Genomic DNA, 55,606 nt, shown 5'->3' with positions numbered 1-55,606 from the left:
GTACAGCAGGAAAGTCGTCGACTCGTCGGATTCGGCGCGCAGCGCGGCGACGGCCGCCGCCGCGTCGGAATCGACGTTCAGCAATTCGGCCTCCGGCGCTTCGCCGGGCGCGTAGGGCTCGCGCAGCGATGCGGCGCGGAGTTCGCGATACACGCCGCCCTGGTCGGCAGCGATACGACGAACGGTCAAGGTCGAACTCATGCAGGCACAGCCCCCTTCGGACAGCAAGCTATTAGCTTCAACCGAAAGCGGGGCATGAGTCAAATCGTTATTTTCAAATGGCGGCGCCGATCGAAAGGCAACCGATGTCGCGCATGCGCCGGTGTGCAGGTGCAGCATCGATGCGTCGACCGTGGACTGCGCATGCAACGCGGCCTGCACGATCCGACGCGCAGCCCCGCCCCGCCTTGCCGTTCATGCGCCCTCACGCGGCAAGCGTGCTGCATTTCGCCTTCGACACCGTAATGGTTCGTTACATATGGATGCGAAAGAACCGCGCAGCCGCACGGCGTCGCCCCCAACCTGCTGCATCGCAACATTCGTTGCGAGTTTCGCCGACGGATGCACGCATGTGTCATCCCGGCCATTCATCTGACAACAACGCCCGCCCGACAGGCGGATCGGCGCGAGCGTGCCCTGTTTCAATCACCGCGTGCCAGCCCTTCCCGACCGGCGTCATGGGCAGCCGACCGTTTGGAGTTGCGCGCCTAGCGCGCGGGTTTGGAAAGCGTGCGCGACGGTCGTATAACTGGCACAACCGGACGACCGATCCGGTGCCGCGGACCCGCGACGATTCGAACGACGACAAACGCGTCACCCGGCCGCCGCGCCCGCACGCGCGGGCGCTGGCCCCAACAAGGAGGAAGACAATGGCAATGACCGACGCATCGGCCTCGGGCTGGTCGGATGGCAAACGTTATCTGTGGCTGCTCGGCGCGGTGACGATCACGCTGCCGATCCTGTCGGCCCAGCTCGCACTGTCGACGGGCCTTCACGTGTTCTGGTGGTTCGGCCCGCTGTTCGCGTTCGGCGTGATCCCGATCCTCGATACGCTGATCGGCGACGATCGCGACAATCCGCCCGAAGCCGTCGTTCCGCAACTCGAACGCGAGCGCTACTACCGCTACATCGTCTATCTCGCGACGCTCGTCGAATACGTCGCGTTCTTCATGTGCGTGTGGATCGTCGGCACGCATGCGCTCGCGTGGTACGACTACGTCGGCTTCGCGCTGTCGCTCGGCGCCGCGACGGGCATCTCGATCAACACCGCGCACGAACTCGGCCACAAGACCAGCCGCTTCGAGCGCTGGCTCGCGAAAGTCACGCTCGCGCCGGTCGCGTACGGGCACTTCTTCGTCGAGCACAACCGCGGCCATCACGTGCGCGTCGCGACGGCCGAGGATCCGGCGAGTGCGCGCTACGGCGAATCGTTCTGGGCATTCCTGCCGCGCACGGTGACGGGCAGCATCCGCTCGGCGTGGCGTCTCGAGAAGGCTCGCCTCGAGCGCCTCGGACATTCGCCATGGACCTGGCGTAACGAAGTGCTGCACGCATGGGCGATGACCGTCGTCGTATGGGGCGTCGCGATCGCGATGGCCGGCAAGGTCGTGATTCCGTTCCTCGTGATCCAGGCCGCGTACGGCGCGTCGCTGCTCGAAGTCGTCAACTACGTCGAACACTACGGGCTCGGGCGCCGCAAGCTGCCAAGCGGCCGCTACGAACGCTGCACGCCGCAGCATTCGTGGAACAGCAATCACGTCGTCACCAACCTGTTCCTGTACCAGTTGCAACGGCACGCCGACCACCACGCGAACCCGACGCGCTCGTACCAGGCGCTGCGCCACTTCGACGACTCGCCGCAACTGCCGGCCGGCTACGCGACGATGATCCTGTTCGCGTATGTGCCCCCGCTCTGGTATCGCGTGATGAATCCGCGCGTCGTCGCGCATTACGGCGGCAACATGGCGCAATCGAACATCAAGCCGTCGATTCGCGCTCGCGTGCTCGCGCAATATCCCGCCGCGGCGTGATGCTGCACAGTGCGGTCGCGGTCGCGGTCGCGGTCGCGGTCGCGGTCGCGGTCGCGGTCGCGGTCGGCAATATCGTCACGCGGCCTGCGGCAGCCTGAACACGGCGACCGCGTTGCGCAACGCGCTCGCCTGCTCCGCCAGCGCCTGCGTCGCGGCCGACGCCTGCTCGACCAGCGCCGCGTTGCGCTGCGTCGCTTCGTCCATCTGGGAGACCGCGACATTCACCTGCTGGATGCCGCCGCTCTGCTCCTGCGATGCGGACGAAATCTCACCGACGATCGACGTGACCCGCTGCACCGCACCGACGATCTCGTGGATCGACTCGCCCGCGCGCGCGATCAGCACGGCACCTTCGTCGACCCGCCGCGTCGATTGCTCGATCAGCGCCTTGATCTCCTTCGCGGCGGCCGCGCTGCGCTGCGCGAGCGTGCGCACCTCCGACGCGACCACCGCGAAGCCGCGCCCCTGCTCGCCCGCACGCGCCGCCTCGACGGCCGCGTTCAGCGCGAGGATGTTGGTCTGGAACGCGATGCTGTCGATGACCGCGATGATCTCGCCGACCTTCGCCGAGCTGGAGGCAATCCCGTTCATCGTGTCGACGGCGTCGGTCATCACGCCGCCGCCCACGGACGCGATGTCCGATGCGTCCCGCGCCAGTTGCGCCGCGTGCTGCGCGTGTTCGGCCGACTGGCGCACGATACCCGTCAGTTCGGTCATGCTCGCCGCGGTTTCCTCGATCGACGCGGCCTGTGCCTCGGTGCGCGACGACAGGTCGTGATTGCCCGCCGCGATCTGCGCACTCGCGGTCGCGACGGCTTCGGCGTGCGTGCGCACCTCGAGTACGACGCCCGACAGGCTCGCCTGCATCGTCCGCAGCGCGCGCAGCAGGTCGGCGATCTCGTCGCGACCGGCCGCGTCGACGTCGCGCGTGAGGTCGCCGCCGGCTACCGCCTGCGCACAGGCCACCGCGCGATCGAGCGGCCGCAGGATCGCGCGGCTGAACAGGAACGCGCCGATCATCGCGATGCCGAGCACGATCAGCATCAGCACGACGCTCGCCGCGGTGGCGTGGCTCGCATCGCGGCTCGCTTGCGCCGACACGCCGGCGCTCTCGTCGGCGATGCGCTTCGCCGCGCGCTCGAGCAGCGCGGCGGGTGCGCGGTCGACGCCCGCGACGGCCGCATCCCCGGCCGTCGGCTCGAAGCCGGCGGCCTTGAACGCGTCGAACCCGCGCCGGTAGCCGTCACCCATCGCCGCATGCGCGCGCATGAACTGCTCGACGAGCGTACGGCTCTCGCCGGGCGGCAACTGGTTCACGAGTTGCGCGGCGAGCGTATCGACCGTGCGCTCGCGCGTCTGGAATGCCTGCCAGTACTTGTCGAGCTTGTCGGGCTGCTTGCCGCGCAGCAGCGTGTCCTTCCATTCCTGGACCTGCAGCTTGAACTGCACCAGCGTCGCCGACACGAGCCGTTCGTCGGCGACACGGGTCTGCACGTCGTTCGCGAACGTGTCGATCGAGCGGTTGAGGATGCGGATGCCGTACAGCGCGCCGCAGAACATCAGCAGCAGCGCGAGGGCGAATGCGAGGGGAATCTTGTAGCTCAGCTTCATGGGACCTTGAATCGACGGGAAACGACGACAGCGCAAAACGCGCTTGCCGCCGCTCACTGTTAACGGCGCGCGAAGCGAAGGCTGAAGCAGGACGACGGTAGCGGGAATCCGGCGGGGGGCCGCGACGCAGACGGCGATCCGACAACGACGAGAACCGGAGCGCCCGCAAGCGAATGCCGGCAGGTACGTTGCGACTCTGGCGTCGCGCAATCAGGTCGGGCTTGCCGCGTGCGGTCCGGCCGCCTCGGCCGGGCGCCGCGCGGCCGTCCAGCGACGCACCGCGGCGATCGACAGCGCGCCGCACACGATTCCGGCGATCACGTCGGCGAGGTAGTGACCGCCCTGGGTCGGCGTCGACGCGATCATCGCCGCATTCAGCACGATCGCGGCCGCGAACACGTAGCGGACATGCCGCAGCGCGTAGGCGAACAGCAGCGCCAGCATCACGTGAAACGACGGCAACGACACGAGCCCCTGCACATCGGCCAGATTCAGTTGACGGAACTGCCCGCTGCGCAACAGGCCGTAGTGCGTCACCGTCGACGCGGTGCCCGGATCGGTGATGCCGAAATGGACGAATGCGCTGACGGCGGGCAACGGCGTGGAGACGAGCACGACCACGATCACCGCGAACATGAATTGCACGACGAACTCGGCAAGATCGTCGACGCGACGGACCGCCGCGAGGATGAACGGCACCGCGAGCAGTTGCGGCATGCCGCTGCGATACGCGAGATCGAGCACACGGTGCAGGCCGGGGCGCGCCGTCACCCATCGATACACATCCGGCCAATGGAAACCGAGCATCGCATCGAGGCGGACGAGATGGCTTTCGATCGAAGGCGGCCCGATCGCCACGCAAAGATAGTCGAGCACGGCGACGGCCGCGCAGAGCGTTGCGAGCAGCGCCACGCTCAGCAGCGCGAACGCGAATTCGCGGCAGCGCAGCGCGCGCGTGATGTCGCGATAGCGGCCCACGCGGGACAGCATGGCGAGGACCGAGCTTGCGCCGAACCCGAACGCAACGCGCTGCGCGAATTCGACGACGCTTTCCCGATTCACGACCCAGTCCGTTTGCATCACGCACATGCCGGCGGCAAGCGCTGTCAGCAATACAACCGCGGTCAGCATCGCCCAGATTCGCGTGGTCGCTTTCATCGTGGTTTTTTTGCGGTTCGTGTGGCCGGCTCCTGCGCCTGCACGCTATCGTACATCGTCGTAGAAGCAGCAGCGTTCACTTGCGCGCGACCCAAACGAAAAACCCCGTGATCCTTGCGAATCACGGGGCTTCGTATTTTGGCGGAGAGGGTGGGATTCGAACCCACGGTACGGGGAAACCGTACGCCTGATTTCGAGTCAGGTACATTCGACCACTCTGCCACCTCTCCTTCCTTCCTGCTTCATTTCCCGGTTGGTCGTGTCCGGGAAAGAAAAGATTATAGAACGATCTCTTTGAAACTCACAAGCCCTTTTTGCAAATTTTTTTGCGGAGCCTTCGGAGACCGATCGCGGAGCGACCTCACGACGCCTGTGCAGGCGCTTCGATTCGCTCCATGCCGCCCATGTACGGGCGCAGTGCCTCCGGCACGGTGACCGACCCGTCGGCATTCTGGTAGTTCTCCAGCACGGCGACGAGCGTGCGGCCGACCGCGAGGCCGGAACCGTTCAGCGTATGCACGAGCTCAGGCTTGCCCTGCGCGTTGCGGAAGCGTGCCTGCATGCGGCGCGCCTGGAACGCCTCGGTGTTCGAGCAGCTCGAGATCTCGCGATAAGTGTTCTGCGCGGGCAGCCATACTTCAAGGTCGAACGTCTTCGCGGCCGAAAAGCCCATGTCGCCCGTGCAAAGCGTGATCACGCGGTACGGCAGGCCGAGCTTCTGCAGGATCGCTTCCGCGTGGCCGACCATTTCGTCGAGTGCCGCATACGAAGCGTCCGGCGCGACGACCTGCACCATCTCGACCTTGTCGAACTGGTGCTGGCGGATCATGCCGCGCGTGTCGCGGCCGTACGAACCGGCTTCCGAGCGGAAGCACGGCGAATGCGCGGTCAGCTTGATCGGCAGCGCGGTGCCTTCGACGATCGATTCGCGCACGGTGTTCGTCAGCGAAATTTCGGACGTCGAGATCAGATACTGCGTGATCGTGTTTTCGGCGCCGCCCTTCTCGACACGGAACATGTCGTCGGCGAACTTCGGCAGCTGGCCGGTGCCGTACAGGATTTCCGGGTTCACGATGTACGGCGTGTACGCCTCGGTGTAGCCGTGCTGCAGCGTGTGCGTGTCGATCATGAACTGCGCGAGCGCGCGGTGCAGCCGTGCGATCGGGCCGCGCAGCATCGTGAAGCGCGCGCCGGCGAGCTTCGCGCCGGTTTCGAAATCGAGGCCGAGCGGCGTGCCGACGTCGACGTGATCCTTCACCTCGAAGTCGAACTGGCGCGGCGTGCCCCAGCGGCGCACTTCCACGTTGTCGGCTTCGTCCTTGCCGACCGGCACGCTCTCGTGCGCGATGTTCGGCATGCCCAGCATCAGGTCGGACAGGCGCGCCTGGATCTCGCCGAGCTTGGCCTCCGACGCCTTCATCTCGTCGCCGATTCCGCCGACTTCGGCCATGACGGCCGACGTATCCTCGCCCTTGCCCTTCATCGCGCCGATCTGCTTCGACAGGCTGTTGCGGCGCGCCTGGAGCTCTTCGGTACGGGTCTGGATCGCGCGGCGTTCCGCTTCGAGGGCGGAGAACGCGGCGACGTCGAGGGTGTAGCCGCGATCGGCGAGGCGCTTGGCGACGCCGTCGAGGTCTTTGCGCAGCAACTGGATGTCGAGCATGGGAGGACTTGGAAAATCGTTGTGTAAGACGGGAATTCTAACGCACCGCGGGGCCGCCACGGCATTGGCCGAACGGACAGCGCCGCAAATGCGCGACGCGCGTGGCAGTATCGCATTGCCGGGCCGCATGTCGGCAGACGGCGAAACGCATTGCGCGGCGCGGCTGAACAGCGAGCGGAAGCCGACCAGGCCGTGCACGTCCCGGCGGGCGACGCACCCGCGCCGCATCACCATCACCCGAGGGAACCCGATGGCCATCGAACTGGACAAGGATGTCCGCGACCGCGCGATCGCGTCGCTGCAACGCTATTTCACGGAGAACATGGACGAGCCGATCGGCAACATCCAGGCCGGCGCGCTGCTGCACTTCTTCGTCGAGGAAATCGCGCCGGCCGTCTACAACCTCGCGATTGCCGACGCACAGGAGCGCCTGCACGCACGAGTCGCCGAACTCGACATCGACTGCCACGCGGAGCCGTTCGAGTACTGGAAGAAACAGCCGGGCCGCAGGCGCTGAGCACCCGCGGGCAGCCAACGGCCGGTCAGTCCTTCTTGCCGGCCTCGCGATCGAGCTCGCGCAGCCACGCGAGCTTGTCGGCGATCTTCGATTCGAGCCCGCGCGGCACCGGCTTGTACCAGCGCGGCTCGCGCATTCCTTCCGGCAGGTACGACTCGCCGGCCGCATAGGCATTCGGCTCGTCGTGCGCGTAGCGATACGCGTGACCGTAGCCGAGTTCCTTCATCAGCTTGGTCGGCGCATTGCGCAGATGCACGGGGACCTCGCGCGACTTGTCCTGCTTCACGAACGCCATCGCCTGGTTGAACGCGTTGTAGCCCGCGTTGCTCTTCGCCGCGCACGCGAGATAGATCACCGCCTGCCCGAGCGCGAGCTCGCCTTCGGGCGAGCCCAGCCGCTCGTAGGTCTCGGCCGCGTCGTTCGCCACCTGCAGCGCGCGCGGGTCGGCGAGGCCGATGTCTTCCCACGCCATCCGCACGATCCGGCGCGCGAGATATTTCGGATCCGCGCCGCCGTCGAGCATCCGGCAGAACCAGTACAGCGCGCCGTCCGGGCTCGAACCGCGCACCGACTTGTGCAGCGCCGAGATCTGATCGTAGAAATTGTCGCCGCCCTTGTCGAAGCGCCGCGCGTTCAGCGTCATCGCGCTGCTGACGAAATCGGCGTCGATGGTCGTGACCCCGGCGGACGATGCGGCCGTCTGCGCCTGCTCGAGCAGGTTCAGGAAGCGCCGCGCGTCGCCGTCGGCGTAACCGATGAGCGTATCGATCGCCTTGTCGTCGAACGCGAGGCCGTCGAGCGCGATGTCCTGCGCGCGCTTGAGCAGCTGACGCATCTCGTCGTCGTTCAGCGACTGCAGCACGTACACCTGCGCGCGCGACAGCAACGCCGAGTTGACTTCGAAGCTCGGGTTTTCGGTCGTCGCGCCGATGAAGGTCACGAGCCCCGACTCGACGAACGGCAGCAGCGCATCCTGCTGCCCCTTGTTGAAGCGGTGGATTTCATCGACGAACAGGATCGTATGGCGGCCGGTGCGGTTCAGCGTGTCCTTCGCCTGCTCCATCGCCTCGCGGATGTCCTTCACGCCGCCGAGCACCGCCGACAGCGCGATGAACTCGCAGTCGAACGCGAGCGCGGTGAGGCGCGCAAGCGTCGTCTTGCCGACGCCGGGCGGCCCCCAAAGGATCATCGAATGCGGCTTGCCGGACTCGAACGCGAGCCGCAGCGGCTTGCCTTCGCCGAGCAGATGCGTCTGGCCAATTACCTCGGCGAGCGTCTTCGGCCGCAGCGCCTCGGCGAGCGGCCGGCGCGGCTCGACTTGAAACAGGTCGGACATGAACCCTCGCTCCAGATCAAACGATGGCGGCCGAACCGGCCGCCGGACCCGACATTATGACAGCCGCACGACGGCACCGCCGGTGCGGGCCGCCGCAGGCGAGGCCGGTGATCGCGCCCGGGGCCTGCGCTTGGTGCCCGCGTCCGGTGCCCGCGCCTGGTGCCCGCGTCCGGTGCCCGCGCCTGGTACCCGCGTCCGGTACCCGCGTCCGGTGCCCGCGCCCCCAAACAACACGGGCCTGCCGTCGCCGGCAGGCCCGTGTCGCGAAAGCGTGCAGTGCAGATCAGCCTGTGATCACATCCGCGCCCTTCGGCACGACGAACTTGAACGCATCGCTCTTCAGCGGCGGATTCGTCTGGATGTTCGTGAAGGTGAGCAGCGTGACGTTGCCGAACACGTCGTGCAGTTCCATCGCGGCGAGCGTGCCGTTGCGGAAGCCGATGCCGATCCGCTGGAATTGCGTGTCCTGCGCCTTCGGCAGCATCTCCAGCCACTCGATGCCGCCCTTCTCGCCCGCATCGCGCAGCGTGTAGTTCTTGTCGAGATCGTTGCTGCCGAACAGGATCGCGGCCGGGCTCGCGCCCAGCGCGCCGTTCAGCTTGCGCTCGGTGACCTGATTGAGGTCGCGGTCGTACACGTAGAGCTTGTCGCCGTCGGCCTGCAGCACCTGCTGATACGGCTTCTGGTACGTCCAGATGAACTTGCCCGGACGCGAGAACACGAACGTGCCGCTCGAGTTGTCGTTCGGCTTCGGTGCGGCCTGTGCGGCGCTCGCGCCCTTGGCCGGCGCCTTGACGATCTGCTGCGTGAAATCGCCTTTCGCCGAACGCACCTGCGACACGAAGGCCTTCAGTTGCTCGGTGCCGCCCGCGAACGCATGCGTCGCCGCGAGCATCAGCGATGCGCCGGCGAGCGCCGCGCCGAGCCAGCGCCGCGTCGAACGAAGGGAAGGAACGAACGAAAGTTGCTGCATGTTGCGGTTTTCTCCCTGGGTGGCCGGCGCTGCGGGCGCCGCGGACTCATTCCGCGTCGCGCGCCGGCACAAGAATTTCGCGGTTGCCGCTCGACGACATCGCCGACACGAGCCCCGATTGTTCCATCTGTTCGAGCAGCCGCGCCGCGCGGTTGTAGCCGATCCGCAAATGGCGCTGCACGAGCGAAATCGACGCGCGGCGGTTCTTGATGACGATCTCGACCGCCTGATCGTACAGCGGATCAGACTCGCCGCCGCCTTCGCCGGTTCCCGCGCCGGCCGAACCCTCGTCGCCGTCGGCGGTGCCGCCCTCGAGCAGCCCTTCGACGTAGTTCGGCTCGCCCTGCTCCTTGAGCTTCTCGACGACGCGATGCACTTCGTCGTCGGCGACGAACGCGCCGTGCACGCGCACCGGCAATCCGGTGCCCGGCGGCAGGTACAGCATGTCGCCCATCCCGAGCAGCGATTCGGCGCCCATCTGGTCGAGAATCGTGCGCGAGTCGATCTTCGACGACACCTGGAACGCGATCCGCGTCGGCACGTTCGCCTTGATCAGGCCGGTGATCACGTCGACCGACGGACGCTGCGTCGCGAGGATCAGGTGGATGCCGGCCGCGCGCGCCTTCTGCGCGATCCGCGCGATCAGTTCCTCGACCTTCTTGCCGACGACCATCATCAGGTCGGCCAGCTCGTCGATCACGACGACGATGTTCGGCAGACGGCCGAGCGGTTCGGGATCGTCCGGCGTCAGGCTGAACGGATTCGGAATCTTTTCCTCGCGCTTCGCCGCTTCGTCGATCTTGTTGTTGTAGCCCGCGAGGTTGCGCACGCCGAGCTTGCTCATCAGCTTGTAGCGGCGCTCCATCTCCGCGACCGTCCAGTTCAGCGCGTGGCCCGCCTGGCGCATGTCGGTGACGACCGGGCACAGCAGGTGCGGAATGCCCTCGTAGACGCTCATTTCGAGCATCTTCGGATCAATCAGGATCAGGCGCACCTGCTCGGCGGTGGCCTTGTAGAGCAGCGACAGGATCATCGCGTTGATCCCGACCGACTTGCCCGAACCGGTCGTGCCGGCGACCAGCAGGTGCGGCATTTTCGCGAGATCCGCGCACACCGGCTTGCCGCCGATGTCCTTGCCGAGGCTCAAGGTCAGCGCCGACGACGCGGCCGCATAGACTTCCGAGCCGATGATTTCGGACAGATGGACCGTCTGGCGGCGCTGGTTCGGCAACTCGAGCGCCATGTAGTTCTTGCCCGGGATCGTCTCGACCACGCGGATCGACACGAGCGACAGCGAACGCGCGAGATCCTTCGCGAGGTTGACGATCTGGCTGCCCTTCACGCCGGTGGCCGGCTCGATTTCATAGCGCGTGACGACCGGCCCCGGGTACGCGGCGACGACGCTCGCCTCGACACCGAAGTCCTTCAGCTTCTTCTCGATCAGGCGCGACGTGAATTCGAGCGTGTCGGCGGAAATCGCTTCCTGCGTCTTCGGCGCGGGATCGAGCAGCGACACCGGCGGCAGCGTCGAATCGCCCGGCAGGTCGGTAAACAGCGGGACCTGGCGCTCGCGCTCGACGCGCTCGGACTTCGCCGGCGTGACGACCGGCGGCACGATCGTCACCGGCTCGTGATCCTCGATGCGCACGCGCTCCTCTTCAACCTTCCCTTCGCGGCGCACGGCCGCGGCTTCGCCGAGCTTGCGGTCGCGTTCGGCCTCGCGGCGCAGCTTCGCGACGTTGACGGCGGACAGGATCGCGCCGCCGACGCGCTCGGCGACCGACAGCCACGAGAAACGGAAATACAGCGACAGGCCGATCGCGAGCAGGATCAGCAACAGCAGCGTGCCGCCGGTGAAGCCAAACGCATGCGACATCGCGCCCGCCACCGCCTCGCCGATCACACCGCCCGGCGCGCGCGGCAGCTGCACCTTCAGCGACCACATGCGCAGCGCCTCGATGCCGTCGCACGCGAGGACGACGAGCACGAACGCGAAGATCTCGGTGAGCCAGCCGATCGGCCGCTCGGGTTCGTCGGCGACCGCCTCGTGACGCGTGATGCGCCGGTAGTTGACCGCGATGCGCCGCCCGAGCGGCACGATCAGCCAGTAGGCCGACAGGCCGAACAGCAGCAGGATGATGTCGGCCGTCCATGCGCCGACGCGGCCGGCCCAGTTCGAGATGTGGTCCACCTGCGCGGCGTGCGTCCAGCTCGGATCGCGCCGGCTGTAGCTCAGCAGGGCCATCACCAGAAAAGCGCAGAGCGCGACCTGGAGAATCCAGCGGATCTCCGTGAGGAGCTTCGACATCCGGTGCGGCAACGCCTGTGCCTGGGCGGAATAAGGAGCTTTTGCCATGAATCCGTATAAAGAGGACGGGCCGCACGCCCGCCTGTCGTTCGATCGCGCTTATTGTAAACGCTGCACCGGGCCGTCAAGTGTAAATGACGGTTACATAAGAGGGCCGGGGCGCCCGAAGCGATCGCGGCAACGCTATCGCCGCGATTGAAACTCTCGTTCGGCACCGCAGCAACGGGGCCTTTATAATGCCCGTCTGATACCCATCTATGACGGCATCCCGGTCAACCCGGATCGTACGGCGAGCCTTACCCCGCCCGCCGCGGCCGCCTTTTACGGATTCGCACATGTCCACGCCCAAACACGCCAAAGTCCTGATTCTCGGTTCCGGCCCAGCCGGCTACACGGCTGCCGTCTATGCGGCACGCGCCAACCTGTCCCCGGTGCTGATCACCGGCATCGCGCAGGGCGGCCAGCTGATGACGACGACCGACGTCGAAAACTGGCCGGCGGACGCGAAGGGCGTGCAAGGCCCGGAACTGATGGCGCGCTTCCAGGAGCACGCCGAGCGTTTCAACACCGAAATCGTATTCGACCACATCCACACCGCGAAACTGCACGAAAAGCCGATCCGGCTGATCGGCGACTCGGGCGAATACACGTGCGACTCGCTGATCATCGCGACCGGCGCTTCCGCGCAGTATCTCGGCCTGGCTTCGGAAGAAGCGTTCATGGGCAAGGGCGTGTCGGCCTGCGCGACCTGTGACGGTTTCTTCTATCGCAACCAGGAAGTCGCGGTGATCGGCGGCGGCAACACGGCCGTCGAGGAAGCACTCTACCTGACGGGCATCGCGAAGAAGGTCACGGTGATCCACCGCCGCGACAAGTTCCGCGCCGAGCCGATCCTGATCGACCGCCTGCTGGAGAAGGAAAAGGAAGGCGTCGTCGACATCAAGTGGGATCACGTGCTCGACGAAGTGACGGGCGAGGAGTCGGGCGTCACGGGCCTGCGCATCAAGAACGTGAAGACCGGCGAAACGCAGGACCTCAGCGTGCAGGGCGTGTTCGTCGCGATCGGCCACAAGCCGAACACCGACCTGTTCCAGGGCCAGCTCGAGATGAAGGACGGCTACATCCTGACGAAGAGCGGCCTGCAGGGCAACGCGACGTCGACGAGCGTGCCGGGCGTGTTCGCCGCCGGCGACGTGCAGGACAACGTGTATCGCCAGGCGATCACGAGCGCCGGCACGGGCTGCATGGCCGCGCTCGACGCGCAGCGCTACCTCGAAAGCCTGCACGACAAGAAGTAAGCACCAGGCATTCGTGCGCCGGGCGCTACAATGGCGTCCGCTGCCGCGAAGCGGGCTTGACCGGAAAGCCGCTGCCGCCGCGCAGCGGCTTTTTTGTGCCCGCGCGTGCGAACGCGCCTGCCCGGTTACCGAATCATGGCGAAGAACCAGCCTCATCCGAGCGATCCCGCGAAGCGGCAGATCGCCGCCCGTCCCGCGAATCCGGCGCCCGCCGCGCCGCCGCCCGCCCCCGATGCCGCCGCCCTGCGCGGCCAGGGGCTGGCCGGTCTCGGCGCATTGCGCAAGTCGCTGCAAGGCGAAGCCGACCGGCGCGAGCGCGCCCGCGTCGAAACCGCGAAGGCCGCCCGCCAGGCGGAAGCCGACGCGAACCTGTTCCGCAACGAAATCGGCGCGATCCAGCCGCTGAACGCACCGCCGCGCGCGAAGTCCGGCCGCACGCCGCCCGATCCGGTGCCGAAGCAGACGCAGCGCGACGAGGAAGCCGTGCTGAATGCGACGCTGTCCGACGAATTCGATCCCGAGACGCTGCTCGACAGCGACGAGTCGCTGTACTACCACCGTCCAGGCATCAGCCGCGACGTCGTGCGCAAGCTGAGGAGCGGCGCATGGATCGTGCAGGCGCAGCTCGACCTGCACGGAATGCGGCGCGACGAAGCGCGCGACGCACTCGCGGAATTCATCCGCGAGGCCGGCAAGAAAGGGCTGCGCTGCCTGCGCGTGATTCACGGCAAGGGGCTCGGCTCGATCGGCAAGGAGCCCGTGCTGAAGGGCAAGGTGCGCGCGTGGCTCGTGCAGAAGGAAGAAGTGATCGCGTTCTGCGAGGCGCGCAGCCACGACGGCGGCGCGGGCGCGGTGCTCGTGCTGCTTCAGCCGCTCGCGGCGCCCGCCGACCGGGGGCCGCGTGCCGCATCCTAGGCTGACGCTCGCGATCGCGGTGCTGGAAGCGATCGCGACGCTGGCGTTCGCGATCTCGGGCTTCATCGAGGCACGCAAGAACCGGCTCGACTCGGTCGGCACGTTCGTCGTCGCGCTCGCCACCGCGTTCGGCGGCGGCACGCTGCGCGACATCCTGCTCGAGCGCCGGCCGTTCTACTGGGTCGTGCACGACGACTACGTGATCGCGATCTTCGTGCTCGCGCTGTTCGCGCCGTTCGTGCTGCGGATGCTGTCGCGGCTATCGGCCGAGCGGCTGCTGCTGGTGGCCGATGCGATCGGGCTCGGCATCTTCAGCATCTCCGGCACCGCGATCGCGCTCGATGCCGAGATGCCGCGCTTCATCGCGGTGATGATGGGCGTGATCACGGGCGTGGTCGGCGGGATCATCCGCGACGTGCTGTGCAACGACATCCCGCTGATCCTGCGCGATTCGCGGCCGTACGCGACCTGCGCGTTCGTCGGCTGCTGGTTCTACCTGCTGCTCGCGTGGCTGCAGTTCGATTCGGTCTATAGCGTGCTGCTCGCGACCGCTTTCATCCTCGTCGCGCGGCTCGCGACGTTCAAGTTCGACGTGCGGTTGCCGCACTAAAGCGACCGCGCTGCCATGCCGCGTCGCCGGCACGCCAAAACGAAAGGGGCCGTTCATCGACACGGCCCCTTCTCTTTCGTTCAGCGCTTACTCCACCTCACGCGATCCGCTCTTCCGACGCCGGATCGAACAGCACCGCCTTCGACACGTCGAACAGCAGCGACTGCGTCTGCCCCGGCTGCGGATTCGCGGCCGGATGCACGCGGCTCACGATCCGCTTGCCGTTGACCTGCGCGAACACGTGCGTGTCCGGGCCGGTCGGCTCCGTGACGTCGACGCGCACGTCGATCGGCTGCAACTGCGACGTCTCGCCGTGGTGCGCATTGCGCACGTCGGTGATGCGCTCCGGGCGCAGGCCGAGGATCACCTCGCGGCCCACGTGGCCGTTCATCCGCTTCGCGTCGAACGGCAGGTTCAGCGCGCCGCGCGCAAGGCCCGTATCGATTTCGAGCGCGACCCCGCTGCCCTGCTCGACCAGCTTGCCGTTGATGAAGTTCATCGGCGGCGCGCCGATGAAGCCGGCGACGAACAGGTTCGACGGGGAATCGTAGATGTCCTGCGGTGCGCCGAACTGCTGGACCACGCCATCCTTCATCACCGCGATCCGGTCGCCGAGCGTCATCGCCTCGATCTGGTCGTGCGTCACGTACACGATCGTCGTGCCGAGGCGCTGGTGCAGCAGCTTGATTTCCGCGCGCATTTCGATGCGCAGCTTCGCGTCGAGGTTCGACAGCGGTTCGTCGAACAGGAACAGCGACGGATCGCGCGCGAGCGCACGGCCCATCGCGACACGCTGGCGCTGGCCGCCCGACAGCTGGCCCGGCTTGCGGTCGAGCAGATGCTGGATCTGCAGCATCGCCGACACGCGCTCGACGATCTGCTGCTGCTCGCTCTTCGGCACCTTGCGAATGTTCAGGCCGAACGAGATGTTCTCGCGCACCGTCATCGACGGATACAGCGCGTACGACTGGAACACCATCGCGATGTCGCGATCCTTCGGCGACAGGTCGTTCACGACCTTGCCGTCGATGCAGATCTCGCCGCTCGTCACGGTCTCGAGGCCGGCGATCATGTTGAGCAGCGTCGACTTCCCGCAGCCCGACCCGCCGACCAGGATCAGGAACTGTCCGTCCTCGATCTCGATGTCGACACCCTTCAGGACCGGCACCCCGTTCGGGTAGGTCTTGTACACGTCACGGATGGAAAGGCTTGCCATGCTGTGAATCCTCTGTCTCGTCTCGCGCGGCGCACTGCGGCGCCGCGTCGGTTCGTTTCGATGCGCCGCGCGTCGTGCGCGGCCGGTTCGTCGTATCGGATGAAACCGCGCTTACCCCTTCACCGCGCCCGCCGTCAGCCCGCGCACGAAGTAGCGGCCGGCGACCACGTAGACGAGCAGCGTCGGCAGCGCGGCGATGATGGCGCCCGCCATGTCGACGTTGTATTCCTTCACGCCCGTCGACGTGTTGACCAGGTTGTTCAGCGCGACCGTGATCGGCATCGAGTCGACGCCGGAGAACACGATCCCGAACAGGAAGTCGTTCCAGATCTGCGTGAATTGCCAGATCAGGCACACCATGAAGATCGGCAGCGACACGGGCAGCAGGATCTTCGTGAAGATCGTGAAGAAGCCCGCGCCGTCGATGCGCGCGGCCTTCACGAGCTCGGCCGGCACGCTCACGTAGAAGTTGCGGAAGAACATCGTCGTGAACGCGATCCCGTACACGACGTGCACGAACACCAGGCCCGGAATCGTGTTGGCGAGACCGAGCATCCCCTGCAGGCGCGCCATCGGCAGCAGGATCACCTGGAACGGAATGAAGCAGCCGACCAGCATCATCGTGAACAGCGCATCCGCGCCGCGAAAGCGCCAGTGCGTGAGCACATAGCCGTTGAACGCGCCGATCAGCGACGAGATCAGCACGGCCGGGATCACCATCTGCAGCGAGTTCAGGAAGAACGGCTTCATGCCGTCGCAGCGCACGCCGGTACACGCGCCGCTCCACGCCTTCACCCACGGATCGACGGTCCAGTGCGTCGGCGGCGTCAGCAGGTTGCCGGTGCGCAGCTGGTCGAGATCCTTGAAGGACGTCGACAGCATCACGTAGATCGGGAACAGGAAATACAGCGCGAACAGGATCAGCGCCGCATAGATCACTGCCCGGCTGATCGTCATCTTAGGCTGCATTGCGGGTGCTCCTCGATTCCATATACATCAGCGGCACCAGCACCGCGACCACGGTCGCGAGCATCATCACCGACGACGCCGCGCCGAGCCCGAGCTGGCCGCGGTTGAACGAAAACGTGTACATGAACATGGCCGGCAACGACGACGACGTGCCGGGGCCGCCCGCCGTCAACGCGACCACCAGGTCGAACGTCTTGATCGTGATGTGGCAGAGAATCAGCAGCACCGAGAAGAACACCGGTCGCATGCTCGGGATCACGATCTTGCGGTAGATGGTCGGCAGCGTCGCACCGTCGACCTGCGCGGCCTTGAAGATCTCGGCGTCGACGCCGCGCAGCCCGGCGAGGAACAGCGCCATCACGAAGCCGGTCGACTGCCACACGGCGGCGATCACGATACAGAAGATCGCCTTGTCCGGATCGTCGAGCCAGCCGAACGAGAAGCTCGTCCAGCCCCAGTCGTGCATCACCTTCTCCAGGCCGAGGCCCGGGTTCAGGATCCACTGCCATGCGGTGCCCGTGACGATGAACGACAGCGCCATCGGATACAGGAAGATCGCGCGCAGCGCGCCTTCGTTGCGGATCCGCTGGTCGAGCAGGATCGCGAGGAACAGCCCGAGCCCGACGCAGATCGCGATGAACGGAATCCCGAACCAGCCGAGGTTCGCGGCGGAGGTCCACCACACGTCGTTCTGGAACAGGTCCGTGTAACGGCCGAAGCCGTCGAATTCGTAGTTCGGCAACAGCCGCGAGTTGGTCAGCGACAGATAGCCGGTAATCAGGATGAAGCCGTAGATGAACACCACGGCGATCGCGAGGCTCGGCGCGAGCACGAGCTTCGGGATCCAGCGATCGGCGAAGGCCGACATCGGCGACGTGCGCCGCGCGACGGCAGCGCCGGATCCGTTTCCGCTAAGAGGGGCAGCCACTTGATTCGACTCCTGGAACGAGGGTGACGCAGGCCGGGCCGGCGCCGGGTACGGCACGGGCCCGCGGGCGCGCCCGTTTGCTGCACTTGCAAAAACGCCCGGCCGACGAAGCGTTTCCGGCCGGACGCCTGTCGCGCTTTACTTCACCTTCGCGGCTTTCGCGAGCGCGGCGACCGCGCTCTTCGAATCCTGCTGCGAGTTCATGAACTTCGTCACGACGTCGGTGATCGCGCCGGCCGTTGCGTCGCCCTGCGCCATCCCGTGCGCGAGCGACGGCACGAAGCCGCCCGACTTGATCGCGGTCTGCTCGTCGGCATACGACTTCTTCGCGCAGTCGTCGAACTTGTCCATCTTCACGCCGAGGCGCACCGGCACCGAGCCCTTCAGCAGGCTGAACTGCTCCTGGAAGCCTGGCGTCATGATCGTCTTCGCCAGTGCGATCTGGCCGGGCGTCGCATCCTTCTGGCCCTTCTGCTGGAAGAACACGAACGAGTCGACGTTGAACGTGTACGAGTTCGCGGTGCCCGGCACCGGCGCGCAGATGTAGTCCTTGCCCGCCTTCTTGCCGGCGTTCTCGAACTCGCCCTTCGCCCAGTCGCCCATGAACTGCATGCCGGCCTTGCCGTTGATGACCATCGCGGTCGCGAGGTTCCAGTCGCGGCCGTTGCGGCCGGTGTCGAAGTAACCCTGGATCTTGCGCACCGTGTCGAACACCGACACCATCTGCGGCGACGTGAGCGTCGCCTGGTCGAGATCGACCAGCGCCTTCTTGTAGAACGCCGGGCCCTGCGACAGCACGACGTCTTCCCACAGCGTCAGGTCCTGCCACGGCTGGCCGCCCATCGCGACCGGCTGGATGCCCGCGGCCTTCAGCTTGTCGGCCACCGCGAAGAATTCGGGCCAGGTGGTCGGCACTTTCGCGCCGATCTTGTCGAGCGCGGCCTTGTTGATATAGAGCCAGTTCACGCGGTGCACCGAGAACGGCGCGGCGACGGTGTGGCCCTTGTACTTGATGATCTTGTCGATTTCCGGCGGCAGGTTCTGCTTCCAGTCGCCGGCGGCAGAATCGATGTTGACGAGCACGCCCTGGTCGGCCCAGTCCTGGATCAGCGGGCCCTTGATCTGCGCGGCCGACGGTGAGTCGCCGCTGATCACCTTGGTCTTCAGCGCGGTCATCGCCGCGGCGCCGGCGCCGCCCGCGACCGCGAAGTCCTTCCACACGTAGCCCTGCTTCTGCAAGTCGTCCTTCAGCACGCCAACGGCCTTCGACTCGCCGCCCGAGGTCCACCAGTGCAGCACGGTTACGTTCTCGGCCGCCTGCGCCGCCACGGCGCCAGCCATCAGACCCGCGGCGCAGAGCGCGCCCATGATCGAGCGAACTTTCATTACTTATCTCCTCCAGACTGAATCAACTCGTGAAGTTCCCCGACGGGGAACCGGCTTCTTGATAAACGACGGGGAAATCGAGCCGCGGGACGCATGCAGCGTACGGGGCCGATGACCGGCCGGGCTCTTACAGAAAGCGTGAATCGAGATTCAACGGCGTGTCTCCTCTTTGTGTTTCTGGCCCGCCGCGATGCCGCGGCGCAAGCCCGGGGGCGACGGCGCGCGGACGATGCGCACCGCCAATGTCCGATAACATTCGGCACAAGGCGTTCCCGAAGGCGAAGCTCGCGCAGTTCATCGACCGCACTTCTTTTTTTTCCTCACCCAGGTGCTACCCCTTGCGGCGGATTGTAGTTAAACTACAATTCAGTGTCAAAAATATTTTTATCGCACTACGGATCGCTTCCCAGCACCCCAACCGGCGGAGACACATGCATACCGATTCCAGCTTTACCTTCGTACTTTTCGGCGGCACCGGCGACCTGTCGATGCGCAAGATCCTGCCCGCGCTGTTCGAAGCGCACCGCGGCAGCATGCTCGCGGAAAGCGGCCGGATCGTTGCCGTCGCGCGGCACGAATCGGATCGGGCGGGCTATCTCGAGTGGGTCGACACGCATGTGAAACCGCACGCGGTGAAGGCGGCCGGCAAGGCCTTCGACGAAACCGCGTGGCAATCCTTCCTGGAACGCATCGAATACGTGAAGCTCGACCTCGGCCGCGCGGAGGACTACGTCGTGCTGCGCGACGCGGTCGCGCAGTTGCCGGGCATCCGCGTGTTCTATCTCGCGACGGGGCCGTCGCTGTTCGTGCCGATCTGCAAGGCGCTCGCATCGGTCGGGCTGAACGAAGGCGCGCGCATCGTGCTCGAGAAGCCGCTCGGCTACGACCTGCGTTCGTCGAACGCGATCAACGACGCGGTCGGCGAGATCTTCGCGGAAGACCAGATCTACCGGATCGACCACTACCTCGGGAAAGAACCGGTGCAGAACCTGCTCGCGCTGCGCTTCGGCAATGCGCTGTTCGAGCCGCTGTGGCGCCGCGAATGGGTCGAGAGCATCCAGATCACGATCGCCGAGGAACTCGGCGTCGAGGCGCGCGGCGATTTCTACGACAATACGGGCGCGCTGCGCGACATGGTGCAGAACCACCTGCTGCAGCTGCTGTCGATCGTCGCGATGGAGCCGCCGCATTCGATGGACTCCGACTCGGTGCGCGACGAGAAGCTGCGCGTGCTGCGCGCGCTGAAGCCCGTCGATTCGCGCGACATCGGCAAGGTCGCGGTGCGCGGCCAGTATCATGCGGGCGTGATCAAGGGCGTGCAGGTGCCGGCCTATGCAACGGAGCCCGGCGTGAAGCCGGACAGCGCGACCGAAACCTTCGTCGCGCTGAAGGTCGAGATCGAGAACTGGCGCTGGGCCGGCGTGCCGTTCTTCCTGCGCACCGGCAAGCGTCTTGCCGATCGCGTCGCGGAGATCGTCGTCAACTTCCGGCCGGTGCCGCACTCGGCCCTCGGGCCGACCGCGCTGCGCGCCGGTTCGAACCGCCTCGTGATCCGGCTGCAGCCGAACGAGACGATTCGCCTGTACTGCCTCGCGAAGCAGCCCGGCGAAGGGATGAACCTCGCGAGCGTGCACCTCGACCTCGCGTTCGACCGGTTCTTCAAGGAAGGGCAGATGGAGGCGTACCAGCGCCTGTTGCTCGACGTGATCAACGGCCGCCTCGCACTGTTCGTGCGTCGCGACGAGCAGGAAGCCGCGTGGCGCTGGGTCGAGCCGATCCTGAACGAATGGGCCCGCTCGCTGAAGCCGCCGAAGCCGTATGCGGCGGGCACGTGGGGGCCGGCCGCGGCGAGCGCGATGCTCGCGCAGCACGGCACCTGCTGGCTCGAGGAAGAAAACTGATGCAAGCCGTTGTCGCGCATGCAAGCGCGCGGCAACGTGCCCCATGATTCGCACGAATTGAACAGACAAAGCAGTCCGGAGGAGATGTGATCGAGATCCACGCTTTCGACACCCAGGAAGCGCAAAGTGAAGCGCTCGCGCGCGCCGTCGGCGACGCGCTGCGTGCCGCGCTCGTCGGCCCCGCGCGCCCGACGCTCGCGGTGTCCGGCGGCACGAGCCCGCGCCCGTTCCTGCAAACGCTGTCGCACGCGGCGCTCGACTGGGCGGGCGTCGACGTCACGCTGGTCGACGACCGCTGGGTGCCGGAAGACGATGCGGCCAGCAACGCGCACCTCGTGCGCGACACGCTGCTGCAGCACGCGGCAGCCCCTGCCCGCTTCCTGCCGCTCGTCGACACGCGCGTGTCGCTCGACGCGCACGTCGCCGCGCTCAACGCGAACGCCGACTACCGCATACCGAACGTCGCCGTGCTCGGCATGGGCGAGGACGGCCACACCGCGTCGATCTTCGCGGACGCGCCCGAATGGGATCACGCGATCGCGACGCCCGAGCGCTTCGTCGCCGTGCATCCGGCCGCCGCGCCGCATGCGCGCGTGAGCTTCTCGCTCGATGCGCTCAAGCGCGTCGACCGGTTGTTCCTGCTGATCGCGGGCGAACGCAAACGCGCGGTGCTCGACGCGGCAGCCGCATCGCTGCAGAAGAACGCGATTTCCCAACTGGCCAACGACAAGGGGACCAAGCTCGATGTCTACTGGTGCGCAAAGTAAGGCCGTCGTCGCGGGCCAGCATGCCGACGGCCCGCGCCTGCTCGCGGACGTCGGCGGCACCAACGCGCGTTTCGCGCTGGAAACCGGCCCCGGCGAGATCACGCAGATCCGCGTCTACCCCGGCGCCGACTATCCGACGCTTACCGACGCGATCCGCAAGTATCTGAAGGACGTCAAGATCAGCCGCGTGAACCACGCGGCGATCGCGATCGCGAACCCGGTCGACGGCGACCAGGTCACGATGACCAATCACGACTGGAGTTTCTCGATCGAAGCCACGCGCCGCGCGCTCGGCTTCGACACGCTGCTCGTCGTGAACGACTTCACCGCGCTCGCGATGGCGCTGCCGGGCCTCACCGATGCGCAGCGCGTGCAGATCGGCGGCGGCGCGCGCCGCCAGAACAGCGTGATCGGGCTGCTCGGGCCCGGCACCGGGCTCGGCGTGTCCGGCCTGATTCCCGCGGACGACCGCTGGATCGCGCTCGGCAGCGAAGGCGGTCATGCATCGTTCGCGCCGCAGGACGAGCGCGAGGATCTCGTGCTGCAGTACGCACGCAAGAAGTTTCCGCACGTATCGTTCGAACGCGTGTGCGCGGGCCCCGGCATCGAGGTCATCTATCGCGCGCTCGCCGCGCGCGACAAGAAGCGCGTGGCCGCGACCGTCGACACCGCGGAGATCGTCGAGCGCGCGCATGCGGGCGACGATCTCGCGCTCGAGGCGGTCGAATGCTTCTGCGGGATCCTCGGCTCGTTCGCCGGCAGCCTGGCGCTGACGCTCGGCGCGCTCGGCGGCGTGTACATCGGCGGCGGCGTCGCGCTGAAGCTCGGCGAGCTGTTCACGCGCTCGTCGTTCCGCGCGCGCTTCGAGGCGAAGGGCCGCTTCGCGCATTATCTGCAGAACATCCCGACCTACCTGATCACCGCCGAATATCCGGCGTTCCTCGGCGTGTCGGCGATCCTCGCGGAACAGTTGTCGAACCGCTCGGGCGGCGCATCGTCGGCCGTGTTCGAGCGGATCCGCCAGATGCGCGACGCGCTGACGCCGGCCGAGCGCCGCGTCGCCGATCTCGCGCTGAATCATCCGCGCTCGATCATCAACGACCCGATCGTCGACATCGCACGCAAGGCGGACGTGAGCCAGCCGACGGTGATCCGCTTCTGCCGCTCGCTCGGCTGCCAGGGGCTGTCGGATTTCAAGCTGAAGCTCGCGACCGGCCTCACCGGCACGATTCCGATGAGCCACAGCCAGGTGCATCTCGGCGACACGGCCACCGACTTCGGCGCGAAGGTGCTCGACAACACGGTATCCGCGATCCTGCAACTGCGCGAACACCTGAACTTCGAGCACGTCGAGAACGCGATCGAGATCCTGAACGGCGCGCGTCGCATCGAGTTCTACGGGCTCGGCAACTCGAACATCGTCGCGCAGGACGCGCATTACAAGTTCTTCCGCTTCGGGATCCCGACGATCGCGTACGGCGACCTGTACATGCAGGCCGCATCGGCCGCGCTGCTCGGCAAGGGCGACGTGATCGTCGCGGTGTCGAAATCGGGACGCGCGCCGGAATTGCTGCGCGTGCTCGACGTCGCGATGCAGGCCGGCGCGAAGGTGATCGCGATCACGTCGAGCAATACGCCGCTCGCGAAGCGCGCGACCGTCGCGCTCGAGACCGATCACATCGAGATGCGCGAATCGCAGCTGTCGATGATCTCGCGCATCCTGCATCTGCTGATGATCGACATCCTCGCGGTCGGCGTCGCGATCCGTCGCGCGTCCACCAACGGCGAGCTGCCGGAGGCCGTCGCGCAGGCACGCGCACGCGCGAGCGACGACGAAACGGCCGACGTGCTCGACTGGCTGAGCCACGGCGCATCGCCGGCGGCGAAGGACGTCGCGCGCGACTGACGCCCGACACGGCAGGGCACGGCAGCGGCCGCTTTTCGGCCGCCCGAAAAAAACGCCACCGACGCATATCGCGCGGTGGCGTTTTTTCATGTCGAGGCGGCGGCCGCCGCGCTGCGTCAGGCGCCGGCTTTCACCGGCCGGCCATGCCAGCGCAGCACGAGGCAGCGGCCGACGAAACACAGCACGCCGGTGACGCCGATCGTCACGCCCATCGCGAACGGCGTGCCGTCCGCGAGTGCGCCGATCGCGACGCTCGCGAGCGCGCCGAGTGCGAGCTGCATCGCGCCGAACACGGCCGCGGATGCGCCCGCGTTGTGCGGATAGCGATGCATCAGGTCGGTCGTGCAGTTCGCGGAAAGGATGCCGACCACGCCGACCACGAAGAACAGGCACACGACGATCGACCACAACCCGCCCCAGCCGGTCAGCGCGACGAGCGCGACCGCGAGCGACGCGATGCAGCTCACCAGCGATGCGGCCGCGATGATGCGCAGCGAGCCGATGCGGCCGACGAGCCGCGTGTTCGTGAAGTTGCCGATCATGATGCCGACCACGTTCAGGCCGAACAGCAGCCCGTAGTGCTGCGGCGACACGTGGAAGTACTCGATGTACACGAACGGCGTCGCGGTGATGTACGAGAACATCGACGCGAACGCCATCCCGCCGCACAGCATGTGCCCCCACGCGACCGGATCCGACAGGATGCGCCCGTACGATGCGAACGACGCGAGCACGGCCGCGCTCTTGCGCCGCTCCTTCGGCCACGTTTCCGGCACGCGCAGGTACGCGGTCGCCGCGCACACCGCGCCGAACACGGCCAGCACGACGAACACGCCGCGCCAGCCGGAGAAGCGCAGGATCTGCCCGCCGATCAGCGGCGCGAGCAGCGGCCCGACCGCCGTGACGATCGCCACCATCGACAGCACCTTCGCCGCATCGGTCGGCTCGTGCGCGTCGCGCGCGATTGCACGCGACAGCACCGACGCCGCGCCGGCGCCGAGTGCCTGCAGGAACCGCACGAGGATCAGCATGTCGATCGAGTTCGAGATGAAACAGCCGACGCTCGCGAGCGTGAACAGCGCGATGCCGCCGAGCAGCACGGGCCGGCGGCCCCACGTGTCGGACAGCGGGCCGTACAGCAGCATGCCGATCGAGAAGCCGGCCATGAAGCTCGTCAGCGTGCGCTGCGCGGCGCCCGGGCTCACGGAAAAGCCGGCGGCGATCGACGGCAGGCTCGGAAGGTACATGTCGGTGGCGATCGGCCCGCAAGCGGCGAGCGCGCCAAGCAACAGGATCAGCCGGGCATCGGGCCGGCGCCGGACGACGTGGGACATGGGTATCCGGAATGGAGCCCGCGCGCATCCGGGCGCGCGTGGCGGTAAAGACGGGAGGCTGCGCCGCGAACGGCGCTCGGACCCATGATTGTACGCGCAACTTTTTCGCGTGCCGTCGGCCGGGCGCCGCGCGGGCGATCGCCGACATCGCATGAGACCGCACGAGACCGCACGTGGCCGCGCGCGGATTCGATTAAGCTTGCGGCTTCCCGCTTCCATTGTCCGACCCGATCGACGCACGTCCCGACCGATGACCGCCTTCCTGCTGATCTGGAGCCCCAAGAAATGGCCGTGGCCCGAGCTGCCCGACGTCGCCGCGCGCGTGAAGGCCGGCGAGGCCGTGCACGACGTGTGGGGCTGCGGCTTCGCGCGCGGCATCCTGCCGGGCGATCGCGTGTTCCTGCACCGCGTCGCGAAGGAGCCGAAGGGCGTGTTCGGCTCGGGCTACGTGACCCGCGCACCGTACGAGGTGCCCGATCCGGCGACGAAGCGCGGCTACCGGCTGTGCATCGATTTCGTCTACGACTGGCTGGTCGACGCCCATCAGGACGTCGTGATCCCGCGCGACGCGCTGCGCGTGCATCCGTACTCGGTGCAGACCTGGGACGCGCAGTCCTCCGGCACGTCGATCAAGCCGATGGTCGAAGGCCCGCTCGAGAAACGCTGGGCGGAACTGACGGGCAAGCGCAAGCCGCCGCGATAAACGGGCCGGATCTCGCGCAGCCGGGCGACGGCCGCTCCCGCGCGCGCCGAAACGCCGCAGATCGGCCCGGCGGCCTGTCATGCGCGTCTCCGGTACAATCGGACGATCGTTCCGCCCAGGCGCCGCGGCCCGTGCACGCGGCCCCCGCGCCCTTCTCTCGCAGGTTTCGCACATGTCCAACAATCAGATCCTCTTCGAACGCGCCCAGAAGACCATTCCGGGCGGCGTCAACTCGCCGGTGCGCGCCTTCCGTTCGGTCGGCGGCACGCCGCGCTTCGTCGCGCGCGCACAAGGCCCGTACTTCTGGGATGCCGACGGCAAGCAGTACATCGACTACATCGGCTCGTGGGGCCCGATGATCGTCGGCCACGTTCATCCGGAAGTGCTGTCGGCCGTGCAGAACGTGCTCGCCGACGGCTTCTCGTTCGGCGCGCCGACCGAGGCGGAAATCGAGATCGCCGAGGAAATCTGCAAGCTCGTGCCGTCGATCGAGCAGGTGCGCATGGTGTCGAGCGGCACCGAGGCCACGATGAGCGCGCTGCGTCTCGCGCGCGGCTTCACCGGCCGCAGCCGCATCGTGAAGTTCGAGGGCTGCTACCACGGCCACGCGGACAGCCTGCTGGTCAAGGCCGGCTCCGGCCTGCTGACGTTCGGCAACCCGACGTCGGCCGGCGTGCCCGCCGACATCGCGAAACACACGACCGTCCTCGAATACAACAACGTCGCCGGGCTCGAAGAAGCGTTCGGCGCGTTCGGCGACGAGATCGCGGCGGTGATCGTCGAGCCCGTCGCGGGCAACATGAACCTCGTGCGCGGCACGCCCGAGTTCCTCAATGCGCTGCGCGCGCTGTGCACGAAGCACGGCGCCGTGCTGATCTTCGACGAGGTGATGTGCGGTTTCCGCGTCGCGCTGGGCGGCGCGCAGGCGTACTACGGGATCGCGGCCGACCTCACCTGCCTCGGCAAGGTGATCGGCGGCGGGATGCCGGCTGCCGCGTTCGGCGGACGCCGCGACATCATGGCCCATCTCGCGCCGCTCGGCGGCGTGTACCAGGCCGGCACGCTGTCGGGCAACCCGATCGCGGTCGCGGCGGGCCTGAAGACGCTGCAGCTGATCCAGGCCCCCGGCTTCTACGATGCGCTGACCGCGCAGACCAGGCGCCTCGCCGACGGCCTCGCGGCCGAAGCGCGCGCCGCCGGCGTGCCATTCGCGGCCGACTCGATCGGCGCGATGTTCGGCCTGTACTTCGCCGAGCGCGTGCCCGCCAGCTTCGCGGAAGTCACGCAGAGCAACATCGAGCGCTTCAACCGCTTCTTCCACCTGATGCTCGACGAAGGCGTGTATTTCGCACCGTCCGCGTACGAGGCCGGCTTCGTGTCGAGCACGCACGACGACGCGGTGATCGACGCGACGCTCGCGGCCGCGCGCCGCGCGTTCGCGGCCCTCGCCGCCTGACCGGGTCCGCGCGCATGTTCTCGGATACCGATTTCGCCCACATGCAGCGCGCGCTCGCGCTCGCGGCGCTCGGCATGTACACGACGGCGCCGAACCCGCGCGTCGGCTGCGTGATCGTCAAGGACGGCGACGTGATCGGCGAAGGCTTCACGCAGCCGGCCGGCCAGGATCACGCGGAAGTGCAGGCGCTGAAGGACGCGCGCGCGCGCGGCCATGACGTCGCCGGCTCGACCGTGTACGTGACGCTCGAGCCGTGCAGTCACTTCGGCCGCACGCCGCCGTGCGCGAATGCGCTGATCGACGCGCGCGTCGCGAAGGTCGTCGCGGCAATGGAGGACCCGAATCCGCAGGTCTCGGGGCGCGGCCTCGGGATGCTGCGCGACGCGGGCATCGACGTGCGCTGCGGGCTGCTCGCGAACGAGGCGGGCGAACTGAACATCGGCTTCGTGTCGCGGATGACGCGCGGCCGCCCGTGGGTGCGGATGAAGACGGCCGCGTCGCTCGATGCGCGCACCGCGCTGCCGTCCGGCGAAAGCCAGTGGATCACCGGCGAGGCCGCGCGCCTCGACGGCCACGCATGGCGTGCGCGCGCGTGCGCGATCCTCACCGGCATCGGCACCGTGCGCGAGGACAACCCGCTCCTGACCGTGCGCGGCATCGACACGCCGCGCCAGCCGCAACGCGTGCTGGTCGACAGCCGCCTCGACCTGCCGCTCGATGCGCGCCTGCTCGAAGGCGCGCCACTGCTGATCTTCTGCGGCCGGCTCGATGCCGCCGGCGAAGTACGCGCGAACGTGCTGAAGTCGCGCGGCGCGGAAATCGTGCCGCTCGCGAACGCGCACGGCAAGGTCGACCTGCCCGCGATGCTGGCCGCGCTCGGCGCGCGCGGCGTCAACGAGCTGCACGTCGAGGCCGGCCACAAGCTGAACGGCTCGCTGTTGCGCGAGCAATGCGTCGACGAACTGCTCGTCTATCTCGCGCCGAGCCTGCTCGGCAGCGACGCGGCCGGCATGTTCGACATCGCCGCGCCCGCGAGCCTCGACGCCCGGACGCGACTCGCATTCCACAGCGTCGAGCGGATTGGCGACGATCTGCGGATCCTCGCGCGCATCGCGCCGCCCGCCGCCACACCTTGAACGGAGTCGTCACGATGTTTACCGGAATTGTCGCGGCCGTCGGCCGCATCGAGGCGATCACCCCGCTCGGCACATCGCCCGACGCAGGCGTGCGGCTGACCGTGCAGGCCGGCGGGCTCGACCTGGCCGATGTCGCGCTCGGCGACAGCATCGCGATCCAGGGCGCGTGCATGACGGTGATCGAAAAGACCGACACCGGGTTCGACGTCGACGTGTCGCGCGAAAGCCTGAACCGCACGGTCGGCCTCGCGCAGCCGGGCGAAGTGAACCTCGAGAAGGCGCTGCGCGCGCACGACCGCCTCGGCGGGCACATCGTGTCGGGCCACGTCGACGGTCTCGGCACCGTCACGCGCTTCGCGCCGGTCGGCGAATCGCACGAGCTGCGGATCGTCGCGCCGCGCGAGCTCGGCCGCTATCTCGCGTACAAGGGCTCGATCACGGTCAACGGCGTTAGCCTGACCGTCAACTCGGTCGACGATCGCGCCGACGGCTGCGAATTCTCGATCAACCTGATCCCGCACACGGTCGAGGTGACGACACTGCGTCACGTAAAGGCCGGCGACAAGGTCAATCTCGAAATCGACATGATCGCGCGGTATGTGGAGCGGATGATGTCGGCATCGCAAGGCGTGCATCAGGACTGACGACGCAGTTGCGCCCGCCGCACGAGGATGGCGGCCGGCAGTGCGCTCCGGCACCTGGCCCGATGGCCAACGACGCGCACGGGTCATCCCGTCGCGCTAAGATGCAACGGCAGCGTTTTCGGCGCCGCGGCGCACGGTGCGCCGCATGCCGGCTGCCCCCTTTCCTCCAGGAGTCGTCCCATGTCCATCTCGATGTACCAGGCTTCGCTGCCCGTCCTGATCCGCGGCCTCACCAACCTGCAGCACATCCTCGGCAAGGCGCAGGCGCACGCGGCCGAGAAGCAGATCGACCCGTCGGTGTTCATCGGCGCACGCCTCTATCCGGACATGCTGCCGCTCGTCCGCCAGGTGTACATCGCGACCGACACGGCCAAGGGCTGCGCTGCGCGCCTCGCCGGCGTCGACATCCCGAGCTATCCCGACGTCGAGCAGACCTTCGACGAACTGCACGCGCGCATCCAGAAGACGATCGACTATCTGAAAGGCTTCGATGCCGCACAGATCGACGGCAGCGAGGCGCGTCAGATCGTGCTGAAGATGCGCGTCGGCCCGATCGAATTCACCGGCCAGTCGTATCTGCTGAACTTCGTGCTGCCGAACTTCTTCTTCCATGTGACGACGGCTTACGACATCCTGCGCCACAGCGGCGTCGAACTCGGCAAGCTCGACTACCTCGGCGGCCGCAACGAGCAAGGGTGACGCACGGCCGTGCCGCGCCCGGCCTGCGGCGGCCCGTCTGCGGGTCGGCCGCCGCGGCCCGGGCAGGCCCGTTCCGACGGCCGGTCGCGCCGCTTTCCGGCGTGCCCGCCAGCCGCGCGCGGCCGGTGCCGGCCGAAACGCGCTCCGGCTGGCGTAAAATACGCACTTTCCTCTTTCTCGCCCCTTTATGACGCTCGCCTCCACGCTCGACATCATCGCGGAGTTGAAAGCCGGCCGGATGGTGATCCTGGTCGACGAAGAAGACCGCGAAAACGAAGGCGACCTCGTGATCGCCGCCGAATTCGTCACGCCGGAAGCGATCAACTTCATGGCCAGGTACGGCCGCGGCCTGATTTGTCTGACGTTGACGCAGGAACGCTGCAAGCAGCTGCACCTGCCGCTGATGACCTACCGCAACGGCACGCAATACGGCACCGCGTTCACGGTCAGCATCGAAGCGGCCGAAGGCGTGACGACCGGCATCTCGGCCGCCGACCGCGCGCACACGATCGCCACGGCGGTCGCGCACGACGTGCGCCCCGAGCACATCGTGCAGCCGGGCCACGTGTTTCCGATCATGGCGCAGCCGGGCGGCGTGCTCGTGCGCGCCGGCCATACCGAGGCGGGATGCGACTTCACCGCGCTCGCCGGGCTCACGCCGGCCGCGGTGATCTGCGAGATCATCAAGGACGACGGCACGATGGCGCGCCTGCCCGACCTGATCGAGTTCGCGAAGGAACACGATCTGAAGATCGGCACGATCGCCGACCTGATCCAGTACCGCAGCCGCACCGAATCGATCATCGAGCGGATCGCCGAGCGCACGATGCAGACCGCGCACGGCACGTTCCGCGCGGTGCTGTACCGCGACCAGCCGAGCGGCTCGCCGCACATCGCGCTGGTGCGCGGCACGCCGTCGCCCGACATCGATACGCCGGTGCGCGTGCACGAGCCGCTGTCGGTCCTCGATCTGCTCGAGACGAGCATCTCGACGCACTCGTGGACGCTCGACGCGGCGATGCGCGACATCGCGGAACGCGACCTCGGCGTGATCGTGCTGCTCAACTGCGGCGACACGAAGGAACATCTGATCGATGTCTTCAAGGCGTTCGACGAGGAAGAAAAGGCCGCTGCGCTGAAGCGCCGGCCGGTCGATTTCAAGACGTTCGGCATCGGCGCGCAGATCCTGCGCGACGTCGGCGTCGGCAAGATGCAGGTGCTGTCGAATCCGCGCAAGCTGGGCAGCATGTCCGGCTACGGCCTCGAAGTCACGGGCTTCATTCCGATGCCCGGCGGCGAAGCCAAGTCCTGCCCGGCGTCCCACGCGTAACCCGCCACGGCGCTTTCGCCCTATAACCGTTCATCCACACCACGGACCAGATCATGGAAATCGGACAATACCAACCGAATCTCGAAGGCGACGGCCTGCGTATCGGCATCGTGCAATCCCGCTTCAACGAACCCGTCTGCAACGGCCTCGCCGATGCGTGCGTCGAGGAACTCGAGCGCCTCGGCGTCTCCGGTGAAGACGTGCTGCTCGTGTCGGTACCCGGCGCGCTGGAAATCCCGCTCGCACTGCAGAAGCTCGCGGAAAGCGGCCAGTTCGACGCACTGATCGCGCTCGGCGCGGTGATCCGCGGCGAGACGTACCACTTCGAACTCGTGTCGAACGAAAGCGGCGCGGGCATCACCCGCATCGGCCTCGACTTCAACCTGCCGATCGCCAACGCGGTCCTCACGACCGAAAACGACGAGCAGGCCGTCGCGCGCATGACCGAAAAGGGTCGTGACGCCGCGCGCGTCGCGGTCGAGATGGCCAACCTGACGATGGCACTCGACCAGCTCGGCGACGACGAGGACGAAGAAGAAGACGAAGACGACGAAGAGGAGCGCGCATGAAGAAGAGCGCCCGCCGACAATCGCGCGAGCTGGCGACGCAGGGCCTGTATCAGTGGCTGCTGTCGAACGCGGCCTCCGGCGAGATCGACGCGCAACTGCGCGGCGCGCTCGGTTACGACAAGGCCGACAAGGAGCTGCTCGACGCGATCCTGCACGGCGTGATTCGCGAGCATGCAACGCTCGTCGAAGCGCTCACGCCGTCGCTGGACCGTCCGATCGACCAGCTGTCGCCGGTCGAACGCGCGGTGCTGCTGATCGCGACGTTCGAGCTCACGCACCATGTCGAGACGCCGTATCGCGTGATCATCAACGAAGCGGTCGAACTCGCGAAGACGTTCGGCGGCTCCGACGGCTACAAGTACGTCAACGGCGTGCTCGACAAGCTCGCCGCGAAGCTGCGCCCCGCCGAAACGCAGGCGCGCCGCAACGGCTGATTCCGCAGGCAGACGGGCGCGCAAGCGCCCGTTTTTCGTTCTCCCTCCCGTCCCCGCTTCGCCCGACCCATGAATACCACCGCCGACTCGCTCATCACGCTCGCCGCACGCGTCGACGCGATCCAGCCCTTCTACGTGATGGAACTGATGAAGGAGGCACAGCGGCTCGAGTCCTCCGGGCGCGACGTTATCCACATGGGCATCGGCGAACCGGACTTCACCGCGCCGGAGCCCGTCGTCGAGGCGGCAGCGGCCGCGTTGCGCCGCGGCGTCACGCAGTACACGAGCGCGCTCGGGATCGCGCCGCTGCGCGAAGCGATCGCCGCGCACTATGCGCGCGCCTACGGCCTCGCGATCAGCCCCGAGCGGATCGTCGTGACGGCCGGCGCGTCTGCCGCACTGCTGCTCGCATGCCTGGCGCTCGTCGGCCGTGACGACGAAGTGCTGATGCCCGATCCGTCGTATCCGTGCAACCGGCACTTCGTCGCGGCGGCCGAGGGCCGCCCGGTGCTCGTGCCGAGCGGACCGGAAGCGCGCTTCCAGCTGACCGCAGACGACGTGCGCACGCGCTGGGGCAACCGCACGCGCGGCGTGCTGCTCGCGTCGCCGTCGAACCCGACCGGCACGTCGCTCGAGCCGGACGAGCTGAAGCGAATCGTCGAAGCCGTGCGGGCACGCGGCGGCTTCACGATCGTCGACGAAATCTACCAGGGGCTCAGCTACGACGCCGCGCCCGTGTCGGCGCTGTCGTTCGGCGACGATGTCGTCACCGTGAACAGCTTCTCGAAGTACTTCAGCATGACCGGCTGGCGGCTCGGCTGGCTCGTCGTGCCGCCCACGCTCGTCGGCACCTTCGAAAAGCTGTCGCAGAATCTGTTCATCTGCCCGTCCGCGCTCGCGCAGCATGCGGCGCTCGCATGCTTCGAACCGGAGACACTCGACATCTACGAGGCGCGCCGCCTCGAATTCAAGCGCCGCCGCGACTTCATCGCACCGGCGCTCGAGAAGCTCGGCTTCACGGTGCCCGTGATGCCGGACGGCGCATTCTACGTCTATGCGAATTGCGGCGGCGTTGCCCATCCCGCGGCCGGCGACAGCGCGGCGCTCACGCAGGCGATGCTGCATGACGCGGGTGTCGTGCTGGTGCCGGGCATGGATTTCGGCGTGCATGCGCCGCGCGACTACATCCGGCTGTCCTATGCGACCGCGTACTCGCGCCTCGAAGAGGCCGTTGAGCGGCTTGCGACATTGTTCGGCCAGCGCTGACGGTCAATCGGCCTTCCCGGCCGGCACGCCGGCCGTCCGCGCAAAAAAGAAAAGGCACCCGGATCGGGTGCCTTTTTGCTGCGGCCTGCTTGAAACCGCGCGACGTTACGCGCCGAGTTCCGAGTGCTCGCCGTGCGACTGCTTCGCGGTGTCGACGCTCGCGTCGTCCTGCTGCGGTGCGCCCTTCGGTGCGGCAGCCGCCTTCGCGGTGATCGGCTGCGCGCCGTCGAGCGTCGCGTGCACGCGCTTGGCGCCGCCGGCTGCCGCCGTCACGGCGGCGGTCACGATCGGCTTCGACGGCTGGGCCGGCGCCTGCGGCGCATTGATCGGCACGCTGCGGCCATGCGCGACGTCGCGCAGGCGGCTGCGCTCGGCCATGACCTTCGAGCCGTAGGCGGTGTCGTCCGGGTTGGTCGAGCCGTTGTACAGGCGCAGGCCGTTCGCGAGCGAGCCGCCGCGGGCGATGCAGTCCTTCAGCACGAGCGCGCCGACCTGCAGGTTCGCGAGCGGCTGCAGCGCGGTGTCGGTACCGCCGAAATATTCGAACTTGTCGGAATGAACCTTCGACATGACCTGCATCAGGCCTTGCGCGCCGACGCCGCTTTCCGCGTACGGGTTGAAGCCCGATTCGATCGCCATCACGGACAGCAGCAGCAGCGGATCGAGACCGACGTCGCGGCCGGTCTGGAACGCAGCCTTGACGAGCTGGCCGAGCGGCTCCTGCGCGACGCGGTAACGGCGCGACAGGTAGGTGGCGACGAGCGCCTGTTCGCGGTTCGACGCGAGTGCACGATCGTCGCGCGCATCGGCCGGGACCCGCTGGGTCGGAATCAGTTTGGCCAGCGCGACGGGCGACGGGCCGTTACGGGCCGGATCGGACGCATCGTTCTGCGCGGCAGTTTCCGGTGCGACGTCGAGACCGACGGCAAGCGCATCCGTTTCGGGCGCGTCTTCCTGCTGCGGCTGCGCGCCAGCGGGCGCGAAGTTGGGCAGCGGATGACCGGTCAGCAAACGGGCCGGACCGGCCTGCACGGCCGCGGATACGACCGGCATCAGCTTCGCGGCGAGGTTCCCGCGCACGGTCGGCAGCAGCCACAGGGCAAGCGCGACCGCGACAGCGAGACAGCCGACAACGCTGAATAAATGGTGACTGACACGCGTCCCGCGACGCAGCATGTTGCGCACGATTTGTGCATGCTGCTCACTGGGACGCCACGATAACCAAGCGTTCATTCAGATCATCTCCCATGAACATGACTCGTGCGGCTCGCTCAGCTCGATGGCGAGACGGAAAACGCGCCGCGGAATCACGACGCCGCACGCCTTGGTTGGGACGCGCAAGCATCGGGGAAACGGTATAAGTACCGTTCGAGGCCACGGTGTAAGAGGGCCGGCACCTTCGCACAATGGGCGAGGCGGGCATACGCGGTGGCACCCACGCAAAAAACCAGCGTCTGGTGGCGCTGGCTGGGACTACGACAAAGGCCGTCGAATACGCCGTGCAGGTTTCGGCGGACGGTGACGCGCTGCGTCAAAGATCGGTGATTGGCGGCTCGAAGCCTTTTACCCTGCAACCAATGTGAGCGGATTCTAGCAGGGTTTTATAGATCGTCAACACTACAAAACCTTCAAATTATAACAAAAAGTAATTTTGAATCGCCCTTCAGATCGCGAGCCCCCTGCCGTAAAGGTTCCGCGCGCGGTCGACTTTTTTCTGAACCGGGCGTGCGAGCGGCCACCCGGGTAAAATCGGCGGTCGATTCGGGGTCGCAGCCGGCCGCTGCACCCGCCCATCGCTGCCCGCATTGCGGGCAGCCCGGACCTTCTTCATGAAATACAAAGACTTACGCGATTTCATCCAGCGCCTCGAGGCGCTCGGCGAACTGCGACGCGTCACGCAGCCCGTGTCGCCCGTGCTCGAAATGACCGAACTGTGCGACCGCGTGCTGCGCGCCGGCGGCCCGGCGCTGCTGTTCGACGCACCACCCGGCAACACGTTCCCGGTGCTCGGCAACCTGTTCGGCACGCCGCGCCGCGTGGCGCTCGGCATGGGCGTCGATGCGGGCGACGACGCCGCGCTCGGCTCGCTGCGAGACCTCGGGCGGCTGCTGTCGGCACTGAAGGAACCGGATCCGCCGAAGAGCCTCAAAGACGCCGGCAAGTTGCTGTCGCTCGCGAAGGCCGTATGGGACATGGCACCGAAATCGGTGTCGTCGCCGCCGTGCCAGGAGATCGTCTGGGAAGGCGCCGACGTCGACCTGAACAAGCTGCCGATCCAGACCTGCTGGCCCGGCGACGCGGGGCCGCTCGTCACGTGGGGCCTCACGGTCACGCGCGGGCCGAACAAGCCGCGCCAGAACCTCGGCATCTATCGCCAGCAATTGATCGGCCGCAACAAGCTGATCATGCGCTGGCTCGCGCATCGCGGCGGGGCGCTGGACTTCCGCGAATTCGCGCTGAAGAACCCCGGCAAGCCGTATCCGGTCGCGGTCGTGCTCGGCGCCGATCCGGCCACGACGCTCGGCGCGGTGACGCCGGTACCCGATTCGCTGTCCGAATATCAGTTCGCCGGCCTGCTGCGCGGCAGCCGCACCGAGCTCGCGAAGTGCCTGACACCCGGCGTTGACACGCTGCAGGTGCCGGCCCGCGCGGAGATCGTGCTCGAGGGCTTCATCCATCCGCAGGAAGGCACGCCCGCCCCTGCCCCGGCCGGCGCACCGCCGCGGCCGGCCGGCAACGCGGCTGCCGCCTACGAGCACGCGCTCGAAGGCCCGTACGGTGACCACACCGGCTATTACAACGAGCAGGAGTGGTTTCCGGTGTTCACCGTCGAGCGGATCACGATGCGCCGCGACGCGATCTATCACTCGACCTACACGGGCAAACCGCCCGACGAGCCGGCCGTGCTCGGCGTCGCGCTCAACGAGGTGTTCGTGCCGCTGCTGCAGAAGCAGTTCACCGAGATCACCGACTTCTACCTGCCGCCGGAAGGCTGCAGCTACCGGATGGCCATCGTCCAGATGAAGAAGAGCTACGCGGGCCATGCGAAGCGCGTGATGTTCGGCGTGTGGAGCTTCCTGCGGCAGTTCATGTATACGAAGTTCATCGTGGTCGTCGACGAGGACGTGAACATCCGCGACTGGAACGAGGTGATCTGGGCGATCACGACGCGCGTCGACCCCGTGCGCGACACCGTGATGGTCGACAGCACGCCGATCGACTATCTCGATTTCGCGTCGCCCGTCGCGGGCCTGGGCTCGAAGATGGGCCTCGATGCGACCAACAAGTGGCCCGGCGAGACGAATCGCGAATGGGGTCGCCCGATCGAGATGGATGCCGCCGTGAAGGCGCGCGTCGATCGCCTCTGGCAGGAAATCGGACTGTAAGTCCACGCCTCGAACACCCGCTACGAACGACGATGAGCTTTCCCCCCGCCTCGATGCTGTCCGACGGATTCTTCCTGTCGCTGTCGCTGTGTCTCGATATCGGCCTCGTCAATGTCGCGATGCTGTCGCTGACGCTGTCGCACGGCTTCCCGCCGGGCTTCTGGCTCGGCGTGGGCTCGTGCGTCGGCGATCTCGTCTACGCGGCGCTCGCGCTCGCCGGCATGGCCGTGCTGCTGCAGTTCGAGGCCGTGCGCTGGATCGTCTGGATCGGCGGCGGTGCGGTGCTGCTGTTCCTCACGTGGAAGATGGCGCGTGAAGCGCTCGCGCCGGCCGGCGGCGCCAACGACGGCGCGGCAAACGACACGCCGCAGCCGCGTGCCAGCGCGCGGCGCAGCTTCGTGCGCGGGATGCTGCTCGCGATGTCGTCGCCGAGCGCGATCCTGTGGTTCGCGGCCGTCGGCGGCGCGCTGATTGCGAAAGCCGGCGCGACCACGCCGGCGACGGCGTCGGTGTTCCTGTCCGGCTTTTTCCTCGGCGGCCTCGCGTGGACGCTCTTCATGTGCACGCTCGCGAGCCAGGGCCGCAAGCACGCAGGCGCCGGGATGATGCGCGCGTGCCACGTCGCGTCGGCGCTGCTGTTCGCGTATTTCTCGTACAGCGTGATCGTCGGCGGCTATCGCGACCTGATCGTCCACGCGGCGTGACCGCCGCACGCCGCGCCGCCACGCGCCCGAAATGAAAAACGGCGCAACGCCCCGCGAGGGACGTTGCGCCGTTTTGCCGCGCGCGGTCGGGCCGCCGCGCGGAATGCGTCAACGACGCCAGCCGTGGTGCCAGCCGCCGTAGCCGTGACGCCAGTACGGACGGCCGTAATAGCCGCCGTAACCGCCGACGACCACGGCCGGCGGTGCATAGTAAGCCGGCGCCGGCGCGTAATACACGGGCGGCGGCGGTGCGTAGTACACGGGCGGCGGCGGCGCATAGACGGGATACGCGGGCGCGACCGGAATACCGATGCCGACCCCGATCGACACGTGAGCCTGCGCGGCGCTTGCGGCACCGAGGGCCAGCGCGGCGGCGGCGATGAACGGAATGAGCTTTTTCACTTCGATTCTCCTGCTGGAGCGGTAATTTGTGCGCTCCTGTCGGCAACGGCGGGCATGCACGTCGCATGGATGCAATGTAGCGAAAACCCGGCGCTCGCGTATCGTGCATTTGTTGCAAATTGCAATTCCACGCGCCTGTCGCCACCGGGCGGCTGCGCCGCGCCGCCCGGCGCTCTCCCGTGCGGATGCCGCGATTCCGTCGGACCAGCGATATCGCGACATGCCGATCGGTCAGTCTTACCGGATCCGGCAAGCGCGGCGCGCACGCTTCCGTAATGAACGATTACAAATTCGAGACAAGTCGCCGACAAATCAGGCGGGACATCGCGCTCGCAAGATTGGGGGCCGGATTGAACCGTCCTTTCTTGTGGTGAACTGCCGCGCATGTTCGTCATCGGTTGTGCCCGCATCGGACACCAGAGCCCGGGCCGCTCTTCGGCGACGCCAATGCGCATCCGCGACCGCAGCATCATTCCTGCGATACTGGCGGCTGCTCCATTTTCGCTTCACGACCCGCCATGTCTCTTCCCGACGTTCCCCGCCTCGGCTTCATCGGCGCCGGCCGCCTCGCGCGCTGCCTCGCGCGGCGTTTCGCCGCGGCCGGCTTTCCGGTCGTCGCGATCGCGAGCCGCACGGCGGAATCGGCCACGGGACTCGCGGCGCGCATCGACGGCTGCCGGGCAGTCGACACGCCGCAGCAGGTCGTCGACGCCGCCGACCTGCTCTTCCTGACCGTACCCGACGACCATCTCGCGTCGACCGCCGCGGCGCTGCGGTTCGACGCGGCGCGCGCGACGGGCCAGGCGATCGTTCATTGCAGCGGCGCGTCGTCCATCGAACTGCTCGACCCGGCAAAGCGCCAAGGCGTGGCCACGGGCGGCTTCCATCCGCTCTACCTGTTCGGCGGCACGGACGCCGATCTCGCCCGCATCGACGGCTGCTCGGTCACGCTCGAAGCCGATGGCGCGCTGCACGCGACGCTGCTGCGACTTGCTGCCGCACTCGGGTGCCATCCGCTGTCGATTCCGGCCGGCGGCCGAATGCTGTATCACGCGGCCGCGCATTACGCGGCGAGCTTCGCGCTGTGCGGGCTGTCGGAAGCCGTCGAGCTGTGGCGCGGCCTCGGCTTCGACGAGGAAGCCGCGTTGCGCGCGCTGCTGCCGATGCTCGCCGGCACGATCGAGACCGCGCGCGACAGGGGGCTCGCGAACGCGCTGGCGGGCCCGGTCTCGCGGGGCGACACCGGCATCGTCGAGCGCCAGCTCGCGCTGCTCGAGGCGCGCGGCGGCGACCACGCAACGCTGTATGCGCTGATGACCCGCCGCGCGGTCGCGCTCGCGGCGAAGCGCACGGCGCCGCCGGCCGCGCTGCCGGCGCTTGCGCAGGCCGTCGAAACGTTCGTCGCGCGCACGACCGGGCACCCCTCCCCGCCGCGAGACGAGGCGTGATAAGGTGTCGGCCGATGCGCCGCCATCCGGCGTTGGCGGCCGCACGCTACTCGACTGTATAAAAAGGATGCCAACGATGTTCGGCGAGATCGCCCGTTTTCTGCTCAATACCGTCTTCACGCTGTTCGGCGCCGCACTGATCCTGCGTGTCTGGATGCAGGCCGTTCGCGTGCCGCCGTACAACCCTGTCACGCAGGCCGTTCTGCAGGCGACCAACTGGCTCGTGCTGCCGCTGCGCCGCGTGATCGCGGGCGTGCGCGGCATCGACTGGGCAAGCGTCGTCGCCGCCCTTCTCACCGCGCTCGTCTATGTGGTGCTGATGGTCGTGATGGCCGGCTTCGATCCGGCCTCGGTAATCGCGACGCTCGTCGTGGTCGCGCTGCTCACCGTCGTGAAGTGGGCGCTCAATCTCGTGATCTGGATGACGATCCTGATGGCGCTGCTGTCGTGGCTCAATCCGCGCTCGCCGGCAATGCCGATCCTCTACCAGCTCACCGCGCCGTTCCTGAACCCGCTGCGCCGCGTGATCCCGAACCTGGGCGGCATCGACCTGTCGCCGATCCTGCTGTTCGTGATCGTGCAAGTGCTGCTGATGATCGTCACGCGCGCGGCCGTGTCGCTGACGATGTTCGGCATCTGACGTGTTGCGCTACGCCGCCGGCCCCTGCGCCGGCGGCGCCTCGAGCGTGTCGATCACCCCGAAGCGCGCCGGAATCATCCCGTAGCACACGCGCACCTTCTCGCGCGCCACCCGCTCGATCAGCCGTTGCGCCTCGTCCTCGGTGACGATGAACTCGACCTCGATCGTCAGCGAACCCTGCAGCTCGAAGAAGCGGTCCTCGTGCAGCACGCGATGCCGGCCGAAGCCGGCCATTGCACGAAACGCGGAACCGCCCGCGACGCCCATCCGGCTACCCTCCTCCAGCAACCACTCCCACAGCGGCTTCCAGTGCAGCCGGTGCTGCTCGTGCACATAGAAGCGCAAGAAGACCTTGTCCATCGCGTCCTCCCGATGCCGGCGCGCTCAGGCCGTCGCGAACCACGCACGCGCGGTCCACATGCCGAGCGCCGTCAGCGTGAACGATCCAGTCAAGTGTAGGGCAGCCACCGCGAACGCCCATCCCAATTCGCCCTGCACCGCGTGGGTCATCACTTCGACCGAATAGGTCGAGAAGGTCGTGAGGCCGCCGAGAAAGCCGGTGATCACGAACAGTCGCCATTCGGGCGGCAGACCGACACGGGTGGTGAACGCGACGGCCGCGATGCCGATCAGGTAGCCGCCGATCAGGTTCGCGGCGAGCGTACCGAGCGGCACGGCGGGAAAGAACGCGTTGAGCGCAAGGCTCAGGAACCAGCGCAGCAATGCGCCGAGCCCGGCGCCGACGAAGATCGCGACGATCGAATAGAACAAGGGAGCTCCTCGCTGACGAGGCCGCATGGCGGATGCGGTCCATGCAGAACTGTAAGCGTAATCGCGCCGCGACGGGCGTCACATTCGTAGCGTTCGTCCAGCGCGCGGCACCGGCGCCCGGTACCCGACGGCGTCGCCGTGCGTGGTCGCGGCGGGCGGCTACGACTACGTGACGGGCCTCGGCTCGCCGATCGCGCCGGCACTCGTCGCGCAGCCGTGAGCGCGCGGCCGGACGATTCGTCCCGCGCCGCTCAGCCGCCGCGCCATGCGCGGTCGAGCTCGGCGAGCGTCGCGAGCGCGCCGCCCTGCAACCCGATCACGTCCGCGCGACGCGCGTGCGCTTCGCGCGCGTTGATGCGGATCACGTCGGCACCGAGCCGTTCGCTCGACAGACGCACGGTCGGAATCGCGGTGCCCGCGCCGATCTCGACGACGGTCACCCATCCCGCCTGCGCGATCCAGTCCTGCAGCGCGCGCTCCTGCGCGTCGTAGCGTTCGCCGAGCCAGCCGTTGTCGCCGAACATCAGGATGTTCGGCCGCGCGAGGCCGCCGCAGCGCGGGCAGCGCGGCAGCTCGCCGACCAGCCGGCACGCGGCCGCGTCGACGTCGGGCAGGAACGACGCGGCGTCCCAGGTGTCGTCCGAGCACGGGCGCAGGCACTGCATCGCATGAATCGACCCGTGAATCTCGACGATGCGTGCCGGGTCGAAACCGGCCTTCTGGAACTGGCCGTCGACGTTGCTCGTCAGCACGAAGCCGCCGTTCGGCATCGCGTCCATCCAGCGCCGCAGGATCGCGAAGCCCGCGTGCGGCACCGTCTGCCGGTAGAGTCCGAGACGGTGGCCGTAAAAGCCCCACGCAAGCTGCGGATGCGCGCGAAACGCCTGCGGGGAAGCGATCTCGTGGAATTCGAAACGCTCGTGGCGCAGTGCCGGATACGCGCGCCAGAAGCCGTCCGTGCCGCGAAAATCGGGCAGCCCCGAATCGACGCCGATGCCGGCGCCGGCCGTCACGAGCAACGCGTCGGCGCGCGCGAGCGCCTCGACGGCGGCCGCGAGCAGATGGGCCGGCAGCGATGCGGCGGCGGTGCTGGAATCGGTGGAACCGGCGGAAGCGGACGAATCTGAAATCGGCATGATGAAGCAGCGGGAGCGTCGAACGGTGCGCGAGTGGCGTCGCGCGATCATACGCCGGTTCGGGCGCCGCGCCGCGCTATCACGCAGTCGCGGTGCGCCCGGCCGCAGGTTCGCGCAGCGCGACGTACTGCAGCAGCATGATCGTCTTCGCGTCGACGATCTCGCCACGCTCGACGGCATCCAGCGCCGCGCGCAGCGGCATCTCGACGACCTCGAGATCCTCGCCCTCTTCCGCGATGCCGCCGCCGTCGCCGGTGCGCAGCGACGCATCGTATTCGCCGACGAAGAAATGCAGCTTTTCCGTCACCGAGCCCGGACTCATGAACGCCTCGAACACCTTGCGCACGTTGCGCACGCGATAGCCGGTTTCCTCCTCGGCTTCCGCGCGGATGCGTGCTTCGGGCGTCGCGTCGTCGAGCAGGCCGGCGGCGGCTTCGAGCAGCATCCCGTCGTGCCCGTTGACGAACGCCGGCATCCGGAACTGCCGCGTGAGCAGCACGTCGCCCGTCGCCGCGTTGCGCAGCAGGATGGTCGCGCCGTTGCCGCGATCGTACGTTTCGCGGCTCAGGCGCTGCCACGTGCCGTCGCGGCGCTGGAAATCGAACGTTACCTTCTTCAGCACATACCAGTCGTCGGACAGCACCGTCGTATCGACGATGCGGACGCGCTCCCGCGTTGCAGCCATGATGGTCTCCCATTCGACAAGTGACGGCGCTCATGGTAACGTGCAGTTTCGTGCAATTTCAAGAAATTTCGTGCAAACCCGATGCTGACCACCCAACGCAAGAAGGCGATCCTCGATGCGCTCGCCCGCGACGGCCAGGTGCTGGCCGTCGAGCTGAGCGCGCAATTCGGCGTGTCCGAGGACACGATCCGGCGCGACCTGCGCGAGCTGGCGGCCGAGGGCCTGCTGCAGCGCGTGCACGGCGGCGCGCTGCCGGCGTCGCCGGCAGTTGCGCCGTTCGCGCAACGCGAAATGCTCGAAACCGCCGAAAAGCGGCGCATCGCGCGCCGGGCCGCGCAGATGATCGCGCCCGGGCAGGTCGTGATCGTCGACGGCGGCACGACGTCGGCGCTGCTCGTCAGCCAGTTGCCGCCCGATCTGCGTGCGACGATCGTCACGCACAGCCCGAGCGTCGCGGTCGCGTTGGCCGCGCATCCGTCGATCGATGTGATCCTCATCGGCGGACGGCTGTACAAGCATTCGATCGTCGCGGTTGGCGCCGCGGCGATGGAAGGCATCTCGCGCATCCACGCGGACCTGTATTTCATGGGCGTGACCGGCGTTCATCCGGTCGCCGGCCTGAGCACCGGCGATTTCGAGGAAGCCGCGATCAAGCGCGCACTGGCCGGGCGCGCCGGCGAGACCGTCGTGCTGGCTTCGCAATCCAAACTGCGAGCGGCGTCGCAGTTCGTGATCGGCGAGCTCGCGCTCGCGCAGGCGATCGTGGTCGAACGTGAAACCGATGCAGCGCTGACCGAGCCGATCGAGGCCGCGGGCGTGACCGTCGTGCGCGCTTAGCCGGGCGGCGGCTTCGAGGTCTGCACGCGATGGGCGGCACCGACATCGCCGCCGGCGTGATGTCAGCGTGCCGACAGGTGACGCTTGCTACGATGGGCGACTGCCCACCTGCCACGTCCCGCTCGCCGATGCCGTCATCCTCCGCCCCGCCCACAGCCGCGCCACCCGGCGTCCTCGCATTGTTCGTCGCGTTTACGCAGATCGGCCTGACCAGCTTCGGCGGCGGGCTGAGCGGGCGCATGCTGCGCGAGTTCGTGCACGAGCGGCGCTGGCTCGACGAGGAAGCGTTCCTCAACGGCCTTGCGCTGTCGCAGGCGCTGCCGGGTGTCAACGTGAAGAATCTCGCGATCTGGATCGGCTACCGGCTGGCCGGATGGCGCGGCGCGGTGGCCGGCTTCACCGGCATCATCGCGCCGCCGGCCGTGCTGATCGTGCTGTTCGGCGTCGCGTTCTCGACGCTGACGCGCTTCACGCTCACGCACGTCGCGCTCGCGGGCGCGGCCGCCGCGGCGATCGGGCTGTCGATCTCGATGGCGATCACCGCGGTGCGACGCCTGCCGCGCCGCACGCTGCCGTTCGCGGTGACGGCGCTCACGTTCGTGTCGGTGGCGGTACTGCACTGGCCGCTCGTGTGGACCGTGCTGATCGGCGGCACGCTGAGCGTCGCGCTCGAATATCGCCGCGCAGGCGCCACGGTCGGCGGCGACGAACGATGACGGCCCCGTCACGCTACGCCGCGCTGTTCGGCGTGTTCGCGCCGCTGTCGATCGCGACGATCGGCGGCGGGCAGGCGATCATCGCCGATATCCAGCGGCAGGTCGTCGACGTGCATCACTGGATGACGGCCACGCAATTCGTGAACGACTTCGCGATCGCGCGAATGGCGCCGGGCCCCGGCTCGTTGCTCGCGACGCTGATCGGCTGGCAGGTGGCGGGCTTCTGGGGCGCGGTCATCGCGACGCTCGCGCTCTTCGGACCGACCGCGTTCCTGATCTACGGCATCGCGCATCTGTGGCGCCGCCACCAGGGCGCGCGCTGGCAGGTCGCGCTCGAGGCCGGCCTGCGCCCGGTCGCGGCCGGCATGATCCTCGCGTCGGTCTGGGTGCTGCTGCAGGCGCTCGACGGCGGCTGGCCCGCGCGGGCGATCGCGATCGCGTCGACGGTATGCGTGATGGTCACGCGCATCCACGCGCTGATGCTGATCGTCGTCGGCGCGTTGCTGCTGGTCGGCGTGCACGCGATCGGGTAGCGGCGGATCGCCTGCGGCGCACGGACCTCCCGCGCAGGGTTCGAGCGCGCGCTCGCGCGGCGTACGCTCGACGGGTTCGTCGCGGCGAGGATGCCCGGGTTTGCGGCCCGCTTGGCGTTCGGCGCGCGCTGAAAGCCGGCCGCGCCGATCACGAGCCGGCTACCGCACGAAACGTGCGGTACGCAGCGGCATGAAGCTCGAAGCCGATGCCCGGCGCCTGCGGCACGGCCGCGTAACCGGCATCGACCGATTCGCCGTCCGCCAGCCCGTTGAACGGGTGGAACGCGAACGGGCTGACTTCTGCTCCGCCGAGCCCGAGCGCCGACACGACGTGCAGCGAGAACAGATGGCCGCCGTGCGGCCAGAATGCGTCGCGCCGCCATCCGTTCGACACGAAATGATCGACGATCTGCAGGTAGCCCGGCAGGCCGTAGCAATGCACCGGATCGAACACGAGGAAGTCGCGGTCCGGGCGCAGGCCGCCGTAGCATTCGAGCAGCTTCGCTTCGGCGAGCGAGAACAATGCCTCGCCGGCCGCGACCGGCGGCGCGTATTGCGCGGCAAGCTCCGCGTGAAGCGGGAAGTCGAGCGGATCGCAAAGGTCCTCGAACCACCAGAGGTCGAACGGTGCCAGCATCGCGGCGGCCGCGCGGCCGCTCGTCGCGTCGTACATGTTCATCGCGTCGACCGCGAGATGCGAGCTGTCCGCCAGGCACGCCGCGGCGGCTTCGATGCGCTTTTGGTCGTCGTCGACATCCGCGCCGCCGATCTTGATCTTCGCGTGCGTGTAGCCGAGATCGGCGATGCGGCGCATCTCGTCCGACAGGCGCGCGAGATCGTCGTGCGGATAACGGTAGCCGCCGCCCGCATAGACACGCACGCGAGGCGTGGCATGGCGCGCGAGCCGGTCGGCGACGAAGCGATGGAGCGGCAGGCCCGCGATCTTCGCGGCGGCATCCCAGATCGCCATGTCGAGCACGCCGACCGCGACGCACCGTTCGCCGTGCCCGCCGGGCTTCTCGCCCGCCATCATCGCGCGCCATGCGCGAAATGGATCGAGGTTCGTGCCGGGGTCGTCCGCGATGGCGTGCGCGGCGGCCAGCAGACGCGGCGCGAACCGTTCGCGAATCAGCCCGCCCTGCGCATGACGGCCGACCGACGCGTAGCCGTAACCCGTGACCGGCCGGCCATCGCGCACGACGTCGGTGACGATCGCGACGACGCTCGTCGTCAGGCCGCCCGACGGAATCGCCGGATCGGCATAACGGGAAACCGGGATCGCTTGCTCGCGGATGTCGGTGATGCGCATGGTCGGGGTTCCGGGAAAACGTGCGGCGTTCGCGGGCCATGCGCGCATCGCATGCCGGCGCGACCGGCGGATCGCTGCATCATAGGCGCTTGCGCGATGTCGTGCAGGCTCGCGGCCGTCGCGATGCGGTGAAGCGATCCGGGTCGATCGAGATCGTGCGAATCGCGCCGCACCGCATCGGAGTGCGGATGAATTCTGCGTCATGCGCGGGGCGCGCCGTGCGTCGACGCCCGCTCTCGCGCCCTGGTGGCGCCACCGCGAATTAGATGGACATCCGACGCGAAGCGCGTATGATGAATTTTGTCCGAGCCTGCGTCACTCAACTCGCCGCTCGCCCCGCCGTCTGCCCTCTCGCTGCGTCGCGCCGTTACCCGCACGCATTGCTGCCCTTTTCACCCCACCCGTCACGCCGCACTGCGGTGATACCGGTCGGATGCGTTCGTCCACGCGATTCGTCGCGGCCGAACCCAGGAGTTCATCATGAGCATGCATCTCTATCGCGGCTTCGAAATCTACCCGCTGATCTACCCGCACATTCCGTCGCAGAACGGCAATCCGCACAACTACGCCGGCGGCTTCGACGCGGCCGTGAAGATCTGCCTGCGCGGCACCACTGACACGCTGACCCGCAGCGAAACATTCCGGCTCCTCGAGAACGCGCCGTTCGAATCGGCAGGCGAAGCCCGTCGGGCGTCCGTTCGCTACGCGGAGGAGATCATCGATGGCAATGGCGACAAGCAGCCGCTCTTCGCCGATTCCCATTGACGCTTCCTGCCGCCGCACTACGGCGACATTCTGATTCGGACGACGAAATGATCATCGACGAACTCCTGCGCCTGATCGAACGGCGCGAAATCTCCGCGACAGACGCAGTCCCGCACGATGGTCTCGTCGGTTCCGCGTTGCGACATCAACCCGAGTTGCAAATGTTCGCTGCCGTGCGCGCACTGTCGATTCGTGCCGGATATTCCGAATTCGAATCCGACGGGATCGCGAGCGCCGTAATGACCCGGCTCGGCTAGCTTTTCTCCACGCACGTCTTGAAACAGGACCTACATGACGACGATCATCCTCAAGCCCAACGAACCTGTCGATGTCGCGCTCCGGCGCTTCCGGCGAGACATCGAGAAGACGGGCCTGATCCGCGAACTGCGCAGTCGCACCGGCTATGAAAAGCCGACCACCGAGCGCAAGCGCAAGAAAGCCAGCGCCGTCGCGAGACAGCGCCTGCGCGCGAAACGCATGCTGCCGCCTCGCAAGCTCTATTAGGAGAACGCCGTGTACCAGCCGACCGTCGAGGACCGTCCATTCTTCCCGTTGACGAAATGCGAGGTCGATTTCGATCGACAGAACGATGCGATCACGCTTCTGCCGAGTTTCTACGCGTTCGGCTGCGAGTACACCAGTCGCGGCCTCCTGATCGGCCGGGACGATGCATTCCGATTGATTGCCGCGATCGAAAAGGCGCTGAGCATCGAGCAGTGAGCGGCGCTCGACGATGTCGGATCGCGTCGTGACGGTCAGCGTGGCGCGGATGCGCGACCACGCTCGGCGCGTTATTTCGCGATCCCGGCTGAAACCCGTGCGCGTTGGCACGGGTACGGATGCGTTTCAACGCATCGAATCAACCGACGCCGGGGCGCGAGTCGAACCGTCAGGCCCGCTCACGCGAAGACGAAATACTTGCGCACCGTCTCGACCACTTCCCATGTGCCTTTCATGCCGGGTTCGATCACGAACACGTCGCCGGCCTTCAGGTGCACCGGCTCCTCGCCTTCCGGCGTGATGATGCAATAGCCGTCGAGGAAGTGGCAGTACTCCCATTTCTTGTAATTCACCTCGAACTTGCCGGGCGTGCAGATCCAGGTGCCCATGATCTTGCTGCCATCCTTCGACACGTAGGCGTTGAGGTTCACGGTATGCGGATCGCCGCCGATGCGCTTCCACTTGGTCGCGTCGACGACCGGGGTCGGGCAGGTTTTGCGCAGAACGGTGATGAAATCGGACATGTCGGCTCCAGACTAACGATCGGGTAAGAGGTCTGTCACGTTAGTTCGAAAGCTGCGCCGCGGCTTGTATGCGTCCGACACCGACTCGTCTATTTTCGACAAGAGGCTTGTGTTGGGGGGCGCGGGTTGCGGGTTCCGGTCGGTGTTGCGATGACGGACACACGTCGATTGAACGTCACCGAAAGCCGGTTAAAGCCGACTGGCCAGGACTGCTTTACGCACTCGTCGACAAGCATTCGGAGTTTCCTGCCGGCTCGTCCAGAAGTCCCGGCCCCCGGCGCATCTCGGAGTGCGCCGGTACCCTCGCGGCTCGGTAGCTATTCAATTGTCCGGTTGAGGATCTGCATAGTGCCAAATGACCATCCCCCACGCCGTGCGCTGCGGCCCAGGCATCGGTGCTCCCGCCTCGACGTGAACCGGGTCCTTCATGGCCGGGCTTTGCCAGTAGCCGGTACGCGGACAAGGTTCCCCCGGCAGAACCCGTAGTCTCGGTTGCGCGACAGGCTTGGGCAAGTAAGATTGCTCCTCCGCCGGAATGCTGCCGTCCCGATAACGCTTGTCCTCCCACAGCAGCCGCCAGCGCACCACATGTTCGTCGTTCGTACCTTCCAACAGGTACTTGTGGGCAATACTGCCTTTGAGGAAGTAGCTCGGACAGCCCACCTTGCCGGACGGAAACCACGGCTCCCAGATGCCCTCGACAGGGATCTCCTGATCGCTATAAATCTCACCGCCTGGGGATTCGTTCTTCGGCGGACAGGGAGGAAGCGATGCCGGATAGGTGCGACCCGGTGGCCAATACCGCCAAGCCGGAAGCGGCGCATTTTCGAACATGGATTCATAGGTCCAGTGCTCAAATACGCGGGTCCCGCCATCTTCACGTGTTCCGTATGCAAGCATCCCGACATAACCGAATCCAACCGTGCACTTGAGCGCGTAGCAAATCAATCTCTCGATCCATACCCCCTCCGCGAACCCGGTGGCATACACCGGGTCCGAAAAGTTGGTGTCCTTCAGTCCCAGTGAATGAAAAAACGGATCGTATTTACGACCGATTTCAAGCGCACTCCGACCAAACAACAGGTCGCCACCTTGCTCGCTTCCGACGACCAGCGCGTCGAATGCGGCCCGTTTGTCAAGGCCTCGGCGCAGTGCATCGATGCCCAGATCCATGTGCACGAGTGCCCCCAGGAAATCATGTGTATAGGCTTCCTCAAGCTCCACCTGATTTGGGCTGGGTGTATCCAGTTGTTTTGCGTACGCGCCGAGAAAGTCCCGATATAGTCCAACGGCGTATTCCAGGAACGTGAAACTCGTCCATTTCTTGAGCAGATAAAACGCCTTTGCTCGCGCATCCTGCTCCTGCTCGGGGGTCATGGTCAAAGTATTCAGCATCATGGAACCTGTTCGTCCGTCGATTGTTTGCCACCATCGGCTAGCGCTCTCCGCGCGTAACGCAAGCAAAATATCGAACGGGAGCTTAAACACGCATCGCCCAAGACGCGAATGCGGCACATCCGCCGGGCCGTTGAAATTCGGCCCCGATACTACAGCGTGCCGACGGGATGCGCCTTCAGGGTGGACGGTGGATTCCGTGAATGGTTGGAGGACTCACTCGACGCTGCCGCTCAACCATTGAGCGATGCAAGTATCGATGCCCCAAAAAGGCCCGCTTGCCATCCCCACCGCAAACCCTGTATGATTACGCGTTCTGCGGGCGTCGTATAATGGCCATTACCTCAGCTTCCCAAGCTGATGACGTGGGTTCGATTCCCATCGCCCGCTCCACCTTCGGCTGCCCGGCAGCCTGCGCAAGAGCCGCCTCGTCGAAGGCGGCTTTTTTGTACCATCTGCCGGTTCATCCGGCAGCACCGCTGCGCATGACGGGCCCACGCCCGAACCGAGCCTTTCTCTGTCACCGATGATGCACGACGATCCGAACGAAGCCGGCCTGCCGCCGGACGACGCCGCCCTTCCCGACGAAGCCGCCGACGGCGCCGACGAAGTCAACCCGCTGCACCGCCGCCGCATCCGCAGCTTCGTGACGCGTGCCGGCCGCGTGTCGACCGGCCAGCGCCGCGCGCTCGACGAGCTCGGTCCGCGCTTCGTCGTCCCGTATGCGGCGGAGATCCCGGACTGGGACGCCGTGTTCGGCCGCCGCGCGCCGCGCATCCTGGAGATCGGCTTCGGGATGGGCGCATCGACCGCGGAAATCGCCGCGCATCGCCCGGGCGACGACTTCCTCGGCGTCGAAGTGCACGAACCGGGTGTCGGCGCGCTGCTGAAACTGATCGGCGAGCAGGACCTGACGAACATCCGCATCATCCAGCACGACGCGGTCGAGGTGCTCGAGCACATGCTCGCGCCGGAAAGCCTCGACGGCGTGCACATCTTCTTCCCGGATCCGTGGCACAAGGCGCGCCACCACAAGCGCCGGCTGATCCAGCCGCCGCTCGTCGCGCACCTCGCATCGCGCCTGAAGCCCGGCGCGTACCTGCACTGCGCGACCGACTGGCAAAACTACGCGGAGCAGATGCTGGAAGTGCTCGGCGCCGAACCGACGCTCGAAAACACGGCCGCCGACTACGCGCCGCGCCCCGACTATCGCCCCGTCACGAAGTTCGAGCGGCGCGGGCTGCGGCTCGGCCACGGCGTGTGGGACCTGGTGTTCCGCAAGCGCGCCGGCTGATACAACACGCAGCGCGCACAACGCACGCTGCCCCCGCACAATGACGAACGGCCCGACCGGCATCTGCTGCCGATCGGGCCGTTTGCTATTGGAAGCGCCGTTGCCCCCGCCCCGGCGTCACGCCCAGTTCAGCCATCCGCTGTAACCCACTAACAGCACGAACAGGCCGAACGCAATGCGATACCACGCGAACACGGTGAAGTCGTGCGTCGCGACGAAACGCAGCAGCCAGCGCACGCACACGAACGCGCTGACGAACGCGGCAACGAGCCCGAGCGCGAACAAGCCGAGCGAATCGACGGTGAACGCCTGCCAGTCCTTGACGGTTTCATACAGCGTCGCGCCGAAGATGATCGGAATCGCGAGGAAGAACGAGAATTCGGTCGCGACGCGCCGCTCGAGGCCGAACAGCATCCCGCCGATGATCGTCGAGCCCGAGCGCGACATGCCCGGCACCAGCGCGAAACATTGCGCGATGCCGACCTTCAGCGCGTCGAGCGGCGTGAGCGCATCGATCGACTGCACGCGCGGCGGCTCCCTGCGTTCGCGCTGCCGCGCCTCGGCCCACAGGATGATCGCGCCGCCGACCACGAGCGCGAACGCGACCGGCACCGGCGAGAACAGCACGGCCTTGATCTTCTTCTCGAACAGCAGGCCGAGCGCGATCGCGGGGATCGTCGCGATCACGACGTTCAGCGTGAAGCGCTGCGCGTCGGGCCGGCTCGGCAGCCCGGACACGACGGACGCGATTCGTTGCCGGTATTCCCAGCAGACCGCGAGGATCGCGCCGAACTGGATCACGACATCGAAGGTCTTCGCGTGCGCATCGTTGAAATTCAGGAAGCTGCCCGCGACGATCAGGTGGCCGGTGCTCGACACCGGCAGGAATTCCGTCAGCCCCTCGACGACGCCGAGGATCAATGCCTTGCAGATCAGGATCCAGTCCATCCGTGGCCCAACTCCGAAGTAGTCGAAAGAAAGGGCCGCGTCACCGCCGCGGCCCGCCCGGCCGCGCGCGGTGCGCCGTCACTTTTCGACGATCGCGACGCGTATGCCGTTTGTAAGGATCGTAATTGTACCGGGTTCGTAGTTCACGCCGGCAAATTGAAGCTGCTCGGGCTTGAACGTGTAGATCGGATAGTTGGTCAGCAACTGCGTCGCGAGCAGGCCCGCGGCCGCACCGACCTGTTGCGCGTACATCTGCGCGTTGCCGTCGAGTACGAGGCTGTCGACGGCCGGCGCCTTCAGCACGACCGAACGGCTCGGCGCGTCGTAAGCCAGCTGGCCCGACACGATGAACTTGCCGCTCACCGGTTCGCGCAGGAACGGACTCGCGAAATGCGCGTCGAGCTGCACGGCGACACGGTTCTGGTCGGGCAGCAGGTTGACGGCCGGGTTGGCGAGCGACACGTCGACGACCTGCGCGACCGTCTTCTGGTACGGAAACTTGCGCGCGACGGCTTTCTGCACGTCGGCGCGCGAGAACGTGTAGTGATCGGGGATGAACGGGAACGTCGACGCGCAGGCGGCGAGCGATACCGACACGCCGATGGCGCCGGCGCAGGCGGCGAGAAAGCGGCGCCGGCCGGGCGTGCAAGATGCGGTCATGCTGAACAATCTCCTGTATCGGGGGCAGCGGCGGCCGGCTTACCGGCCCGGCCGCCAGCAAGGCCGGGGACCGACGTTAGTGCTTCGGCGCACGTGGCCGGTTCCATGGGCGGGCCGATGAACGGCAGCGCGGGCAATGCGTCAGCGGGCGGCGCTGGCACCGGGCGACGGCTGCGTCGCGACCTCGAGGCGCGTCAGCCACGCGAGCGCGTCGTCGCGCGACGCACCGCACATCTCGTCCGACGGCTGCAGCCCCGAACAGCACGCGGGCCGCTCGGGCCGGCCGAAGATTCGGCAGCGCAGGTCGTCGCCGAGCTGCACGCAGCGCACGCCGGCCGGCTTGCCGTCAGGCATCCCCGGAATCGGCGACGAAATCGACGGCGCGATGCAACACGCGCCGCACCGCTCGCGGCACGCATGCGGCGGCGGGACATCGGCGGGCGCCGGACGGACAGGCATTTCGACGGACACTCGACTCTCTCACGAACAACGAAAAACGGTGCGGCAACCGGACGCAGCGCGCGGCCGCCCACCGCGCATTGTGCCACCGTCGGCTGCGACGTTATTACACAATGCAGGCGGAACGCGCGTTTATATACTCGAAAGCATCTAAAAAGCGCGAGACCATCATGCGTTCCGGTTCTGCCGACTCACTGTTCCGTCCCGATTTGCTCGCGAAGTACGGCACGAACGGGCCGCGCTATACGTCCTACCCTACCGCGCTGCAGTTCCGCGACGATTTCGACCCGGCCGACTATGTCCGCGCGGCCGGCGATCCGGGCGCGTCGTCGAGCGACCTGTCGCTGTACTTCCACATTCCGTTCTGCAATACGGCCTGCTTCTATTGCGGCTGCAACAAGATCGCGACCAACAACCGCCGCCGCGCGCGCCCGTATCTCGATCAACTGAAGCGCGAACTGGCGCTGCAGGCCGCGCTGTTCGATCCCGCGCGCCCGGTCACGCAGCTGCATTGGGGCGGCGGCACGCCGACCTTCCTGTCCGACGACGAAACGGCGGAGCTGATGGTGGCCACCCGCGAACATTTCGCGCTCGCGCCGGACACCGACGCGGAATTCTCGATCGAGATCGACCCGCGCACGGTCACGCCCGCGACGCTCGTCCACCTGCGCAACATCGGTTTCAACCGGCTGAGCCTCGGCGTGCAGGATTTCGATCCGGTCGTGCAGCAGGCGATCAATCGCGTCCAGCCGCTCGAGATGACGGCCGACCTGCTGTCGGCCGCACGCACGACGGGCTTCCATTCGGTCAGCGTCGACCTGATCTACGGGCTGCCGCACCAGACGGTCGCCGTGTTCGCGCGCACGCTCGAGACGATCATCGAACTCGCGCCCGACCGCCTCTCCGTATTCGGCTACGCGCACATGCCGCACCTGTTCAAGATGCAGCGCCAGATCGACGACGCGACGCTGCCGGCGCCCGCGACGCGCGTCGCGCTGCTCGGCCTCGCGATCGACATGCTGACGCAGGCCGGCTACGTGTACATCGGGATGGATCACTTCGCGCGGCCGACCGACGAACTCGTGCGCGCGCAGCGCAACGGCACGCTGCAGCGCAACTTCCAGGGCTACAGCACGCGCGCGGATACGGATCTGGTCGGCTTCGGCGTGTCGTCGATCGGGAAGGTCGGCGACGTCTATGCGCAGAACGCGAAGGACCTGCCGGCGTACGGCGCCGCGCTGGACGGCGGGCGGCTGCCGATCGCGCGCGGTGTGCGGCTCACGCCCGACGACCGGCTGCGCCGCGACGTGATCACCCAGCTGATGTGCAATCTCGAACTGCCGTTCTCGCATATCGAGGCCGCGCACGGCGTGCGCTTCGCCGATCATTTCGCGCGCGAGCTCGACGCGCTGCGCGCGTTCGAGCAGGACGGGCTGCTGACCATCGGCGGCGATCGCCTGACGATCCATCCGCCTGGCCGGATGGTCGTGCGCAACATCGCGATGGCGTTCGACGCCTATCTCGGCCGGACGCCGCGGCAAAGCTACTCGCGCACCGTCTGAAGCCGCACGGCCGCATGCGGGCGGCCGGTTTGATAAAGTAAGGGGTTCAACGCCCCTGCAAGAATCCGCACGATGCGCACCACCAAAGCAACCAACGCGGTCGAACGCCTGAAGACCCGTTCCGGCAACCCGCAGTTCGCGGCCGTCGCGATGGCGGGCGGCCTGTTCTATCTGGTCGACCGCTCCGGCGGCACCGCCGAGAAGCGCAGCGAGCCGCTGCCCCTCGACGAATTCGTCAGGTTCGTCGACGAATTTGGCCCCAAAAAACCGCGCAAGGCCAGCAAGCTCGACCTCGCATTCGAGGCACAGATCAAGAAGAGCAAGGGGTAAAGGTCTGTTGCAGGCCGTCTGAAGGCTTTGCCGGCGCCCCGTTTGGTACAATCACGAAGTTTCTCTATCCCCGCTGATGGCCGACCTGGCTGCGTGACCACACCATGAATATCGAAAACGCGCGTTTCAACATGATCGAACAACAGATCCGGCCGTGGGATGTGCTGGATCTGGACGTCCTGGGCCTGCTGTCGATCGTCAAGCGCGAAAACTACGTGTTGCCCGAACACCGCGCTCTCGCGTTCGCCGACCTCGAACTGCCGCTGCCCGGCGGCAGCAGCAAGATGCTGTTCCCGCGCGTCGAAGCGCGCGTGCTGCAGGAACTGGCGGTCAAGAAGCACGAGAACGTGCTCGTCGTCGGCGCGGGTTCGGGTTATCTGACCGCGCTGTTCGCGCATCGCGCGCAGCACGTGACGGCCGTCGATATCGATCCGGCCATCGCCAGGTTCGCGGCGGACAACCTGCGCAACGACGGCGTGACGAACGCGGAAGTCGTGCTCGGCGACGGCTCGCTCGGCTGGCCCGACAAGGCGCCGTACGACGTGATCTGCGTCGCGGGCGGCCTGCCGGTCGTGCCGCAGCAGATGCTCGAGCAGCTGAAGGTCGGCGGCCGCCTGTCGGCGTTCGTCGGCGGCCGTCCGGTGATGAAGGCGCAGATCATCACGCGCATCGACGACAAGCAGTACCGTGTCGCCGACGTGTTCGAAACCTACGTCGATCACCTCGTCAACGCGATCGAGCCGTCGCGCTTCAAGTTCTGAGCGGCGGAGCCTCCATGCAGATCCTGACACCCGCGATGCTCGCGGAATGGCTGCGCGACCCGGCGCGTCCCGCGCCGGTCGTGCTCGACGTGCGCGAACCGTGGGAAATCTCGACCGCGCAGATCGCCGGCAGCGTGTCGATCCCGATGCAGCAGATCCCCGCGCGCAGCGAGGAGCTCGACGACGAAGCGGAAATCGTCTGCGTGTGCCATCACGGAATGCGCAGCGCGCAGGTCGCGATGTTCCTCGAATCGCGCGGCTTCACGAAGCTGTACAACCTGCAAGGCGGGATCGACGCGTGGTCGCGCGACGTCGATCCGTCCGTGCCGCGTTACTGACGTTCCCGGCGGTGCATCACGCGCCGCCATGGCGACCGGCTGCGCCGCAGCCGATCGCACCGCTCCGCCGAACGGGCGCACATGGCGCGCCCGTTTGCGTTTCTGCTTCTCCATTCTCTTTCCTCCTCCGATTGCTTCGGCGCGTCGACCGTCCGCGCCGGTTCGATAGCGAGCGACGGCGAGCATCCGGGCATCGCCGCCGTCGACGGAATCGCTTCGT

The 55,606-nt window shown here is 67.2% G+C and carries 56 protein-coding genes, 2 tRNA genes and 1 pseudogene (1 of these 59 only partly in view); 34 read left to right on the top strand and 25 right to left on the bottom strand.

The genetic code is table 11. From position 1 onward, the window contains the following. Window positions 1-339, bottom strand: partial view of a GNAT family N-acetyltransferase gene (locus WS51_RS15135; RefSeq protein WP_230938231.1) — the 5' portion only. It extends 315 nt beyond the left edge of the window; 339 of the gene's 654 nt are visible here — the first part of the coding sequence; its start codon is at window positions 337-339; its stop codon lies beyond the left edge, outside the window. Between the two features lie 530 nt (window positions 340-869). Between WS51_RS15135 and WS51_RS15130 the strand changes: the two genes are divergently transcribed. Further along, on the top strand, window positions 870-2,030 hold the full coding sequence (locus tag WS51_RS15130) for an alkane 1-monooxygenase (protein WP_059977886.1): 1,161 nt from the start codon (window positions 870-872) through the stop codon (window positions 2,028-2,030). A gap of 75 nt (window positions 2,031-2,105) precedes the next feature. On the opposite strand, the gene WS51_RS15125 is transcribed toward WS51_RS15130, so the two are convergent. The 4 genes from WS51_RS15125 to serS all read right to left on the bottom strand — a co-directional run bounded on the left by WS51_RS15125 (window position 2,106) and on the right by serS (window position 6,462). Then, on the bottom strand, window positions 2,106-3,641 hold the full coding sequence (locus WS51_RS15125) for a methyl-accepting chemotaxis protein (RefSeq protein ID WP_059507112.1): 1,536 nt from the start codon (window positions 3,639-3,641) through the stop codon (window positions 2,106-2,108). Window positions 3,642-3,851: 210 nt separating this feature from the next. Beyond that, the gene (locus WS51_RS15120) at window positions 3,852-4,799 is read right to left on the bottom strand and encodes a phosphatase PAP2 family protein (protein ID WP_236872386.1); all 948 of its coding nucleotides are present in this window, start codon (window positions 4,797-4,799) and stop codon (window positions 3,852-3,854) included. A 139-nt stretch (window positions 4,800-4,938) separates the two neighbouring features. Further along, window positions 4,939-5,029: transfer RNA gene (locus WS51_RS15115), tRNA-Ser, on the bottom strand. A gap of 131 nt (window positions 5,030-5,160) precedes the next feature. Further along, complete coding sequence (gene serS, locus WS51_RS15110) at window positions 5,161-6,462, bottom strand: serine--tRNA ligase (RefSeq protein WP_059772255.1); 1,302 nt, start codon at window positions 6,460-6,462, stop codon at window positions 5,161-5,163. A gap of 250 nt (window positions 6,463-6,712) precedes the next feature. Here serS and WS51_RS15105 point away from each other — a divergent pair, with 250 nt between their 5' ends. Further along, a complete protein-coding gene (locus tag WS51_RS15105) occupies window positions 6,713-6,979 on the top strand; it encodes a DUF2164 domain-containing protein (RefSeq protein WP_059448161.1) in 267 nt (88 codons plus the stop codon). Between the two features lie 25 nt (window positions 6,980-7,004). Here WS51_RS15105 and WS51_RS15100 read toward each other — a convergent pair whose 3' ends face one another. The 3 genes and pseudogenes from WS51_RS15100 to WS51_RS15090 all read right to left on the bottom strand — a co-directional run bounded on the left by WS51_RS15100 (window position 7,005) and on the right by WS51_RS15090 (window position 11,644). Continuing rightward, the gene (locus tag WS51_RS15100) at window positions 7,005-8,315 is read right to left on the bottom strand and encodes a replication-associated recombination protein A (protein ID WP_059800358.1); all 1,311 of its coding nucleotides are present in this window, start codon (window positions 8,313-8,315) and stop codon (window positions 7,005-7,007) included. Window positions 8,316-8,598: 283 nt separating this feature from the next. Beyond that, window positions 8,599-9,246, bottom strand: a pseudogene (gene lolA, locus WS51_RS15095) (outer membrane lipoprotein chaperone LolA); the annotation flags it as partial. An 88-nt stretch (window positions 9,247-9,334) separates the two neighbouring features. After that, complete coding sequence (locus WS51_RS15090; protein ID WP_059448158.1) at window positions 9,335-11,644, bottom strand: DNA translocase FtsK; 2,310 nt, start codon at window positions 11,642-11,644, stop codon at window positions 9,335-9,337. A 287-nt stretch (window positions 11,645-11,931) separates the two neighbouring features. On the opposite strand from WS51_RS15090, the gene trxB reads away from it, so the two are divergent. The 3 genes from trxB (at window position 11,932) to WS51_RS15075 (ending at window position 14,419) form a co-directional block, all read left to right on the top strand. Then, complete coding sequence (gene trxB / locus WS51_RS15085; RefSeq protein ID WP_059448157.1) at window positions 11,932-12,894, top strand: thioredoxin-disulfide reductase; 963 nt, start codon at window positions 11,932-11,934, stop codon at window positions 12,892-12,894. Window positions 12,895-13,029: 135 nt separating this feature from the next. Next, the gene (locus tag WS51_RS15080) at window positions 13,030-13,809 is read left to right on the top strand and encodes a Smr/MutS family protein (RefSeq protein WP_059448156.1); all 780 of its coding nucleotides are present in this window, start codon (window positions 13,030-13,032) and stop codon (window positions 13,807-13,809) included. Then, complete coding sequence (locus tag WS51_RS15075; protein WP_059448155.1) at window positions 13,796-14,419, top strand: trimeric intracellular cation channel family protein; 624 nt, start codon at window positions 13,796-13,798, stop codon at window positions 14,417-14,419. The genes WS51_RS15080 and WS51_RS15075 overlap by 14 nt, the downstream gene beginning before the upstream one ends. Window positions 14,420-14,516: 97 nt before the next feature. Here WS51_RS15075 and WS51_RS15070 read toward each other — a convergent pair whose 3' ends face one another. The 4 genes from WS51_RS15070 to WS51_RS15055 all read right to left on the bottom strand — a co-directional run bounded on the left by WS51_RS15070 (window position 14,517) and on the right by WS51_RS15055 (window position 18,918). Next, a complete protein-coding gene (locus WS51_RS15070) occupies window positions 14,517-15,635 on the bottom strand; it encodes an ABC transporter ATP-binding protein (protein ID WP_059448154.1) in 1,119 nt (372 codons plus the stop codon). 111 nt (window positions 15,636-15,746) lie between these two features. Next, window positions 15,747-16,604 (bottom strand): carbohydrate ABC transporter permease, encoded by an 858-nt coding sequence (locus WS51_RS15065; RefSeq protein ID WP_059448153.1) that lies wholly within the window; start codon window positions 16,602-16,604, stop codon window positions 15,747-15,749. Beyond that, window positions 16,594-17,532, bottom strand: coding sequence for a carbohydrate ABC transporter permease (locus tag WS51_RS15060; protein WP_011883674.1), 939 nt, complete (start codon window positions 17,530-17,532; stop codon window positions 16,594-16,596). Before WS51_RS15060 ends, WS51_RS15065 begins: the two co-directional genes overlap by 11 nt. Before the next feature lie 138 nt (window positions 17,533-17,670). Then, window positions 17,671-18,918 (bottom strand): ABC transporter substrate-binding protein, encoded by a 1,248-nt coding sequence (locus tag WS51_RS15055; protein ID WP_069229398.1) that lies wholly within the window; start codon window positions 18,916-18,918, stop codon window positions 17,671-17,673. Window positions 18,919-19,349: 431 nt separating this feature from the next. Between WS51_RS15055 and zwf the strand changes: the two genes are divergently transcribed. The 3 genes from zwf (at window position 19,350) to WS51_RS15040 (ending at window position 23,492) form a co-directional block, all read left to right on the top strand. Further along, window positions 19,350-20,819, top strand: a complete 1,470-nt coding sequence (zwf, locus tag WS51_RS15050) for a glucose-6-phosphate dehydrogenase (RefSeq protein WP_059448151.1) — start codon at window positions 19,350-19,352, stop codon at window positions 20,817-20,819. A gap of 86 nt (window positions 20,820-20,905) precedes the next feature. Then, on the top strand, window positions 20,906-21,586 hold the full coding sequence (gene pgl, locus WS51_RS15045; RefSeq protein ID WP_069229397.1) for a 6-phosphogluconolactonase: 681 nt from the start codon (window positions 20,906-20,908) through the stop codon (window positions 21,584-21,586). Then, entirely contained in the window at window positions 21,564-23,492 is a 1,929-nt protein-coding gene (locus WS51_RS15040) for a bifunctional transcriptional regulator/glucokinase (protein WP_059507104.1), read from the top strand. Before pgl ends, WS51_RS15040 begins: the two co-directional genes overlap by 23 nt. 116 nt (window positions 23,493-23,608) lie before the next feature. Here the strand turns inward: WS51_RS15040 and WS51_RS15035 are convergent, their stop codons facing one another. Continuing rightward, complete coding sequence (locus tag WS51_RS15035; protein ID WP_059507103.1) at window positions 23,609-24,826, bottom strand: Bcr/CflA family multidrug efflux MFS transporter; 1,218 nt, start codon at window positions 24,824-24,826, stop codon at window positions 23,609-23,611. A gap of 250 nt (window positions 24,827-25,076) precedes the next feature. On the opposite strand from WS51_RS15035, the gene WS51_RS15030 reads away from it, so the two are divergent. From WS51_RS15030 to WS51_RS14990, 9 genes are all read left to right on the top strand, one after another. Next, window positions 25,077-25,529, top strand: a complete 453-nt coding sequence (locus WS51_RS15030; RefSeq protein WP_059448147.1) for a hypothetical protein — start codon at window positions 25,077-25,079, stop codon at window positions 25,527-25,529. 172 nt (window positions 25,530-25,701) lie between these two features. After that, complete coding sequence (hemL, locus tag WS51_RS15025; RefSeq protein ID WP_059951503.1) at window positions 25,702-26,985, top strand: glutamate-1-semialdehyde 2,1-aminomutase; 1,284 nt, start codon at window positions 25,702-25,704, stop codon at window positions 26,983-26,985. A 14-nt stretch (window positions 26,986-26,999) separates the two neighbouring features. Continuing rightward, complete coding sequence (ribD, locus tag WS51_RS15020; RefSeq protein ID WP_059507100.1) at window positions 27,000-28,121, top strand: bifunctional diaminohydroxyphosphoribosylaminopyrimidine deaminase/5-amino-6-(5-phosphoribosylamino)uracil reductase RibD; 1,122 nt, start codon at window positions 27,000-27,002, stop codon at window positions 28,119-28,121. A gap of 14 nt (window positions 28,122-28,135) precedes the next feature. Then, a complete protein-coding gene (locus tag WS51_RS15015; protein WP_059448144.1) occupies window positions 28,136-28,765 on the top strand; it encodes a riboflavin synthase in 630 nt (209 codons plus the stop codon). A 180-nt stretch (window positions 28,766-28,945) separates the two neighbouring features. Then, window positions 28,946-29,464, top strand: coding sequence for a DUF1993 domain-containing protein (locus tag WS51_RS15010; protein WP_040143616.1), 519 nt, complete (start codon window positions 28,946-28,948; stop codon window positions 29,462-29,464). Window positions 29,465-29,651: 187 nt separating this feature from the next. Continuing rightward, window positions 29,652-30,794, top strand: coding sequence for a bifunctional 3,4-dihydroxy-2-butanone-4-phosphate synthase/GTP cyclohydrolase II (ribBA, locus tag WS51_RS15005; RefSeq protein ID WP_059448142.1), 1,143 nt, complete (start codon window positions 29,652-29,654; stop codon window positions 30,792-30,794). Between the two features lie 53 nt (window positions 30,795-30,847). Beyond that, window positions 30,848-31,363, top strand: a complete 516-nt coding sequence (gene ribH / locus WS51_RS15000; protein ID WP_040143614.1) for a 6,7-dimethyl-8-ribityllumazine synthase — start codon at window positions 30,848-30,850, stop codon at window positions 31,361-31,363. Then, on the top strand, window positions 31,360-31,797 hold the full coding sequence (gene nusB, locus WS51_RS14995; RefSeq protein WP_059507099.1) for a transcription antitermination factor NusB: 438 nt from the start codon (window positions 31,360-31,362) through the stop codon (window positions 31,795-31,797). Before ribH ends, nusB begins: the two co-directional genes overlap by 4 nt. A gap of 69 nt (window positions 31,798-31,866) precedes the next feature. Beyond that, window positions 31,867-33,063 (top strand): pyridoxal phosphate-dependent aminotransferase, encoded by a 1,197-nt coding sequence (locus WS51_RS14990; protein ID WP_059977883.1) that lies wholly within the window; start codon window positions 31,867-31,869, stop codon window positions 33,061-33,063. A 105-nt stretch (window positions 33,064-33,168) separates the two neighbouring features. Here WS51_RS14990 and WS51_RS14985 read toward each other — a convergent pair whose 3' ends face one another. Continuing rightward, window positions 33,169-34,296 (bottom strand): lytic transglycosylase domain-containing protein, encoded by a 1,128-nt coding sequence (locus WS51_RS14985; RefSeq protein WP_059543645.1) that lies wholly within the window; start codon window positions 34,294-34,296, stop codon window positions 33,169-33,171. A gap of 596 nt (window positions 34,297-34,892) precedes the next feature. Here WS51_RS14985 and WS51_RS14980 point away from each other — a divergent pair. Continuing rightward, the gene (locus WS51_RS14980; protein ID WP_059448138.1) at window positions 34,893-36,449 is read left to right on the top strand and encodes a UbiD family decarboxylase; all 1,557 of its coding nucleotides are present in this window, start codon (window positions 34,893-34,895) and stop codon (window positions 36,447-36,449) included. A 32-nt stretch (window positions 36,450-36,481) separates the two neighbouring features. Then, entirely contained in the window at window positions 36,482-37,153 is a 672-nt protein-coding gene (locus WS51_RS14975) for a LysE family translocator (RefSeq protein WP_069229396.1), read from the top strand. Between the two features lie 108 nt (window positions 37,154-37,261). On the opposite strand, the gene WS51_RS14970 is transcribed toward WS51_RS14975, so the two are convergent. Further along, window positions 37,262-37,555, bottom strand: coding sequence for a hypothetical protein (locus tag WS51_RS14970; protein WP_059448136.1), 294 nt, complete (start codon window positions 37,553-37,555; stop codon window positions 37,262-37,264). A 518-nt stretch (window positions 37,556-38,073) separates the two neighbouring features. Between WS51_RS14970 and WS51_RS14965 the strand changes: the two genes are divergently transcribed. After that, the gene (locus tag WS51_RS14965) at window positions 38,074-39,003 is read left to right on the top strand and encodes a Rossmann-like and DUF2520 domain-containing protein (RefSeq protein WP_059507095.1); all 930 of its coding nucleotides are present in this window, start codon (window positions 38,074-38,076) and stop codon (window positions 39,001-39,003) included. Between the two features lie 76 nt (window positions 39,004-39,079). Then, entirely contained in the window at window positions 39,080-39,643 is a 564-nt protein-coding gene (locus tag WS51_RS14960) for a YggT family protein (RefSeq protein WP_059448134.1), read from the top strand. 9 nt (window positions 39,644-39,652) lie between these two features. On the opposite strand, the gene WS51_RS14955 is transcribed toward WS51_RS14960, so the two are convergent. The 4 genes from WS51_RS14955 to WS51_RS14940 form a co-directional block, all read right to left on the bottom strand. Then, window positions 39,653-40,003 (bottom strand): DUF190 domain-containing protein, encoded by a 351-nt coding sequence (locus WS51_RS14955; RefSeq protein ID WP_069229395.1) that lies wholly within the window; start codon window positions 40,001-40,003, stop codon window positions 39,653-39,655. Window positions 40,004-40,027: 24 nt separating this feature from the next. Then, window positions 40,028-40,414, bottom strand: a complete 387-nt coding sequence (crcB, locus tag WS51_RS14950) for a fluoride efflux transporter CrcB (protein WP_059448132.1) — start codon at window positions 40,412-40,414, stop codon at window positions 40,028-40,030. 251 nt (window positions 40,415-40,665) lie between these two features. Beyond that, window positions 40,666-41,550, bottom strand: coding sequence for an SIR2 family NAD-dependent protein deacylase (locus tag WS51_RS14945; protein ID WP_059790168.1), 885 nt, complete (start codon window positions 41,548-41,550; stop codon window positions 40,666-40,668). Between the two features lie 79 nt (window positions 41,551-41,629). Beyond that, complete coding sequence (locus WS51_RS14940) at window positions 41,630-42,235, bottom strand: NUDIX domain-containing protein (protein ID WP_069229394.1); 606 nt, start codon at window positions 42,233-42,235, stop codon at window positions 41,630-41,632. An 81-nt stretch (window positions 42,236-42,316) separates the two neighbouring features. Here WS51_RS14940 and WS51_RS14935 point away from each other — a divergent pair, with 81 nt between their 5' ends. The 3 genes from WS51_RS14935 to WS51_RS14925 all read left to right on the top strand — a co-directional run bounded on the left by WS51_RS14935 (window position 42,317) and on the right by WS51_RS14925 (window position 44,321). Continuing rightward, complete coding sequence (locus WS51_RS14935; RefSeq protein WP_069229393.1) at window positions 42,317-43,072, top strand: DeoR/GlpR family DNA-binding transcription regulator; 756 nt, start codon at window positions 42,317-42,319, stop codon at window positions 43,070-43,072. 128 nt (window positions 43,073-43,200) lie between these two features. Beyond that, window positions 43,201-43,788: a chromate transporter gene (locus WS51_RS14930; RefSeq protein WP_147956027.1), complete on the top strand. Its 588-nt coding sequence runs from the start codon at window positions 43,201-43,203 to the stop codon at window positions 43,786-43,788. Continuing rightward, window positions 43,785-44,321: a chromate transporter gene (locus WS51_RS14925; RefSeq protein ID WP_059507091.1), complete on the top strand. Its 537-nt coding sequence runs from the start codon at window positions 43,785-43,787 to the stop codon at window positions 44,319-44,321. The genes WS51_RS14930 and WS51_RS14925 overlap by 4 nt, the downstream gene beginning before the upstream one ends. 148 nt (window positions 44,322-44,469) lie before the next feature. Here the strand turns inward: WS51_RS14925 and WS51_RS14920 are convergent, their stop codons facing one another. Next, window positions 44,470-45,630 (bottom strand): mandelate racemase/muconate lactonizing enzyme family protein, encoded by a 1,161-nt coding sequence (locus WS51_RS14920; RefSeq protein ID WP_069229392.1) that lies wholly within the window; start codon window positions 45,628-45,630, stop codon window positions 44,470-44,472. A 480-nt stretch (window positions 45,631-46,110) separates the two neighbouring features. On the opposite strand from WS51_RS14920, the gene WS51_RS14910 reads away from it, so the two are divergent. From WS51_RS14910 to WS51_RS14895, 4 genes are read left to right on the top strand one after another with little or no spacing between them, the layout of a single operon-like run. Then, window positions 46,111-46,395: a hypothetical protein gene (locus WS51_RS14910; protein ID WP_059507088.1), complete on the top strand. Its 285-nt coding sequence runs from the start codon at window positions 46,111-46,113 to the stop codon at window positions 46,393-46,395. Between the two features lie 47 nt (window positions 46,396-46,442). Beyond that, window positions 46,443-46,652, top strand: coding sequence for a hypothetical protein (locus tag WS51_RS14905; protein WP_059448125.1), 210 nt, complete (start codon window positions 46,443-46,445; stop codon window positions 46,650-46,652). A gap of 34 nt (window positions 46,653-46,686) precedes the next feature. Further along, window positions 46,687-46,899, top strand: a complete 213-nt coding sequence (rpsU, locus tag WS51_RS14900; RefSeq protein ID WP_059448124.1) for a 30S ribosomal protein S21 — start codon at window positions 46,687-46,689, stop codon at window positions 46,897-46,899. A 9-nt stretch (window positions 46,900-46,908) separates the two neighbouring features. Next, window positions 46,909-47,115 carry a hypothetical protein gene (locus tag WS51_RS14895; protein WP_059507087.1) on the top strand — a complete coding sequence of 69 codons (207 nt, stop codon included), beginning with the start codon at window positions 46,909-46,911 and terminating at the stop codon, window positions 47,113-47,115. A 179-nt stretch (window positions 47,116-47,294) separates the two neighbouring features. On the opposite strand, the gene WS51_RS14890 is transcribed toward WS51_RS14895, so the two are convergent. Next, window positions 47,295-47,639 carry a cupin domain-containing protein gene (locus WS51_RS14890; RefSeq protein ID WP_069229391.1) on the bottom strand — a complete coding sequence of 115 codons (345 nt, stop codon included), beginning with the start codon at window positions 47,637-47,639 and terminating at the stop codon, window positions 47,295-47,297. A gap of 321 nt (window positions 47,640-47,960) precedes the next feature. Beyond that, window positions 47,961-49,037 (bottom strand): Imm71 family immunity protein, encoded by a 1,077-nt coding sequence (locus WS51_RS14885; protein ID WP_060110213.1) that lies wholly within the window; start codon window positions 49,035-49,037, stop codon window positions 47,961-47,963. A 315-nt stretch (window positions 49,038-49,352) separates the two neighbouring features. On the opposite strand from WS51_RS14885, the gene WS51_RS14880 reads away from it, so the two are divergent. Then, a tRNA-Gly gene (locus WS51_RS14880) sits at window positions 49,353-49,427 on the top strand. 133 nt (window positions 49,428-49,560) lie between these two features. Next, window positions 49,561-50,328 (top strand): tRNA (guanosine(46)-N7)-methyltransferase TrmB, encoded by a 768-nt coding sequence (trmB, locus tag WS51_RS14875; protein WP_059507083.1) that lies wholly within the window; start codon window positions 49,561-49,563, stop codon window positions 50,326-50,328. Window positions 50,329-50,445: 117 nt separating this feature from the next. On the opposite strand, the gene WS51_RS14870 is transcribed toward trmB, so the two are convergent. The 3 genes from WS51_RS14870 to WS51_RS14860 form a co-directional block, all read right to left on the bottom strand. Continuing rightward, window positions 50,446-51,276 carry an undecaprenyl-diphosphate phosphatase gene (locus WS51_RS14870; protein WP_059507082.1) on the bottom strand — a complete coding sequence of 277 codons (831 nt, stop codon included), beginning with the start codon at window positions 51,274-51,276 and terminating at the stop codon, window positions 50,446-50,448. 78 nt (window positions 51,277-51,354) lie between these two features. Then, on the bottom strand, window positions 51,355-51,936 hold the full coding sequence (locus WS51_RS14865) for a DUF1439 domain-containing protein (RefSeq protein WP_069229390.1): 582 nt from the start codon (window positions 51,934-51,936) through the stop codon (window positions 51,355-51,357). A gap of 141 nt (window positions 51,937-52,077) precedes the next feature. Next, window positions 52,078-52,395: a YkgJ family cysteine cluster protein gene (locus tag WS51_RS14860; protein ID WP_059448115.1), complete on the bottom strand. Its 318-nt coding sequence runs from the start codon at window positions 52,393-52,395 to the stop codon at window positions 52,078-52,080. 170 nt (window positions 52,396-52,565) lie between these two features. Here WS51_RS14860 and hemN point away from each other — a divergent pair, with 170 nt between their 5' ends. The 4 genes from hemN (at window position 52,566) to WS51_RS14840 (ending at window position 55,386) form a co-directional block, all read left to right on the top strand. After that, window positions 52,566-53,957, top strand: coding sequence for an oxygen-independent coproporphyrinogen III oxidase (gene hemN / locus WS51_RS14855; protein ID WP_059790157.1), 1,392 nt, complete (start codon window positions 52,566-52,568; stop codon window positions 53,955-53,957). A gap of 72 nt (window positions 53,958-54,029) precedes the next feature. Further along, window positions 54,030-54,287, top strand: a complete 258-nt coding sequence (locus WS51_RS14850) for a hypothetical protein (protein WP_059448113.1) — start codon at window positions 54,030-54,032, stop codon at window positions 54,285-54,287. 104 nt (window positions 54,288-54,391) lie between these two features. Beyond that, on the top strand, window positions 54,392-55,048 hold the full coding sequence (locus WS51_RS14845; RefSeq protein WP_059507080.1) for a protein-L-isoaspartate O-methyltransferase family protein: 657 nt from the start codon (window positions 54,392-54,394) through the stop codon (window positions 55,046-55,048). A gap of 14 nt (window positions 55,049-55,062) precedes the next feature. Continuing rightward, on the top strand, window positions 55,063-55,386 hold the full coding sequence (locus WS51_RS14840) for a rhodanese-like domain-containing protein (RefSeq protein WP_006758748.1): 324 nt from the start codon (window positions 55,063-55,065) through the stop codon (window positions 55,384-55,386). The last annotated feature ends 220 nt before the right edge of the window (window positions 55,387-55,606 follow it).

It is taken from the genome of Burkholderia territorii (genome assembly GCF_001718335.1).
Lineage (GTDB): Bacteria > Pseudomonadota > Gammaproteobacteria > Burkholderiales > Burkholderiaceae > Burkholderia > Burkholderia territorii.
The sequence above is the reverse complement of the archived record's forward strand: the minus strand, read 5'-3'. Positions and strand labels throughout refer to the sequence as shown.

Coding starts and splice junctions, on each gene's coding strand:
- WS51_RS15130 (WP_059977886.1), top strand. CDS start 870: ATGGCAATGACCGACGCATCGGCCTCGGGCTGGTCGGATGGCAAACGT.
- WS51_RS15125 (WP_059507112.1), bottom strand. CDS start 3,641: ATGAAGCTGAGCTACAAGATTCCCCTCGCATTCGCCCTCGCGCTGCTG.
- WS51_RS15120 (WP_236872386.1), bottom strand. CDS start 4,799: ATGAAAGCGACCACGCGAATCTGGGCGATGCTGACCGCGGTTGTATTG.
- serS (WP_059772255.1), bottom strand. CDS start 6,462: ATGCTCGACATCCAGTTGCTGCGCAAAGACCTCGACGGCGTCGCCAAG.
- WS51_RS15105 (WP_059448161.1), top strand. CDS start 6,713: ATGGCCATCGAACTGGACAAGGATGTCCGCGACCGCGCGATCGCGTCG.
- WS51_RS15100 (WP_059800358.1), bottom strand. CDS start 8,315: ATGTCCGACCTGTTTCAAGTCGAGCCGCGCCGGCCGCTCGCCGAGGCG.
- WS51_RS15090 (WP_059448158.1), bottom strand. CDS start 11,644: ATGGCAAAAGCTCCTTATTCCGCCCAGGCACAGGCGTTGCCGCACCGG.
- trxB (WP_059448157.1), top strand. CDS start 11,932: ATGTCCACGCCCAAACACGCCAAAGTCCTGATTCTCGGTTCCGGCCCA.
- WS51_RS15080 (WP_059448156.1), top strand. CDS start 13,030: ATGGCGAAGAACCAGCCTCATCCGAGCGATCCCGCGAAGCGGCAGATC.
- WS51_RS15070 (WP_059448154.1), bottom strand. CDS start 15,635: ATGGCAAGCCTTTCCATCCGTGACGTGTACAAGACCTACCCGAACGGG.
- WS51_RS15065 (WP_059448153.1), bottom strand. CDS start 16,604: ATGCAGCCTAAGATGACGATCAGCCGGGCAGTGATCTATGCGGCGCTG.
- WS51_RS15055 (WP_069229398.1), bottom strand. CDS start 18,918: ATGAAAGTTCGCTCGATCATGGGCGCGCTCTGCGCCGCGGGTCTGATG.
- zwf (WP_059448151.1), top strand. CDS start 19,350: ATGCATACCGATTCCAGCTTTACCTTCGTACTTTTCGGCGGCACCGGC.
- WS51_RS15040 (WP_059507104.1), top strand. CDS start 21,564: ATGTCTACTGGTGCGCAAAGTAAGGCCGTCGTCGCGGGCCAGCATGCC.
- WS51_RS15035 (WP_059507103.1), bottom strand. CDS start 24,826: ATGTCCCACGTCGTCCGGCGCCGGCCCGATGCCCGGCTGATCCTGTTG.
- WS51_RS15030 (WP_059448147.1), top strand. CDS start 25,077: ATGACCGCCTTCCTGCTGATCTGGAGCCCCAAGAAATGGCCGTGGCCC.
- hemL (WP_059951503.1), top strand. CDS start 25,702: ATGTCCAACAATCAGATCCTCTTCGAACGCGCCCAGAAGACCATTCCG.
- ribD (WP_059507100.1), top strand. CDS start 27,000: ATGTTCTCGGATACCGATTTCGCCCACATGCAGCGCGCGCTCGCGCTC.
- WS51_RS15015 (WP_059448144.1), top strand. CDS start 28,136: ATGTTTACCGGAATTGTCGCGGCCGTCGGCCGCATCGAGGCGATCACC.
- WS51_RS15010 (WP_040143616.1), top strand. CDS start 28,946: ATGTCCATCTCGATGTACCAGGCTTCGCTGCCCGTCCTGATCCGCGGC.
- ribBA (WP_059448142.1), top strand. CDS start 29,652: ATGACGCTCGCCTCCACGCTCGACATCATCGCGGAGTTGAAAGCCGGC.
- ribH (WP_040143614.1), top strand. CDS start 30,848: ATGGAAATCGGACAATACCAACCGAATCTCGAAGGCGACGGCCTGCGT.
- nusB (WP_059507099.1), top strand. CDS start 31,360: ATGAAGAAGAGCGCCCGCCGACAATCGCGCGAGCTGGCGACGCAGGGC.
- WS51_RS14990 (WP_059977883.1), top strand. CDS start 31,867: ATGAATACCACCGCCGACTCGCTCATCACGCTCGCCGCACGCGTCGAC.
- WS51_RS14985 (WP_059543645.1), bottom strand. CDS start 34,296: ATGAACGCTTGGTTATCGTGGCGTCCCAGTGAGCAGCATGCACAAATC.
- WS51_RS14980 (WP_059448138.1), top strand. CDS start 34,893: ATGAAATACAAAGACTTACGCGATTTCATCCAGCGCCTCGAGGCGCTC.
- WS51_RS14975 (WP_069229396.1), top strand. CDS start 36,482: ATGAGCTTTCCCCCCGCCTCGATGCTGTCCGACGGATTCTTCCTGTCG.
- WS51_RS14965 (WP_059507095.1), top strand. CDS start 38,074: ATGTCTCTTCCCGACGTTCCCCGCCTCGGCTTCATCGGCGCCGGCCGC.
- WS51_RS14960 (WP_059448134.1), top strand. CDS start 39,080: ATGTTCGGCGAGATCGCCCGTTTTCTGCTCAATACCGTCTTCACGCTG.
- WS51_RS14955 (WP_069229395.1), bottom strand. CDS start 40,003: ATGGACAAGGTCTTCTTGCGCTTCTATGTGCACGAGCAGCACCGGCTG.
- WS51_RS14945 (WP_059790168.1), bottom strand. CDS start 41,550: ATGCCGATTTCAGATTCGTCCGCTTCCGCCGGTTCCACCGATTCCAGC.
- WS51_RS14940 (WP_069229394.1), bottom strand. CDS start 42,235: ATGGCTGCAACGCGGGAGCGCGTCCGCATCGTCGATACGACGGTGCTG.
- WS51_RS14935 (WP_069229393.1), top strand. CDS start 42,317: ATGCTGACCACCCAACGCAAGAAGGCGATCCTCGATGCGCTCGCCCGC.
- WS51_RS14930 (WP_147956027.1), top strand. CDS start 43,201: ATGCCGTCATCCTCCGCCCCGCCCACAGCCGCGCCACCCGGCGTCCTC.
- WS51_RS14925 (WP_059507091.1), top strand. CDS start 43,785: ATGACGGCCCCGTCACGCTACGCCGCGCTGTTCGGCGTGTTCGCGCCG.
- WS51_RS14920 (WP_069229392.1), bottom strand. CDS start 45,630: ATGCGCATCACCGACATCCGCGAGCAAGCGATCCCGGTTTCCCGTTAT.
- WS51_RS14910 (WP_059507088.1), top strand. CDS start 46,111: ATGAGCATGCATCTCTATCGCGGCTTCGAAATCTACCCGCTGATCTAC.
- WS51_RS14905 (WP_059448125.1), top strand. CDS start 46,443: ATGATCATCGACGAACTCCTGCGCCTGATCGAACGGCGCGAAATCTCC.
- rpsU (WP_059448124.1), top strand. CDS start 46,687: ATGACGACGATCATCCTCAAGCCCAACGAACCTGTCGATGTCGCGCTC.
- WS51_RS14890 (WP_069229391.1), bottom strand. CDS start 47,639: ATGTCCGATTTCATCACCGTTCTGCGCAAAACCTGCCCGACCCCGGTC.
- WS51_RS14885 (WP_060110213.1), bottom strand. CDS start 49,037: ATGATGCTGAATACTTTGACCATGACCCCCGAGCAGGAGCAGGATGCG.
- trmB (WP_059507083.1), top strand. CDS start 49,561: ATGATGCACGACGATCCGAACGAAGCCGGCCTGCCGCCGGACGACGCC.
- WS51_RS14870 (WP_059507082.1), bottom strand. CDS start 51,276: ATGGACTGGATCCTGATCTGCAAGGCATTGATCCTCGGCGTCGTCGAG.
- WS51_RS14865 (WP_069229390.1), bottom strand. CDS start 51,936: ATGACCGCATCTTGCACGCCCGGCCGGCGCCGCTTTCTCGCCGCCTGC.
- WS51_RS14860 (WP_059448115.1), bottom strand. CDS start 52,395: ATGCCTGTCCGTCCGGCGCCCGCCGATGTCCCGCCGCCGCATGCGTGC.
- hemN (WP_059790157.1), top strand. CDS start 52,566: ATGCGTTCCGGTTCTGCCGACTCACTGTTCCGTCCCGATTTGCTCGCG.
- WS51_RS14850 (WP_059448113.1), top strand. CDS start 54,030: ATGCGCACCACCAAAGCAACCAACGCGGTCGAACGCCTGAAGACCCGT.
- WS51_RS14845 (WP_059507080.1), top strand. CDS start 54,392: ATGAATATCGAAAACGCGCGTTTCAACATGATCGAACAACAGATCCGG.
- WS51_RS14840 (WP_006758748.1), top strand. CDS start 55,063: ATGCAGATCCTGACACCCGCGATGCTCGCGGAATGGCTGCGCGACCCG.